Origin of the sequence: Paenibacillus sp. A3 (genome assembly GCF_001399685.1) — a bacterium.
Classification (GTDB): Bacteria; Bacillota; Bacilli; order Paenibacillales; family NBRC-103111; genus Paenibacillus_G.
In genome coordinates this window covers 1-53,729 of sequence record NZ_JTHN01000009.1, presented here as the reverse complement: position 1 = coordinate 53,729, position 53,729 = coordinate 1, and the positions used below count along the sequence as shown (strand labels likewise).

Annotated in this window: 46 protein-coding genes; 41 read left to right on the top strand and 5 right to left on the bottom strand. The window is 50.1% G+C overall.

From position 1 onward, the window contains the following. Positions 1–1,409, top strand: a 1,409-nt coding sequence (locus QJ48_RS01220; RefSeq protein WP_157261463.1) for a thioesterase domain-containing protein, incomplete at its 5' end; no start/stop codon positions are given. Between the two features lie 102 nt (positions 1,410–1,511). On the opposite strand, the gene QJ48_RS01215 is transcribed toward QJ48_RS01220, so the two are convergent. Both QJ48_RS01215 and QJ48_RS01210 read right to left on the bottom strand, forming a co-directional pair. Then, positions 1,512–2,276: an ANT(4')-I family aminoglycoside nucleotidyltransferase gene (locus QJ48_RS01215; protein ID WP_054971849.1), complete on the bottom strand. Its 765-nt coding sequence runs from the start codon at positions 2,274–2,276 to the stop codon at positions 1,512–1,514. A 186-nt stretch (positions 2,277–2,462) separates the two neighbouring features. Next, positions 2,463–2,996, bottom strand: a complete 534-nt coding sequence (locus tag QJ48_RS01210) for a hypothetical protein (protein ID WP_054971848.1) — start codon at positions 2,994–2,996, stop codon at positions 2,463–2,465. 104 nt (positions 2,997–3,100) lie between these two features. Between QJ48_RS01210 and QJ48_RS01205 the strand changes: the two genes are divergently transcribed. Next, positions 3,101–3,694: a TetR/AcrR family transcriptional regulator gene (locus QJ48_RS01205; RefSeq protein ID WP_054971847.1), complete on the top strand. Its 594-nt coding sequence runs from the start codon at positions 3,101–3,103 to the stop codon at positions 3,692–3,694. An 82-nt stretch (positions 3,695–3,776) separates the two neighbouring features. Here the strand turns inward: QJ48_RS01205 and pdxK are convergent, their stop codons facing one another. Further along, positions 3,777–4,586, bottom strand: a complete 810-nt coding sequence (gene pdxK, locus QJ48_RS01200) for a pyridoxine/pyridoxal/pyridoxamine kinase (protein ID WP_054971846.1) — start codon at positions 4,584–4,586, stop codon at positions 3,777–3,779. A 111-nt stretch (positions 4,587–4,697) separates the two neighbouring features. Next, on the bottom strand, positions 4,698–5,834 hold the full coding sequence (locus QJ48_RS01195; RefSeq protein WP_054971845.1) for a glycerate kinase: 1,137 nt from the start codon (positions 5,832–5,834) through the stop codon (positions 4,698–4,700). A gap of 187 nt (positions 5,835–6,021) precedes the next feature. On the opposite strand from QJ48_RS01195, the gene QJ48_RS01190 reads away from it, so the two are divergent. After that, on the top strand, positions 6,022–8,046 hold the full coding sequence (locus tag QJ48_RS01190) for a penicillin-binding transpeptidase domain-containing protein (protein ID WP_054971844.1): 2,025 nt from the start codon (positions 6,022–6,024) through the stop codon (positions 8,044–8,046). A 162-nt stretch (positions 8,047–8,208) separates the two neighbouring features. Next, on the top strand, positions 8,209–9,150 hold the full coding sequence (locus QJ48_RS01185; RefSeq protein WP_054971843.1) for a serine/threonine-protein kinase: 942 nt from the start codon (positions 8,209–8,211) through the stop codon (positions 9,148–9,150). A gap of 688 nt (positions 9,151–9,838) precedes the next feature. Here QJ48_RS01185 and QJ48_RS01180 read toward each other — a convergent pair. After that, on the bottom strand, positions 9,839–11,860 hold the full coding sequence (locus tag QJ48_RS01180) for a VWA domain-containing protein (protein ID WP_054971842.1): 2,022 nt from the start codon (positions 11,858–11,860) through the stop codon (positions 9,839–9,841). Positions 11,861–12,276: 416 nt separating this feature from the next. Between QJ48_RS01180 and QJ48_RS01175 the strand changes: the two genes are divergently transcribed. The 37 genes from QJ48_RS01175 to QJ48_RS00995 form a co-directional block, all read left to right on the top strand. Beyond that, the gene (locus QJ48_RS01175; RefSeq protein WP_054971851.1) at positions 12,277–14,448 is read left to right on the top strand and encodes a hypothetical protein; all 2,172 of its coding nucleotides are present in this window, start codon (positions 12,277–12,279) and stop codon (positions 14,446–14,448) included. A 122-nt stretch (positions 14,449–14,570) separates the two neighbouring features. Continuing rightward, a complete protein-coding gene (locus QJ48_RS01170) occupies positions 14,571–14,996 on the top strand; it encodes a hypothetical protein (protein ID WP_054971841.1) in 426 nt (141 codons plus the stop codon). Between the two features lie 89 nt (positions 14,997–15,085). Further along, positions 15,086–15,529, top strand: coding sequence for a DnaJ domain-containing protein (locus QJ48_RS01165; protein ID WP_054971840.1), 444 nt, complete (start codon positions 15,086–15,088; stop codon positions 15,527–15,529). Positions 15,530–15,556: 27 nt separating this feature from the next. Further along, the gene (locus tag QJ48_RS01160) at positions 15,557–16,108 is read left to right on the top strand and encodes an FHA domain-containing protein (RefSeq protein WP_054971839.1); all 552 of its coding nucleotides are present in this window, start codon (positions 15,557–15,559) and stop codon (positions 16,106–16,108) included. A gap of 51 nt (positions 16,109–16,159) precedes the next feature. After that, on the top strand, positions 16,160–16,690 hold the full coding sequence (locus QJ48_RS01155; RefSeq protein ID WP_054971838.1) for an FHA domain-containing protein: 531 nt from the start codon (positions 16,160–16,162) through the stop codon (positions 16,688–16,690). Next, on the top strand, positions 16,690–17,541 hold the full coding sequence (locus tag QJ48_RS01150) for a PP2C family serine/threonine-protein phosphatase (RefSeq protein ID WP_054971837.1): 852 nt from the start codon (positions 16,690–16,692) through the stop codon (positions 17,539–17,541). The genes QJ48_RS01155 and QJ48_RS01150 overlap by 1 nt, the downstream gene beginning before the upstream one ends. A 6-nt stretch (positions 17,542–17,547) precedes the next feature. Continuing rightward, positions 17,548–19,263 carry a hypothetical protein gene (locus QJ48_RS01145; RefSeq protein ID WP_054971836.1) on the top strand — a complete coding sequence of 572 codons (1,716 nt, stop codon included), beginning with the start codon at positions 17,548–17,550 and terminating at the stop codon, positions 19,261–19,263. Positions 19,264–19,269: 6 nt separating this feature from the next. Further along, positions 19,270–20,541 carry a hypothetical protein gene (locus tag QJ48_RS01140; protein ID WP_054971835.1) on the top strand — a complete coding sequence of 424 codons (1,272 nt, stop codon included), beginning with the start codon at positions 19,270–19,272 and terminating at the stop codon, positions 20,539–20,541. Then, positions 20,532–21,230, top strand: coding sequence for a hypothetical protein (locus tag QJ48_RS01135; RefSeq protein ID WP_054971834.1), 699 nt, complete (start codon positions 20,532–20,534; stop codon positions 21,228–21,230). The genes QJ48_RS01140 and QJ48_RS01135 overlap by 10 nt, the downstream gene beginning before the upstream one ends. A 132-nt stretch (positions 21,231–21,362) precedes the next feature. Beyond that, entirely contained in the window at positions 21,363–24,011 is a 2,649-nt protein-coding gene (locus QJ48_RS01130) for a hypothetical protein (RefSeq protein WP_054971833.1), read from the top strand. 10 nt (positions 24,012–24,021) lie between these two features. Next, complete coding sequence (locus QJ48_RS01125; protein WP_054971832.1) at positions 24,022–24,795, top strand: hypothetical protein; 774 nt, start codon at positions 24,022–24,024, stop codon at positions 24,793–24,795. A gap of 59 nt (positions 24,796–24,854) precedes the next feature. Further along, positions 24,855–25,877, top strand: a complete 1,023-nt coding sequence (locus QJ48_RS01120; protein WP_054971831.1) for a YiiG family protein — start codon at positions 24,855–24,857, stop codon at positions 25,875–25,877. Positions 25,878–25,971: 94 nt separating this feature from the next. Further along, positions 25,972–26,607 (top strand): hypothetical protein, encoded by a 636-nt coding sequence (locus tag QJ48_RS01115; RefSeq protein ID WP_054971830.1) that lies wholly within the window; start codon positions 25,972–25,974, stop codon positions 26,605–26,607. A gap of 26 nt (positions 26,608–26,633) precedes the next feature. Beyond that, complete coding sequence (locus QJ48_RS01110) at positions 26,634–27,158, top strand: hypothetical protein (protein ID WP_054971829.1); 525 nt, start codon at positions 26,634–26,636, stop codon at positions 27,156–27,158. A gap of 20 nt (positions 27,159–27,178) precedes the next feature. Beyond that, complete coding sequence (locus QJ48_RS01105; RefSeq protein WP_054971828.1) at positions 27,179–30,004, top strand: NlpC/P60 family protein; 2,826 nt, start codon at positions 27,179–27,181, stop codon at positions 30,002–30,004. A 62-nt stretch (positions 30,005–30,066) separates the two neighbouring features. After that, positions 30,067–31,605 carry a hypothetical protein gene (locus tag QJ48_RS01100; protein ID WP_054971827.1) on the top strand — a complete coding sequence of 513 codons (1,539 nt, stop codon included), beginning with the start codon at positions 30,067–30,069 and terminating at the stop codon, positions 31,603–31,605. 15 nt (positions 31,606–31,620) lie between these two features. After that, positions 31,621–33,537 (top strand): PAAR-like protein, encoded by a 1,917-nt coding sequence (locus tag QJ48_RS35255; RefSeq protein ID WP_063857991.1) that lies wholly within the window; start codon positions 31,621–31,623, stop codon positions 33,535–33,537. 22 nt (positions 33,538–33,559) lie between these two features. Then, the gene (locus tag QJ48_RS01090; protein ID WP_157261462.1) at positions 33,560–34,657 is read left to right on the top strand and encodes a hypothetical protein; all 1,098 of its coding nucleotides are present in this window, start codon (positions 33,560–33,562) and stop codon (positions 34,655–34,657) included. A 41-nt stretch (positions 34,658–34,698) separates the two neighbouring features. Beyond that, the gene (locus QJ48_RS01085; RefSeq protein ID WP_054971825.1) at positions 34,699–36,042 is read left to right on the top strand and encodes a hypothetical protein; all 1,344 of its coding nucleotides are present in this window, start codon (positions 34,699–34,701) and stop codon (positions 36,040–36,042) included. Positions 36,043–36,068: 26 nt separating this feature from the next. After that, a complete protein-coding gene (locus QJ48_RS01080; protein WP_157261461.1) occupies positions 36,069–36,764 on the top strand; it encodes a hypothetical protein in 696 nt (231 codons plus the stop codon). Between the two features lie 198 nt (positions 36,765–36,962). Next, positions 36,963–37,283: a WG repeat-containing protein gene (locus QJ48_RS01075; RefSeq protein WP_202813818.1), complete on the top strand. Its 321-nt coding sequence runs from the start codon at positions 36,963–36,965 to the stop codon at positions 37,281–37,283. Positions 37,284–37,291: 8 nt separating this feature from the next. Next, complete coding sequence (locus tag QJ48_RS01070; protein WP_054971822.1) at positions 37,292–37,570, top strand: WG repeat-containing protein; 279 nt, start codon at positions 37,292–37,294, stop codon at positions 37,568–37,570. Positions 37,571–37,643: 73 nt separating this feature from the next. Continuing rightward, positions 37,644–37,853 carry a WG repeat-containing protein gene (locus tag QJ48_RS39415; RefSeq protein WP_369126831.1) on the top strand — a complete coding sequence of 70 codons (210 nt, stop codon included), beginning with the start codon at positions 37,644–37,646 and terminating at the stop codon, positions 37,851–37,853. 16 nt (positions 37,854–37,869) lie between these two features. Beyond that, positions 37,870–38,997 carry an XAC2610-related protein gene (locus tag QJ48_RS01060; RefSeq protein WP_054971820.1) on the top strand — a complete coding sequence of 376 codons (1,128 nt, stop codon included), beginning with the start codon at positions 37,870–37,872 and terminating at the stop codon, positions 38,995–38,997. A 358-nt stretch (positions 38,998–39,355) separates the two neighbouring features. Further along, complete coding sequence (locus QJ48_RS01055; protein ID WP_054971819.1) at positions 39,356–39,967, top strand: hypothetical protein; 612 nt, start codon at positions 39,356–39,358, stop codon at positions 39,965–39,967. 18 nt (positions 39,968–39,985) lie between these two features. After that, positions 39,986–40,513, top strand: coding sequence for a hypothetical protein (locus QJ48_RS01050; RefSeq protein WP_054971818.1), 528 nt, complete (start codon positions 39,986–39,988; stop codon positions 40,511–40,513). A 2-nt stretch (positions 40,514–40,515) separates the two neighbouring features. Further along, the gene (locus tag QJ48_RS01045; RefSeq protein ID WP_054971817.1) at positions 40,516–40,890 is read left to right on the top strand and encodes a DUF4280 domain-containing protein; all 375 of its coding nucleotides are present in this window, start codon (positions 40,516–40,518) and stop codon (positions 40,888–40,890) included. Positions 40,891–40,928: 38 nt separating this feature from the next. Beyond that, on the top strand, positions 40,929–43,694 hold the full coding sequence (locus QJ48_RS01040) for a phage baseplate assembly protein V (protein WP_237762770.1): 2,766 nt from the start codon (positions 40,929–40,931) through the stop codon (positions 43,692–43,694). 28 nt (positions 43,695–43,722) lie between these two features. Beyond that, positions 43,723–44,574: a hypothetical protein gene (locus QJ48_RS01035; protein ID WP_054971815.1), complete on the top strand. Its 852-nt coding sequence runs from the start codon at positions 43,723–43,725 to the stop codon at positions 44,572–44,574. Between the two features lie 185 nt (positions 44,575–44,759). After that, positions 44,760–45,182: a hypothetical protein gene (locus tag QJ48_RS01030; RefSeq protein WP_054971814.1), complete on the top strand. Its 423-nt coding sequence runs from the start codon at positions 44,760–44,762 to the stop codon at positions 45,180–45,182. A 215-nt stretch (positions 45,183–45,397) separates the two neighbouring features. Continuing rightward, on the top strand, positions 45,398–45,847 hold the full coding sequence (locus tag QJ48_RS01025) for a hypothetical protein (RefSeq protein ID WP_054971813.1): 450 nt from the start codon (positions 45,398–45,400) through the stop codon (positions 45,845–45,847). Further along, entirely contained in the window at positions 45,840–47,312 is a 1,473-nt protein-coding gene (locus QJ48_RS01020) for a discoidin domain-containing protein (protein ID WP_054971812.1), read from the top strand. Before QJ48_RS01025 ends, QJ48_RS01020 begins: the two co-directional genes overlap by 8 nt. A gap of 53 nt (positions 47,313–47,365) precedes the next feature. Continuing rightward, positions 47,366–48,661 carry an N-acetylmuramidase domain-containing protein gene (locus QJ48_RS01015; RefSeq protein WP_054971811.1) on the top strand — a complete coding sequence of 432 codons (1,296 nt, stop codon included), beginning with the start codon at positions 47,366–47,368 and terminating at the stop codon, positions 48,659–48,661. A 123-nt stretch (positions 48,662–48,784) separates the two neighbouring features. Continuing rightward, a complete protein-coding gene (locus QJ48_RS01010; protein ID WP_054971810.1) occupies positions 48,785–49,330 on the top strand; it encodes a hypothetical protein in 546 nt (181 codons plus the stop codon). 70 nt (positions 49,331–49,400) lie between these two features. Next, positions 49,401–50,795, top strand: coding sequence for a hypothetical protein (locus tag QJ48_RS01005; protein ID WP_054971809.1), 1,395 nt, complete (start codon positions 49,401–49,403; stop codon positions 50,793–50,795). 40 nt (positions 50,796–50,835) lie between these two features. Beyond that, positions 50,836–53,037, top strand: a complete 2,202-nt coding sequence (locus QJ48_RS01000) for an NlpC/P60 family protein (protein ID WP_054971808.1) — start codon at positions 50,836–50,838, stop codon at positions 53,035–53,037. 32 nt (positions 53,038–53,069) lie between these two features. Then, the coding region (locus QJ48_RS00995; protein WP_054971807.1) for a hypothetical protein at positions 53,070–53,729 on the top strand (660 nt) is incomplete at its 3' end.

The window sequence follows — 53,729 nt, the reverse complement described above, 5'->3', positions numbered from 1 at the left end:
CGAATCCGTACGAGATTGGCGGACGGATGTACAAGACGGGCGATTTGGCCCGCTGGCTGCCGGACGGAACGATCGAATATATGGGCCGGATCGACCATCAGGTGAAAATCCGGGGGTACCGGATCGAGCTGGGCGAGGTGGAAGCGCAGCTCTTGAAGGTGGAGCCTGTACAAGAGGCGATCGTTCTGGCACGGGAGGACGAAAGCGGCGCGAAGCAGTTATGCGCATATTTCCTGGCAGCCCGATCCCTGACGGTAAGCGAACTCAGAGCGGCACTGTCGCGGGAAATACCGGCCTATATGATCCCGTCGTACTTTGTGCAGGTGGAGCGGATGCCGCTGACGCCGAATGGAAAGATCGACCGCAAAGCGCTGCCTGCGCCCGAAGGAAGCGTCCCGACGGGGATGGAATACGTAGCTCCGCGCACGTCGCTGGAAGCCCGGTTGACGGAAATTTGGCAGGAGGTGCTCGGACTTCCGAACATTGGGGTTCAGGATAACTTCTTCGATCTTGGCGGACATTCCTTAAAAGTACTGCAAATGCTCCAGAAGGTTTCGGTGGAATTGGACGTTCAAGTTCCTCTGCATACGGTGTTTAAAATGCCGACCGTCGAAGCTATGGCTCATGAAATCGGCAAGCGCGAGGCGGAAAAGGCGTTTGGCAGCGAGGAGAACGACATTGTACGCTTGAACGAGAAAGGACCGGTCAATGTTTTCTGCTTCCCTCCGTTGGCGGGATACGGCATCGGGTATTACGAAATGGCAAGGCAGCTTGAAAATCATTGTGTCGTCTACGGTCTGGAGTTTATCGGGGATCGTTCTTCTCACGAGGACATGCTGGAGCAATATATCGATTCCATTCGGAGTATTCAAGAGCAAGGGCCTTATATCTTCCTGGGTTATTCGATCGGAGGCAATCTGGCGTTCGAGGTGGCCAAGGCTATGGAGAACCGGGGATACCAAGTGTCGGATATTATTATGATCGATGCGTTAAGGCGTACGGAAACGATCAAATCTTCGCCGGAGGGAACGTCCGATCAAATCGAGCAAATACTGGATGGACTTTCCGACACATACAAATCCTACCTGACGGAACCGTCCGCTCGGGAAAAAGTGAAAAACAAAATGTACGCCTATGCCTTGTACCGGAATGAGCTCCTCAATACCGGAGCCGTTCAAGCGAACATTCACGCTTTGGTTGCCGGAGGTTCGGCTGCGGGAATCGCTGCTCCGGATGATGCCTTATTATGGCGGCAGGCCACGCAGAACCATTATGCCGAATATGAAGTCGTCGGAAGTCACGATGTGGTGCTCGACCCCGGATTTATCGAGGAAAACGCCAAGGTTCTCCGTACTATCGTAAAAAAAGTGATTCAGGAGACCCGCCAGTTAAATCCGACGCTTTCGTAGCAAACGGATTTGTAACGTGCCGGCGTTTCCGCTGCATATGCGTAAGCTTGATAAGGGCTGCCGGAGTTGTTCCGGCAGCCCTTGTCCGTGCATGATTTCCTTTTAAAATGGAATTTGTTCCGTGATAAACGGATAGTCATGCTCTTCCGCCCACGCTTGCAGGCCGCTCCAAAATGCCTCACACGTCAGAAAGACGCGGTCCGGGTCGGACAGCTCGCCGGACAGCACGAGCTGTGCCAGCGCATCGAAGCCGGCGGGCCTGTCGGGCAGGGTCATTGCTTCGGGAATGACCTTGGCTCCCGTAGAGTAGGTCGTCCGATGATGCAGCCCGATGAGCATCGCGCCGAAATGCGCGGTTTCCATGGCCAGATAAGGCAGGTACGTCCGCGGGCCTTGGGCGTTGGCGTTGCGCCATTTGCCGGCGAATTCGAACATTTCGCCGACCAGAATGCCGCGGATGTTTTCCCGGAAATCGGCTTCGTCCGGCGATTGGACCGCTTCTTTCAGCTCATCGAAAAAGCCGTCCGGGTCGTACAGCGGCAGAGCCGTAAGGAATGCGCCGTGGGACAGAGGCCATGTATCCTCGACGGTCCGCGCGTACTGCAGCAGCTCCTCCTCGCTGTACACGTTCACCTCCGCTTTCCAGACCCCGGCCGCCCATTCGTGGCTGAAGTCGACCGGTTCGTCTCCCGAGCGGAGAACGCATAGCATCTCGGTGTCCGAGAACGGCCCGTCCGTGCCGCGCGCCATGGAGCCGTAGAGGCCGATCGCTTTTAGGTTGTCGCCGTAAACCTGCTTAAGCCGGTCGGCAATTTCACGGGCAATGGCCCGTCTTTCTTCTTTGGTTACCGCCTGTGGTCCGTTCATTCGTTTGCACGCTCCTTGGTAAAAGTTGAGGCTGGTTTCGCGCACTGCTTCGAACGGAGGCGGCGGTCCCCGGGGTTAACGGGGGACTTTTAGGCGAGGCATGAGCATCGGCCTCCTTTTGGAAAAAAATGTACGTTTGTCTTACTCTTACGTGCGAAAGGGGCATAAGGTTTCGGCCAAATTCGGCTATGCTTTTTTGGGCCAGAAGGTATAGCTGAAGCTCCATACAAAATCGATCCCCAGCACGATCGCCCAGCGCCAGATCATGCTCCACAAGTCGGCTGTTCGGCTGTTGTCGTCGACGAACCAGATCATGCCGAGCAGAATCAGGCAGCCGATGATCCAGGCCAGGAGGTGAAGAAACCACGTCTGCCGTTCGCGGCGGGCATGGGCTGCGCCGTGCTTGGGCTTCGGTTCGGGCGCCGGAGCCCCTGCGAACCGGTGGGCGAACCGTTTGTCGGCCCACCGGATCATCCGGTGGCCAAAGGCGATGGATACGCCGATATAGACGGCGGCGAGGCCGTGTATGAAGCTGGCGGTCGCCCCGTTGCGCAAATCCATGACGGTCGCGATAATCAGGACCAGATCGACCACCGGCGTGGCGACCAGCAAAAGAGCTCCGATTCGTTTCATGCCCAAAATATAGCGGAAGACAAGTCCGGCGACGACAAACACCCAGAAGCCAATTTCACAACCGATAATAAATGCGGCTATCGTCATACAATCAGTCCTTTCTTTTCTTTTTTTTGATACACTTGTATTGCTAAGCAGGGTTTATTTTAGCATTGTTGTATTAAAAAAAACAACCGTGCTATAATCGGAACATGCCTAAAATCGTAAACCATGAAGAACGACGGGAGCATTTGGCGGAAGCGGTGTGGCGGATTATTCGAAGGGAAGGGCTGGAAGGGGTCAGCGTGCGCAGTGTCGCGGAGGAAGCCGGCATGTCTCTTGGCTCGCTGCGTCATTACTTCGATTCGCAATCGGCTTTATTGGCTTTCTCCATGCGGCTCGTCGCCGAACGGATAAAAAAACGTATACAGTCGCTTCCGCAGGACGGCGACCCCCGGGAACATATCGAAACGCTGATCGGTCAAATCGTGCCGCTGGACGAAGAACGCTTGGCGGAAAGTCAAATCTGGATGGCCTTTTCGACTTTTGCTTTGACCGAGCCGGACTTGAGGCCGCTGAGCCGGGAAATTCACGACTCGCTGCGGGACGTGTTCCGTAAAATCTTCGAAACCCTCGACCAGTCGCAGCTGCTGAAGCCTGGCCTTGACTCGGAGCTGGAAGCGAAGCGGTTCCACGCGTTGGTGGACGGTTTGGTCGTACACGGCGTCATCGCCTCCGAGGTCATAAGTGCGGAAGAAATTGCGGGGATCATTGAGCGGCATCTGGACAGCTTGCTTGAACCGTAACGCTGTCGCTGGCAGAAAGGATAAAGAGCCTGTCTCGGAGACAGGCTCTTTGATATGGAGAAACGTTAAATTAATTCAACGCTTACCCGAACTGGCGCAGCGCCGAATGGCGGGTCGGGCCGACAAAGCCGTTCAGCGGAAAGCCGTGCCGGATGGCCGCGCTGATGAACCGTTTTGCGGTGCCGACCGCTTCTTTGACGTCGGCGCCTTTGGCAAGCTCGGCCGTAATGGCCGCGGAGTACGTGCATCCGGCTCCGTGCGTATAGGTGGTGGAAATTTTGTCCGATTCGTACAGCTCGAATGCCTTTCCGTCATAAAGCAAGTCGACCGCCTGCGGATGATTCAGCTTCGCGCCGCCCTTGATCAGGACGTACTTGACGCCTGTCGCATGGATGATCTGTGCCGCTTCTTTCATGTCCTCCAGCGTTTGAATCGGCGGACGGTTCGCAAGCTGCGCCGCTTCGAACAAATTCGGAGTAACGACGTCCGCGATCGGGACGAGCAGCTCCCGCAGGGCTACGGTGGATTCGGGATGGAGCGCCTCGTCGTTGCCTTTGCAGACCATCACAGGGTCCACGACGATACGCTGCAGCCCTTTGCCTTTGAGCGTGCGCGTGACGAGCTCGATCAGTTCGACGGAGCCGAGCATGCCTGTCTTGAGCGCATCGACGCCGATGCCGTCAAGCACGGTTTGCAACTGGGCTTCGACGGTAGGCAAAGCGACCGGATGAACGCCGTGGTGCCATTGGTTGTTCGGGTCCATCGTGACGACCGTCGTGAGAACCGTCATCCCGTAGACGTCGCGTTCCTGGAACGTTTTCAAATCGGCTTGAATTCCGGCGCCGCCGCTTGTATCGGAGCCGGCAATGGTTAACGCTTTTGGTATGCTCATAGTACTTCTCTCCCCGGATGAATGAAGTTGCATTTATGACCTATCCTATCACGTTGGCGCAAAATTTCAATCGAAAATTCGCGGATTCCCCCAAAAAATGCCAAAAGATGACTATCGCCGCTTGGCGCCCTGCAGCAGGCGCATCATTTGGGCTGCCGCTTCGCTCGCCCACTCCGCGGCGCGCCCGACCGCTTCCTGCAAATCGCAAGGCTTGCGCACGATGGGCAAAGCCGCCGTCAGACCGAGGTCGTCCAACTGCTCTGCGGGCAGCTCCAGACTGCCGCACAAGGCGACTACCGGCACCCCTGCGTCGCGGGCCTTGCGGCAGATGCCGGCAATCGCTTTGCCGGACAGCGTCTGTGCATCCAGCCGGCCTTCGCCGGTGATTACCCAGTCGGCGTCCCGAAGCTGTGCTTCGAACTTCGCCTTCTCCAGCACGATGTCGATGCCGGAGCGAAGCTCCGCGCCCAGGAACGCGTGCAGCCCGGCCCCCATTCCGCCGGCCGCGCCGCCGCCCGGCAGCGCAAGCACGTCGATGCCTGTTTGCCGGCGAATGACGTCGGCCCACTGCCTCAGCGCCCGATCCAGCGCCTGCGTCATGTCCGGCGTCGCGCCCTTCTGCGGGCCGAAGACGGCGGAAGCGCCCTCCGGCCCGCAGAGCGGGTTGCGGACGTCCGTCGCCGCCACGAAGCGGCATGCCGCGAGGCGCGGGTCCATGCCGGAGGCGTCGAAGCCGGCGAGTCCGGCGAGCGCTCCGCCCCCGGAGGGCAGCGGGACGCCGTCCGCTCCGTACCACCGGACGCCGAGCGCCTCCAGCATGCCTGCCCCGCCGTCGTTCGTCGCGCTGCCGCCGAGCCCGATGAGGAACTGGCGGCATCCGCGGTCCAATGCGGCCCGAATCAGCTCGCCCGTTCCGTAGGAGGAGGCGGCAAGAGGGTTGCGCCGCGCTTCGGGAACGAGCGGCAGCCCGGACGCCTGCGCCATTTCGACGACGGCGGTGCCGTCCTTCAGGATGCCGTAGACGGCCGTGACCGGCTCTCTGAGCGGTCCGCGAGCTTGTACTTCCACCCGGGCACCGCCGCAGGCATGCACAAGGCTGTCTACCGTGCCTTCCCCGCCGTCTGCGACCGGAAGCTCGACGATGTCGGCGTCCGGGACGACGCTCCGAATGCCGGAGCTCACGGCCCCGCACAGCTGCAGAGCTGACAGCGAGCCTTTGAACGAATCCGGCGCAATCACGATTTTCATGTGCCATTCCCCCGCAGATTCATAGAATAAGACGATTATACCACCGCGCTAAAAGCCGCATCCAACATTTCCGGCCGGTCCGGTCAGCGTTTCGTAAGGGAAATATCAGGAAGCTATTCGTTCTCCTTCTGTCGGCGCTTAGATACAATGGAAATGAGTGGATAGAGAGAGAGAGGGAGTGCTGAGATTGACCTATCGAACAGTTGCGAGGGGCGCCGGATGGGGTGTCCTGTTTGTCGCGCTGCTGCTGGCGCTCGCGGCCTGCAAGCCGGAGATGAAGCCGCCGGAAGAGGTGATGGACACATTCGTCGCCGCCTGGCAAAAGAAAGATTACGCAGCCATGTATTCCAGCTTGACGAGCCATGTTAAAGAATCCGTCACGCAAGAGGCATTCGTCAGCCGGCATCAAAACATTTATGAAGGAATCGGATTAACGGAGCTGCATATCACGGCGGAGCCGACGGAGAAAGACCCGAAAGCGAAGACGGATCAAATTCGGTATAAGCTGCATGTGGAAATGAAGACGTCGGCCGGACCGATCGAGTTCAACCAGACGGCGACGCTCCGCAAGGAAGAGCGCGCATGGGGAGTGGACTGGTCTTCGGCTTTTCTGTTTCCCCAGCTCAAGGACGCGGACAAGGTTCGCGTGCAGACGCTCCCGGCGAAGCGGGGAGAAATACTCGACCGCCAAGGCCATGGACTGGCCATCAACGAAGATCAATGGGAGGTCGGCCTCGTACCCGAAAAAATGGTCGAGCCGTCCGACGAGTCCGTGAGCAAGCTGGCGGCCCTGCTGAACCTGAAGCCGGAGGATATCCGGGCGAAGCTCGGCGCTTCGTGGGTAAAGCCGGAGCTTTTTGTCCCGATCGCGCTAATTCCCAAAGGCGATCCGCGGGAGAACGAGCTGCTTACGGTTCAAGGGACGGCTTACCGGACGAAGCAGGTACGTTCGTACCCGCTCGGCGCGGCCGCGGCTCATTTGACGGGCTACATCGGCAGGCTGAACGAGAAGGAGCTGGAGAAGCGCAAGGATAAAGGCTACCGGTCGGACGACTGGATCGGCAAAACCGGGCTGGAGCTGACGCTGGAGGACCGGCTGCGCGGTCGGGACGGCCAGCGCATTTACATTACGGATGCGGAGGGCCGGGACAAAGCGACGCTCGTCAAGCGCGATGCGGTGGATGGCGAAGACGTGAAGCTGACGATCGATTCCGTTATGCAGCAGGCGATGTTTCGGCAGATGGAGAATGATGCGGGAGCGGGGGTGGCGATGCAGCCGCTGACCGGCGAGCTGCTCGCGTTGGTAAGCACCCCGTCTTACGATCCGAACCTCTGGATCTCGGGCATTTCGGCCGAGCAGTGGAAGAAATGGACGGAGAACCCGGACAAGCCGCTATTCAACCGATACGCCAGCGCTTATGCGCCCGGGTCGGCGTTCAAGCCGATCACGGCGGCTATCGCTTTGGAGCAGGGGATGCTCGATCCGAACGAAGAGAAAGCCATTACCGGGAAGCAGTGGAAAAAGGATTCATCGTGGGGGAACTACTACGTGACGAGGGTGTCCGAGGCGGCGAGCGCGGTGAATTTGACGAAGGCGCTGATGTATTCGGACAACATCTATTTCGCTCAGGTGGCGCTAGGTTTAGGAGCGGAGCGTTTCGAGAAGGCCGCCGCCAAGTTCGGATTCGGCGAGAAGCTGCCGCTGCCGCTGGCGGTCGATGTCTCGTCGCTGTCGAACGCAGGCATCAAGAAGGAGGTCTTGCTGGCGGACTCCGGCTACGGGCAAGGGGAGGTCGTCATGTCGCCGCTGCATGTGGCGGATGCGTATACGGTTTTCGTGAATGACGGCAATATGATCAAGCCGGTGCTCGAATATGACGGCCGGACGACCGGTGAAGTGTGGAAAAGCGGATTGATCCGCCCCGAGGTGAGCCGCATGCTGACGGAGCAGATGAAGGAGGTCATCCAAAATCCCGCAGGGACCGGCCGTGCAGCGAGAATTGACGGGCTGACGCTGGCGGGCAAGACCGGTACGGCCGAGCTGAAGCAAAAGAAAGGGGAGTCCGGGCAGGAGAACGGCTGGTTCGTCGCTTACGATACCGACAAGCCGAAGCTGCTCGTCGCTTTGATGGTGGAGAAGGTGGAGGTGAGGGGTGGTAGTCGTCACCTTGCCGGGACAATCAAGGCATTGTTTCGGAGCTTCACGAAGTAAGCGTTCAGTGCCGCCGCCTGCGGAGCGCTCGCGTCCGTTCGATCGCAGATGCAGAAAATCCAATGGTTCCCAATTTCGATAGTTGTGATAAGATGGGAAAGGGGCTTGCGGGCCCGACTCAACCGAATCAAGGCGAATGTTCGAAACGAAGGAGCAATTTGGATGACCCGAGTCCTCGATGATGTGTGCCTTCAGCGGCATACGCTGCTAAAAGGCGGCGCCTACCGGATCGAAGAACGGCTGGCTTCGAGCGAGCTGTCCATCGTTTACACCGGATGCCCGGCGGAGGGAGAAGAGAGGCTTGCGATTAAGGAATTTTATCCCGGAAGCCTGGCTCTAAGAGATATGGACGGGAAGACGGTCTTATGCCGCCGTCCTTCGAGCCGCCGGAAGTTTGAAGGGCTGAACGATGCCTTCCGGAGGGAAGCTGCGATTCTAAGCCGGCTCCGGCATCGACATATCGTCGAATATATCGACAATTTCGAAGAAAACGGGACGAGCTATTTGGTAACCCGTTATTGCCCGGGCAAGCCGCTCGTGGATTTGATCCGGGAGGAGAAGCCTGCGGCGGCGCATTTGATCCGGAACGTACTGCTGCCGTTTCTGGATACGGTGGACTTCGTACACCGGCAAGGCATCATTCACCGGGATTTGAAGCCGGGGAATGTGATGATTTCGGAAGAAGGCCGGCCGGTGCTGCTGGATTTCGGTTCGGCCGTATCGCTCGCCGAGCCGGACGTCCGTCCGATTTTTACAACGTCCGGCTTCTCCCCGCTGGAGCTGTATTCGGAGAAGGCCCGTCAAGGAAAAAAGGCCGATTTATACAGCGCCGCCGCGATTTTATACTACAGCTTCACGGGGCGCGTTCCGGCGGACGTTTCCGGGCGGCTGATCGAGGACCGCATGGAAAGGGCGAGAACCGCGAACCCGGAGGTCAGCCTGCTGCTGTCGGGGATGATCCGATGGGGGCTTGCCGTTCAGCCGCGCAGAAGATGCCCGTCGCTGAAGCTGCTTAAGGCCGCTTTGCGGCTGGAGTATATGCGCCTCAAAGCCGGGAAGCGGCGGAAGCGCTTGGACACGCCTTCGGCCGTGTCCGAAAAATAAAGGAACTGCGAGGGCGCTATTCGGTTCATTTGCCGGGTCTGCCTCCGCTTAGAGGAACTGTGATGCGTTATCGATGCTTCGCAGGCACGGCGGAATATTTTTCGACACGGTTAGGGTGTCCCGAGTTCCGTTATTTTGCGAGGGAAGCGCCAAAAATCTTGGTTAGCTCATCGTAGTTCCTCTAAATCATGGTTGCCGATTCACAGACTAAATGCGCTCAAAATCGTTCCCGGGACAGGGTGGCAGCTCTGGCTGAACGATACTGGGGAATAATGGTGGATTCCGCCCGGGGTCGAGGAGCATGAGGGTACGGATATCCCGCCCAAATGTTGAGGGGTACGAGGAAAGGCGAGCGGCTTCCGTCCCAATGTCGAGGGGCGGAAGGAAAGGCCGATAGCTTCCGTCCCAATGTCGAGGGGGCGGAAGGAAAAGCCGGTAACTTCCGCCCTAATGTCGAGGGGGCAGAAGGAATGGCAAATAGCTTCCACCCAATGTCAAGGAGCAGGAGGACCGGCAGGCATCTTCCACACGCGCGAATGTCGAAGAGCATGAAGAGTAACTGACAGCCTCCGCCCGAATGCCCCGAAGGGAGAAAAGTGGCCCGGCGCGTTCTCCCCGAATCCATCGAGTATCCTCCTCGAATCCCCCACGCCTCTCCCGCGATTCAACGGCAAAAACCCAACCCCCGTTACAGGGCGTTGGGTTTTACTTCTTTATACCGCAGCTCGATTTCCGTCAAATGGTCCTCGAAGGTGATGTAAATTTTCTCGTTGTAGCTGATCGATTCCTTTTTGTTGCGGGGGATCGGCGTCCGGCCTTTTTCAATCGTGCAGCGCGTGTTGTGCCGGATCACAATCGTGCCGTTCTTCCCGGCTTCGATGATGATGTGCTCCGCCTCCGGCAGCGGCTCGTTGACGTCGAGGCTCGCGAACAGCTCGCGCAGGCTGATCTGCCGCTTCTCGAACGAAGCGAGAGGCCAGTACTTGACCGGAATGTCGCTGCCGCTCGCCGTATTGAGGAAGTACCCTTCCAGCCTTCCGGCAAAGCGCGGCTTCGGACGAAGCAGCCAATAGACGGCCCAAGCGGCCAGCAGCACGGCGAGCACGATGCCCGCGATGATCAAATAACGCTGCACGACGGAGTGCACGTTAATGACGAGATCCGAGGTGACGGAAGCTCCTTCGTCGTCCGTTACCGTCATCGTCAGAACCGCTTTGCCGGCATGCATAAAAGAAACGGTCAACGTATCGCCGTCCACCGTGAAGTCGGCCAGCTTGGCGTTGCTGTTGGAGGCGATTGTATAGCTCAGCTTGTCCTGATTCACATCGCGAAAATAGTTCTTAAGATCTATTTTGGCGTCTCCGTCTTCTTTCGTCAGTTCGATGGCCCCGCTGCCGATCGCTTCGGGCGCCGTGTTCGCAATATCCAGCTCGCTGACCGCCGTTTCCCGGTAAAAATCCGGGCTGCTCAGAAACACGCGGGCTTGATACTTGCCGGAATGAGGGAAGACCGTCTGCGTCTCGAAGCCGTTTCCGTTCAGCTTCATCGGCGTCCGTTCCTCCTTATTCGTCTGCAAATCTTTCACGATCAGCTCGGCCTTCATCGATTGGTACACGTCGGCGTCGGCCAGCTTGGCTCCGTCCGCCTGATGCAGCAGGAAGGCGGAAACGTTCGACGGCACGCCCTTAACCGGCTGGGAAAGCTCCATCCCAGCCTTTAAGCCGTAGTTGCCGAGCAGGCTGATTTTCACGAAATCCCCGGGCCTTGCTTTGAATTTCAGCAGAAAGGCGCCTTTTTGCGGCTGGGGTATTTTGAGCAGCGAATATTTGTCCGATTTCACGAACCGGATGTTTTTTGAATTGTAATACAGATGCGTTTCGGTGATCGGATGCTCCGAAAGCAGTACGATATTGGCTTCGTTCATGCTGCCGTTCGGAATGTTGACTGTCACTTCCTGCAGCTCCCCGGTGGCTGTAACAGCCGCGACGGGGACGAGCACGGAGCGGATTTGCTTGGCGAAAATGTTGTTGAAAATTTCTGGCAGATCCCCCGCGCTTTCCGTGATGAACGACGTGCCTCCCGTCTTGGCGGCAATCGATTCGAGCTGCGGCGCGTTGACCGAGCCGTCATGATTAAGCCCGACGGTGTAGATCGGGTAACCCTTCGCCTGCGCTTCCGCGATCACGCGCTCCACGTCTTTGTTCGAATCCTCGACTGATCTCCCTGTAAAAATAGGTCCAAAATCCGTGCCGCCATCCGACAGCAGAATCATAAACGGACGTCCGCCGCCTTTGCCGCTCCCGACAAGCTCCGACCCTTTGCTCAGCCCGAGGCCGAGATCCGTATAGCCGGAAAAGCGCAGCTCCGCGATTTTCTTTTTGAGCAGATTTTTCTGCTCCTCCTGGGTTAGCGGGGCGAGCGGCTGCGCTTCGACGATTTTATGGTTGTAGGCGACAAATCCGACTTGGGTGCGGGCCGCCTCGCTCATGTCCATAAACATTTTGATGACTTCCGCAGCGATCCGGTCCCGGTCCGTCGCGTTCATCGAATAACTGACGTCCATCACGAACACCGCGTCGAACCCCGGATTCGTATTGCCTTCGGCAAACGCCGATCCGAGAGGAACGAACAGCAGCGCCAGTGCGACAGCGATCGCCAAAATTCGCAGCCCGACCGGGACGCGCCTTCTTGTATGCATTTCCCCAACCATCAAAAACTCACCCTTCATTTGTAAAATGTGTGAAAGTACACCAAAACTGCTATAAACAATCGGCGAGACTTTACCGAAAAATTAGTACAGTGAGAAATAGTAAAAAAATACAGTTTTGTTAAGTTCGACACATTTTTGAAGGGGAGATGATGAAAAAGGGAATAAAAGGGTGGGTTTATATGGTTAATTCAGCATATAACAGAAGGGCCAAAAAATAAATGTGTTTACTCAAAAATGGGAAAATAGTACTTGATTATCTAGGATAAAATGACTATAAATATCCATAGTTGACAAAATAAAACATCACACTCTATGATTAGACCTGTGTTTTCGGCCTTCATCCAAAAATGCTCGGAAAGGAGTAGGCTATAAGAATCATGCGCCGGTTCCGGCAAGTTTTTATAGCCGACAGCCCAATGGACATCATCAATCAAACGAACCGCACCATGCTCTTCGAAGAGATCAACCCGGAAAAGCTCGATCTCGTCACGATCGTCGGGGACGTCAGAGGCATCGACAGCTTGAGCGACGACAAGATCAAGGAGATTAACCAGCATCTGCTCGTTCGCAGTTTCGACGAGTTTTTGGACAAGTTTTCGCCGACCGTGTACTCGTTTTTCAATGCGGCCAACCAGAAGGTTATGTATACCCTCAAGAAGCCGGAAGGGATTGCCGAGGACAGCATTTCGGAGATCAAGATCGACCAAAGCAACGATTTTCTAAAAATGCTGTTCACGCTGATCGACACGAAGCGCAGCCAAGGCATTCCGAACGTGGACTTTAAGTTCGAGAACCTGCTCGACATGATTTCCCCGAAAAAAGTGATGGACGACATCCGCCAAGTGCGCAAGGAAATCCATTATTTGTACGGGCAATACGACAAGCTGGACGACGGCGATCCGAAAAAGCTGGACCTCGGGGACAAGCTCAACATCATGTTCGAGGACGCCAGCAAAAACTATAACAACGTCATGGCCATGCTTCCGCTGGCGATCGAAGACATCAAGACCCGTCTTCTGCTCGGAGGGGCACAGGAAGAGAACGAATCCGAAGCGATTCAGATCGGGATGCTGATGATCGGCGATTCCGGCGAGCTGAAAATTATCGAAGCGCCGAAATCGGACTCGATGCAGCTCATGATCGCGGACGACAGCAGCACGAACGGCCTGATCAACGTATTCGAGGACGATTACGAGTCCGTGTCGGATACACCTTCCGCCTACGTCAAAGACCTGGTCGTGCGGACGTTCTGCCCGCTGCCTGCGGTTCAGAGCGAGATCGATACCGAGAAGGAAGTGCAGAACTACAACACGTATCTGGAGTTTTACAAAAACGCCAAGGACGAGTTCGTGAAGACCGTCAAGCCTTTGGTGGAAAAATTGTTGGGCATCAAAATGTTCTTCGACCAATACTCCACCAAAAACAAAGGCATGCAGCCTTCGATGCTGATCACGAACACCAAGCTGGACATGATCGTGAAAAGCAGCAACATTCCGAGGCTGGAAACGTACCTGAACACGGTCAACTCGAAGAACGATTTCACCGACACGATCTGGTTCGGCATCGTCCCTTCGGTGCAGCTCGATTCCTCCGGCGCTTCGAAGGTGAGCCGGGAGCGGTTCCGAGGCAACGAGAAGGTGGCCAAGCAGGACGGCAACACGATGGAATCGCTCACGATGCTGCTGCAGGTGATCAAGGACTTCAAGGTGCAGGTGTTCTTCAGCTTCGAGACCGGCGAAGAAACGACGTTCAACAGCATGGCTACCGCCGGCATCGACAAGTATATCGATAAATGCGGCTTGCTGGTTCGCAAAGAATTCAGCGAATTCGCGGTACCGTCGGTTCCGAACTTCACGATTATTCCGAAGGACAAGTCCGGTGTCGTCATCGACAGCAAAATGCTGCAAACCGAAGACGGCGGCGTTAAGCTGTCGCAGGAGAAGGAAGACATTCTGAAGCTCTGGATCGAAGGCGTTTACGTCGGCGCAGCCTATGTGGCGGCGGGGATCGTGGCGGCTTACCAGTGCCCGGAATATTTGCGCGAATCGTTCAAGACGGTCAGCCGGGAGTTCCCGGGCGTGCGCTTCGATATCGAGGCCGGGGAGAACGGTCTGCGTGCCGTCACGACGATGGCCAAGGAAATTTCCGGCTTCACGAACAACATCAAGGATTCGATCAACCGGAAAAACTTCGGCTTCGTGTTCTCTTCCGAGAATGCGCAGCTGCAGGGCAAAGACATCAAGCGCATCACCGTCTACAAAGCGAGAAGCCTTGCGTCAACCGATGACGGCTTCGATTCGATCTACAAAACACTGGTCAGCACGTACATCGAGCGCATCCTGCGCTTCCAAACCGGCGATTTCAAACACGACAACATCGTTAAATTTTTCAGCAACAATCCGAGCAGCCAAAAGAGCAAATGGCTCGGCACGCGGGGGTACGTCAACTCGATCATCCAGGACGGGGACGACATGAGCTACATTATCGACGATAAGAGCAACATGTGCCATATCGACCTGGTCTTCAACGGCAACGTGAAGAACCTCGAGGTGATGATCACGAAAGGGACCACCCCGGTTAAAGCGTAACGATGCTGAACAAACTTATGCGGTTGTTAAAGGAGAGCTTTCGCAAGCTCCCCTTTCAACATAAATCCCGGCAGCGCCAGACGCTGTCGGGGACCATACTTACCTTAAGGGAGGATTTATCTATGGGCTTCAGGCTGAAAGTAGAAGGCGCAGAAACAATCGAATTGGGCATGGACAACATTCAATCGGTGATTTACGACACGGATACGCCGAACGACTCCAACGCGAGATCGACCGACGTAGGCGCGTTCCTGAAAATCTCCGGTAAAATCATCACCGCAACGGACGGCGACAGCGCCGACGACACGATGAAGCTTGCTTTGTGGTCGCTCGTACCGGCTGAGAAATCCGACTGCTACCGCAAAGTGACGCTGGAAGTGATCGCTGCCAGCCAAGTGGTGCGCAAAATCTACTTCCCGAACGCGTTCGTCGTGGACTACCAAGAGCGCTTCGGCGACACGGAAGGCGTGGGCACGTTCACGCTCTTCATCAAGCAAAAGAAAGACAAAACGGAATTCGCCACAATCGAAGGCGGATACACCGTATAATCGGCTTGATCGGTTATTGCAAGCAACAGGAGTTAAGGGGCCGCTTCGCCCCTTAACTTTCTCCATTTCCGGCGGTAAGGATGAATCCGATGAACAATTACTATGAGATTCTGGAGGTCGAACGCAGCGCCTCCCCCGAAGAAATCAAGAAAGCCTACAAGCGGCTCGCCAAGCTTCATCATCCCGACGCCAACGGCGGCAGCAAGCAGGCGGAGCTGAAGTTCAAGCAAGTGACCGAAGCGTATCAGACCTTGTCCGACGCGTCGGCGAGGCAAGCCTACGACGAACGTCTGGACCGCAAGCAGGAAGGCAAAGCCGGTTCGTCATCCGGCGCCGGCACCAAAACGAAGGAGCGGCGCGCCGAGAGCGGCCAGCCCCAGTTTGACCTGAAAGATATGGAAAAGCAATTCGAGCGTTTTTTCGGCTATCATCCCAAAGGCGGAGAAGCCGGGATCAAGAACAAGAGCGAGACGAAAAATCCGGTCGATACGACGGCTATGTTCGAGAAATATTTTGGCATCCGAAAAAAATAAGCACATCCTGTTCCAACGGGGGAACCAATGTTGAGCGAAAAAAAATCCGTATGGGTAACCGTAGTCAACGTGCTGATCGCGCTGGTCGCGGCATTTACCCTGGTTTATACGTATATATGGAATACCAACGTCGCCCTGATGCTGTTCGTCGCCGTCTTTTTTATCATCGGCTTGACGGGAATGGCCTGGCGTAAGTACGGGCGGACGGCTGCGTCGGCGCCCGAAGCCAAGAAGGAAGCGGCAATTACGAAGCTGGCGCTGCTCGGCGATGACGGCGAACGGATCAAGGAATGGTACATTCACGGGGAGACGTCGCTCCTGATCGGGAAAAGCTCTTCCGATCTCGAGGTGCAGATCGATTTGTCGGGCACCGAGTATGCCGCCCTGGTCAGCAAGCAGCACGCGGTGCTGAATTACGCTTCCGGCAACTGGTACATCGAAGACCTCGACTCCAGCAACGGCGTCGGCATCAAGAAACGCGGCGAAAGCAGTAAGCGGCTGCTGAACGGCGATGAGCCCGAGCAAGTGCAATCGGGCGATATGATTTACATTGCCAATACGAGGCTGTTGGTCAAGTAAGGCATTTCGGCTTTGAGCTTTGAGAAGAAGCAGACGGGGGAATGGATATCAATGAGTTTGACAAGATGCGCCAACGGACACATGTTCAGTACGAGAAAGCACGGCAGCGTATGCCCCTATTGCAGCATGGTCGTGGAGCCGGCTTCCAAAGCCGAGGGCAAGAAAGCGGCAAGAGTCCAGGAAGACGAAAAGACGATGCCTTATCTGGGGGAGTCCGAAGGCATCGAGCCGGTCACCGGATGGCTTGTTTGCATCGAAGGTCCGCAGCAAGGACAAGATTACCGGATCATGGCGGAGAAAAATTTCATCGGCCGGGCCGAGGATATGCACATCCGGATCATCGGGGACAACACCATCTCCCGCCGGAATCACGCGGTCGTCGTGTACGACCCGAAGAAGCGGAACTTTTTCCTGCTGCCGGGCGATGCGTCGGGGCTCGCTTACCATAACAACGAAGCGGTGTATACACCGGTCGAATTAACCGCGTACGACGTCGTGCAGCTCGGACACAGCAAGTTTCTGTTCATTCCGTTATGCGGAGTGCACTTCGAGTGGGACCAAGATCAATCGGGTAAGGAATGATGAGCATGCCGGAACAACACGAATGGTTGCCTTACGTTATCGTTTGGGCCTGTGCCTGCACCCTTGTGGTTTTGTTCCGCATCAGGAGAGGCCTGCTTCATCAGGACAACGCCGTTCCGAAGATCGAGATTGGCAACGGACAGACGATCGGGGCGCGCGAGGAGCAGGACGACTATTTCTCCACCTTCGTCAGCCCGCACGGGACGATCGCCGTTCTGGCCGACGGCATCAGCGGACTGTCGGGAGGCAGGGCGGCAAGTACGGCTGCCGTGACGACGTTCGTCAAGCAGTTTCTCAAGCTGGAGCATATTCGGGAGCTTCCCGAGTTTTTTACGACTGCGGCTGCAGCGAGCAATGCGGAAATCATGCACACCCTGAAAGGGGCGCAAGGCGGAACGACACTGGTCGCCGTTGTCGTGGAAGACGGTAATCTGCACTGGGGAGCGGTGGGGGACAGCCTCATCAAAATTTTCCGGAACGGGGACTTCATTGACGTCAATCAGAAGCACATTCTGGAATCGGTGCTGGAGGAACGCTTTGTATCCGGAGAGATTACGCGGGACGAAGCGCTGGACAGTCCGATGAAGAACCAGTTGGTCAACTACTTGGGCTATGAAGGCTTCAAAAATATCGAGATCGGCACGGAGCCCGTCCGGCTGCAAAAGAGGGACAAAGTGATCCTGTGCAGCGACGGCGTGTACAATACGCTCACGGAAGTGGAGCTGGAGGACATTTTGTCCAAACCGATTGCCGCCTACGACGCCGCCCAGGAAATCATCGAAGCGATCGAGCGGAAGCAGCTCGCGCACCAAGACAATGCGACGGTCGTGATTTTGGAAAAAGGCTGGTAGAACCCGATGCGTAAGGAAAACAGCGATTTTAAAACGAGCTTTCTATCCGAGGCGGGAACGTTTATCCGCAACAAGGATTATTTTGCGTTTACGGAGCAGGACGATAAAGCTTGCTATGTGATTGCCCGGGGGCTCGATTCCGATACGGAGAAAGAAAGCGCCGAGCTGGCCGTCAAGAGCGTGCTAGGGAGTTTTCTCGACCGCCCGACGCTATCCCGGCGCAAGCTGAAACGGTATTTGTGGGAAGCGCACGAATTGCTGCAGATCGAAAGCCGCCGGGTCCGGCGTAAGGTCAGTCTGACGCTCGTCGCTACGGACTACACCCGGATGGTGTGGGCGGTGGCCGGGAACACCCGGCTGTATCAATTTCGCAATGGAAGATTGCATACGAAAAGCAAGGATCAGAGCTTGTCGCGGTCGATGGCCGAGGCGGGAGAGCTGTCGGAGGATCGGCTGGATAAGCACGAGGAACGGCACAATCTGCTGTGGTATATGGGGAAGCCGGGCGCTTTCGAGCCGTTCGTTTCCAAGAAGATGCTGCTGTCCGAAGGCGATGTTCTGCTGCTCTGTACGCCGGGCTTATGGGAGAACGTAGACGGGGCGGAGATGCTCGATGCGCTGGAAGAGGTCAAGGAGCCGGCGGAGCTTGTCGATACGCTGGAGGATGTGCTGCTCAGCCGGCAGAGTAAGCAAGTGCCGAATTATACGGCTGCGGCCGTTTATGTCAACAAAGTGTTCAAGGAAGACCCGAAGAAGAAATGGAAAATCATAAAAAGGATCGCCCTGGTGCTGATTCCTCTCTTGCTGCTGGGAGGGGGAGCCTATTTATATACATACAAGACCGCCAAGGCCAAAGTGGAGGCGGCGGCCGCCATCCTCGAGCGTGAAAAAAGCGGCGACGAGGCGGTGCAGGAGAAGGATTATCCTGGCGCGGTCAAGGAGTACAGCGAAGCGCGCAATGCGGCGATCAAGGTAAGCGACGTCGTCCATATGCGGCTCATCGGCAAAAAGCAAAAGACGGCGCAGCTCATCGTGGACGGCGACGGCTCCTTCAAAGACGGGAATTATGCGAAGGCGATCGAGAGCTACGAGAAGGCGCAGAAGGAAGCCAAGCAGCAAAGCGTATACGATGAGAAGGATCTGGAGGCCAAAATCGCCAAAGCCCGCACCTACCAGCAAATTACGGAGTTGATGAAGCAGGGGGATCAGAAGCTGCAAGCGCAGGATTACGAAGGCGCCAAGGAAACTTACGCGAAAGCGAAAAAGGAAGCGCAGCAGGCCGATTTTGCAAGCGGGGAAAAGGAGCTGGCAGCGAAGCTGGAAGCGGCGGATGCGAAGATCGCCGGCGTGTTTAAGGAGAAGAAGCAGCTGGACGCCGACAAGCTGGAGAAGAAGGGCGACCAGAGCTATACGGCGCAGGCTTACGAGCAGGCCGTGACCTCCTACGCGATGGCGCAGGAGATTTATCAGGAAATCGGCATGCTGGAGAAGGTGCTCGGCGTCGAGCGGAAAATTACGAAGGCGCAGGAGAAGCTGAATCCGCCTCCGCAGCCGCCCCAGTCGGCCGGAGCCGATGGAGCGACAGGAGGCGGCGGACGCGCTCCGGCAGGTCAAGGCGCGGGCGAAGCGGGCGCGGCAAATCAAGGGGCTGCCGGCCAAGGCGGAGCCAAATCGGCGGCAAACGGCGGTCAGGCCGAGAAGACCGAGGGAGGAGGCAAGTGAGTTCCCATGAAAGACATCTTGCTTGATAGGCTGAGCCGAATGGAGGATCTCGAACAGCGCAAGCTCTTGAAGCAGATTGTGATGGGCGTCTTTTTGAACCTGGTGGAATATCAGGAGGATTTGAATCGCAAGCTGGAGGAGCGCGTGTTTAACGAGGTGGAGGACCAGGAAGACCGGCACGACATCTATGTGACCTTGTGTGCCCGAGAAGAGATCGATCCGATTCACGAGTTTCTGTACCCGATGCTTGCTGCCGAGCCGAAAACATGCGACCTGCGAAGCGTGACGGAGCAAATGCAGCGGGGGGAAGAGGCGCTGCTGATGACGGTGTTCCTGCAGTGCGATTACTCCAAGCTAAAGGAGCTGCTTCGCGGAAAACGCACGTTCCGTGGGGAAATCGTTACTACCGGAGGCACCCGGGCCATTCAGGTGCGCCTGCAGCAAAACCTCACGTATATCCGCGAGCTGGAAAAGCTCTATTTTATTTTCCAAAAAAACAACGTGCCGTGGAAAACGGTAAATCATCCGTACGCGGGCAAGTTTTTCGACGTGCTGTGGACGGGTGGGGAGCAGCCGACAGGAGTGGACGAGGAGCTGCTTGAAGTCCGGATATTCCTCGAGGAATTCGAAGCGTACAAAAAGCTGGACATGGTGCCGGTGTGGAACATTGAGCGGCTGGAGCTCAAAAACGTAGGTTTTCCGGTGCCAGCTGCCGACCGGATTAATTTCGAGCACGTGCTGTCCTTGCGCAAAACGGGGACGCAGCACGGCTATTTGGTCGACGGGGACGAGGAGTTGATCCGGTATATCAAGCGGATGCCGGAGGAGCTGACTATCGTGTCCCCGCAGGACAAATCCGGGAACTGGAACGTGCTGAAAATTACGCAGCCGACACCGACGAAGCTCGGCCGGCTGGCTTACGAGCTCGTTTCGAACAAGCGGAAAAGCAGCTTCACCGGCCGCTTCTCCCGCAAGCATTCGGTCGTCGTTCGGGCGAAGGGCGAGATAGCGCGGATCGCGGGCTCCTTCGAGGCCTCGGACGACCTCGAGCTGGTGCAGGTCGAGATTAGGGACGAGGCGGACGGAAAGGAAGTCACCTACGGGATGAACCCGTTCATCAGCGACAACGTGAGGGTGGAGAACGACAAAAAACGGATGCGGCTCCGCTTTAGAGCCCGCCGGAGCGGGAGCTTTATTTTGCAGGATTTGATGAGCTTCGTCGTTTCCGAGATCCAAATGTATTTTCCAGAATACGTCTGCGAAGGGGAATGGGCTTGAATTACGTATGGGATCTGGTCATTCGGGCTGCGGACGCGGGCACGCCGAAGGACGACCTTTATTTTGCCCCCGCCAAAGTGTACTCGCCTTATATGGAGCTGAGCACCGAAACGCTGAATGCCCGCACCGTCGAAGAGCGTACGGTCGAAATGAATCCGTATTACCGGTTTTACGATATTTTCCGCGATTTGTTCGATATTAACAATCAAGAGGATTCGGAATTCCGGCGCACGCTGTTCGATCTTGCGATGCATTTCTTGACCGATATCGACCTCATGCAGGGCATGAACAAGCGGGAATTTTATATCCGGTTCGTGCTCCGGGATATGGAAGCGGGACTGTTCGGCGACGGCGTCCGGGACCGGCTGAAGCTGCTGAACCGGGAGGAGCGGGAAATCGTGGCCTGCAATCTGCTGCGGCTGTACGAGACGGGGGAAGCGGTGTACCTGCTGAAGGACACGATGCGGAAATTGTTCAAGCATTCGACGATTTACGCGAACTGCGAGGAAAAGGACGAACTGTTGTTCTATGTGGGACAGCGGGAGAATGAGATCACACGGGCGAAGCTGGAACTGATCAAGGACCTGTTTCTGCCCGTGCGTTTTCATACGGAGACGTATTGGGATAATCATTTCGGCATTGTGGACGTCGAGGACACGATGCGCGTGGATCATATCGCGATGTATTAATTTTATAAGTTCGGTGAATACGAGCGGAGTGAGCGGAATCGTTCTGGAGAAGCGTCAGCGTTCGCCTTTGTCCCCGGATTCTCTCCGCTAAATGATTCACCGGACTTGGTCCTCTACGAAAGGAGCGGAGACATGAGAACGTATAAGCTGCACTCGCCGAAGAATGGCGGCACGGAAGAGACGAGCAAGGTCAAGTACACGCGGGACGAGCTGTCGGAGATGACGACGCTGCAATTGCGAAGCATCTGCCATAAGGAAAAGCTGGTCGAAGGGCTCTCGGGACCGCTCGACCGCGAAGCGCTCATCCGCACGATTCTGAAATACCGCAGCGCGGAGCAAAGCTTGCTGATCCAAAGCTATGACGAGCACGGATGGGAGCGCGTGGAGGCGGCGATCGCCCGCTATTTGAATACACCGCTGCCGGATGACGGCAGTATTCAAATTCCGGCCAAGGTGACGCTGTACGACGGACTTAAAGTAGATAAACTCGACCAATACCGGGTCAAAGCTCCGGGCACCGTTACCGAATCGAACGTGCTGCTCGTGAACGATCATATGGAGCTGTGCGGCATTATGAATCTGGTCAAGGACGGACCGAGCCCGGGCATGTACTGCCTGACCGCTTCTAATGAAATGTCGTTTCGCCGCACCTCGAACAAAAATTACAGCTTCCTGCTGTTCCGCAAGCAGGATTCGGAATATGTATACCAGACCTACACCCGCAGCAAGCCGCTGCCGCCCACGAATTTGCACTACTGGCGAATTCCGATTCCGGAGCTGGAAATCCGGGACCTGGAAGATACCGACGCGGTGCTGGCTATCGATTTCGGAACGTCCAACACAACGGCGGGCGCCTATTTGGACAGCAGCTACATTTCCAATCCCTCCCGCCACGATTTGTTGAACGGGACGCTTCGGCTGAACAGCATCAATCTGGTGAAATTCCCGGTGGCCGGCGGCAAACGGGAGGAATGGATCGAGCTGCTGCCGACGATTGTTGCCGTAGCGGACTGCTCGGATACGCAGCAGGTGAAATATTATTTTGGCCATGAAGCCATGAAATTCATGAAGAAGAACGGGTACACCGGCCATGCTACCGTCTTTCACGGCATCAAGCGTTGGGTCAACCGGTATAAGCTTCCCGAGGAGATTGTGGACGGGCAAGGAAATACGGCGGTCGTCCGCAGAAACGACATTCTGCGCGCCTACCTGCTTCACGTGATCGAAACGGCGGAGCATCAATTCAAGTGCCGTTTCCACAAGCTGCACATTTCAAGTCCTGTGAAGCTGAAGACGCAGTTCGCCGAAATGTTCGCGGAGCTGCTGCCGGATTACCGCATCGAATCGGACGACGCGCTGGACGAAGGGATGGCCGTGCTGTTCAATACGATCGCCGATCAGATCGAGAAAAATACGTTTACGGACGGCGAGACCTATAACGCGCTTGTCATCGACTGCGGCGGAGGAACGACGGATTTGTCTTCGTGCCGGTTTCGGATCGAGGACGGTCACATCTCCTACAAGCTGGATATTCATACGGCCTACGAGAACGGCGACACCAACTTTGGCGGCAACAATATTACTTACCGGATTTTGCAGTTCATGAAAATCGTCTTTGCCGACTATTACACCAAGGGCGGCAGCGTGCCGGATATCGACAGCTTGATCGGCATTCCCGGCCCCGACTTGTTCCGGCATGTGGACGAATTCGGCGTCGAATCGGTCTACGAACGGTTCGAAGCGCGCTACCGGGAGGCGGAACGCAATATTCCGACCCGGTTCAAGGATTACGAAAACCGGACGCGCGAAGAATACCTGCGGGTAAAAAGTAATTATTACTTTTTGTGGGAAATCGCGGACAGCATGAAGAAAGAGTTTTTCCGCAAGACGGGCATTCTGCGCAACCGGTTCGATTCGCAGACCGGAGACCGGCAGGAGCAGGACCTGAAAATTACGGCGGTGGACCGCTGGTGCCTGTCCGCCTACGAGAACGGCCGCATGAAGGATATCTATGAATTTCCCCGCGTCGTGTTCAATATTAACGAGATCAACCAGTTGATCAAGGCGGATATTTACGACATTGTGCGCAAGTTTCTGGAAGATTTTTACCAGGACGGGCGGCTGCAGGAATATTCCATCATTAAGCTCACCGGCCAATCGTGCCGCATCGACAGCTTCCGGGAAGCGCTGAAGGAATTCGTCCCCGGCCGCAGCATCGAATTCCGGCAAAAAAACGAGGAGAGCGATAGCGTTCCGGAGCTGAAGCTGGCCTGCCTGCGGGGAGCGATCCGTTATCTCAGCGCGAGGAAGGCGGGCACAATCGAGGCCTATATTACCAACCACGCGCCGGTCGTCCCTTATACCGTCAGCGCCTTCACCCACAGCCGGCAGGAGAAGCTCTTGATCAGCAGCCTGGAAAGGCTGAATCAGGTGCAGGGTTCCATCTCCCGGCCGTTCGAGGTGAAGGAGGTGGAGTTTTTCTTGAAAGGAAGCGACGGGGCCGTGCGCCATAAGTATGCATATGCCAACGAGCCGGGCAGCTTCGAGCCGGTCCCCTACGAGGACATCGCCGGACGGTACGGGGCCAAGATTCCGCAGGACGACACGGACTCCATCCAGAACGGCGAGGTCAAGTTTTTCGTGTTCGCGGAGGACAACGAGTGGGGCTTCCATGTGGTGCCGGTTGCGCGGGAGGACGAGCAGCTGTACTTGGGTAGCAAGCGGTTTTTTGCATTCGAAAACGATCTGTCGGAGCTTGATTTCTTTGACGGCTGGAAATAGGAGGTAGCGCATGTTCTCCAATGTATATCCGAATTTTCATAAAGGCCGGATTCTGAAACGGGAGATGCTGGAGAGCCTTAGGGATTACCCGAGGCAGCTCGCGGACCTGTATTTTCAGTCCTACTCGGACGGTGTCGTAGCGGGGACCGACGTTAGAGTGGAAGCGGAACAGCTTTTGGTCGGCTCCGGGATCGTCAAGCACGGCGGCCGGCTGTATATGCTGGAGGAGGAGCAGCAGGTGCCTTACTCCGCGACCGGCAAGGAGACCGTGCTCAAAATCCGCTTTCACGCAGCGGAGGAGCAGAGCGATTATACGGTGTACGGCGCGGAGCTCGTCCTGGAAGAGGAGGCCGCCGGCGGCAGCGAGCTGGAGCTCGGGCGGTTCAAGCTGAAGGAGGGCGCGAAGCTGCGGTCGGAGTACCAGAGCTTCGCGGACTTTGCCACCGAGTTCAATACGTGGAACATGATCCACGCGGCTTATGCCGGCGTCGGGCAGCGCAGTATTCATCCTGCGTTGATGCGGTATTTTGCGACCCAACTGCTCAGCCGGGGCAGCACGAACCCGTACGATATCGCTTTTGCGATGCAGTGCATGAGCCAGGAAGCCGTGGACCGCGAGCTGATCCTGCATTATATCGGGACCCGGCTCGGCATGGGCTATAAGCCGTACGACAACGGGCAAATTCACAAATATTTGGGACGCATATTGGACGACGTCCAAGGCGGAAACCGCAGAGGGCCTGACCTGAGGCCGGGTGGTCCGCGACGGATGATTGTGGAGTAGCACGACGTAGTGGTAAGAGTACAACCAGAAATTCATACAGTGAGAGGAATTTGCGAATCATGAGTAAACGTTTAACGATCCTATCGCTTGGCGTGGCCGTCTGCGTATCCCTCAGCGGCTGCGGCTCCATCGGCAAAATCGCGGAGAAGGTAAAAGAACAAACCACCCAAGCGAAGCAAGAATCGAATCAAGCGCAGGACACGGCAAAATATAATACGTATATCGCTTTAAGCAACTACTTGACGCAGAGGCTGGACAAGACGTTCGAAATGTATTTCCAAGAGTTTGGCGGGGAGGAAGAAATCCGCATCCGTAAAAACTTTACCGGCTTCAATACGATTCCGGTGCTGCAAGGGCATAAGGACGATGTGGATAAAGCGCTGGCGTTCGCCTCGAAGGAGCCTTCTTATCAGGCTGCGGACGAATCGGTCAAGGCTTTAGCTCCCAAGCTGAAGGAGCTGATGGAAACGACGGGCGAGATGCAGACGTACTATCAGAACAAAGCACATGCCGAGGACGAGTTCGCCAAAGGCAAGGAGCTGCACAAGAAATTGCTTGTGCAGTTTAATGAAGTGTCGGATTTAGCCGACAAGTTTTTTTCCGATTTTGCCGTCATCACGGAGCAAAGGAAGAAAGAAGACCTGGAGGAGCTCAAGAAAAGCGATCAGTTGGTCCGCTACCATGCGATGAGCATCGTCAACCGGGCGCAGGATATCCAGAAGGCGTTTGACAAAGCCGGGGTGACTGACGACAATGTGCTGGATTTCGACGCGAACCAATATGCCGAGCTGTACAAGCTGCTGACGGAAGATATCGATAAGTTTACGGAGCTTTCGAAGGATAAGGAAAGGCTGAAAAAAGAAAAGGTGCAGATCGTTCCCGTATTTACCGACAGCATCCAGCGGGTGAAAACGGCCGCCACCGATCTGATGGAAATTTTGCGGACCAAGGACACGACGATCAACAGCGATACGAAGGGGAAGGTAACGACTGGCGGGAAGAACATGCCGCTGAAGAACTTCGACAAGCGCGTTTCCGCTGTGGTCGATTCGTATAATACGATGATCGGGTTGAGCCGGTGATCGGAGAGTCTTGACATAGGTAACAAGAGCCCTTGCCATAAAGGGCTCTTCAAGGTTTTTCCAGTTAGTAGGTTACTCACAAGGGAGCAGCCGAATGAACAGACAAGAAGCATTGCAGCATTTTTACGATACTTACGTCAAGCCGGCCTATGAGGAGCAATTGGATGCGCTCGAACGCAACTATCATTCTTGTAAGGATGATTTGTCGGAACAATTTATTCAGTCGTTCCGCGGGCTGTGCATGAAGATACGCGAGAAGCAGTCGGCCGGAGAAAAAGGCACAATCGGATATATCACGTACTCCATGCGCCGGACGTTTATTATGGAAAATAAATTCGAGCATACGGTTCATGCTTATGACCGGAACTGGTTTTTTGACCAAGACCCATGCTGTACAGCGTATGATTCGAGTTGGATTTTCGGGCGTTTGGAACGATTGGAAGCCGAATGGAAGGCGAAGAGCCGCCTGTATATGAACAAGATTTTTGCGCCCGATGTGGAGCGAATCAAATTGCAGAAAGCCGCCGAATTGAACCGGTATCTGGTTTATTTGGCGCAAGAGGTCATGCCGTTGGCCGCAGAACTGCCGGAGTTTCAAGACTTGGCGTGCGAGAATGATTTGGAAGTGTATGCAGGCGAATATAAAGGCCGAATGGACTTGGTTTACCAAAAAAAGAAATCGAGCGTACAAGTCACGATGAAGCCTGTACGATCCCGAGAAATTTTATAATTTCAAATACAGGAGCAAACCAGCCGGTGGAATACTATCTTCTGACCCAGGATACAAGAATAGCGGACTATGCCCAGCCCGTAGGCGGCCCCAAGTTCTTTTCGCCAAAAAGCGCAAGCTATCAAGAGCGGTTCTATGCTTTGAAGGATGAGGTTTTACAGTTTTATACACACGGATCGGATGAATACCTCGATTATATAGAACGTCCTTACCCGTTAGTATCGGAGCGTCTCAAAGAGGCGCTGGAGCGCTGTCAGAAGGGCATATTATATAAACTGGCCATTTTAACCGATCTGCAGCAATCCAATCAAACCGTCTATTGGTTCTTGGCGCCCGAAACCGTCTCCTGCCTTAGTTCCGAAACGGAATGGCATAAGAATGGAGCGATCAAGAAACTCGTTCTCGATTCGTCCAAAATCGGCAGCTATAAGGTGTTTCAAATTGCCGGCGCCATCGAGCCTTATCTTGTTGTCGATCTGGATGCCGCCGAATCCGTGTTAAGCCTAGATCCGCAGGGGATACAACTGACTCGACTTGAGTTCATCCGATAAGCAGAAGTGGAGTGACGACGGTGGCAAGAACAGCAACTTACGGCGACCTGAAGGTCGTGGGGCCTTATGAGATTCAAACATGGTCCGAATTGCAAATCACGAAAAAAATCAACGGTCACGGAAGCATCCGCTTGATGGCGCAAATTCCAGTGGACCTGCAGGACAATTATGTACATGTGGCTCAGGCCAAAGAATCGATTGAAGTGTACGAACTGGATGAAGAAGAGGGCGTGCGCTGTCTTTTTAAAGGCGTGGTAACCCGGATCACGATTGAACGCAAGGGCAAAGGATATTGGATGAACGTCGAAGGATTGTCATATACATGCCTCCTGGATAAAACGCCTAAGGTTCGAGCTTTTCAGAACAGCGGCATGCCTTACTCTGATGTTGTGGACAAGGTGATTCGGGGATACCACGGTTCCGATTGCAACGATCAAACGGAAGGCGAGAAGATCGCACAATTTCTGCTGCAATATCAGGAAACCGATTGGGAGTTTCTTGTAAGGGCGGCTTCGCGGCTCGGTATGGGATTGGTTGCGGATGCGACCGTCGATGTGCCCAAGTTTTGGTTCGGCATTCCCAGAAGAGAAACAACTCACAAGTTGAAAGGGATTAAATTTACTGCGTATCGACATCCTATGCAGCGCGAGTTGACAGTCTATGAAGTGGAAGAAGACTGCTATCTCGATATAGGCGACGTGGTCAAATTCCAGAATCAGCCCTTCGTTGTCACGCAATCGACTGCTGCGATGAGAAAAGGGATGTTGGTGTATAACTATACCCTTATGCCCGAAGCGGGACTCGCCTGCAAAACTATACATAATTACCGGTTGGTCGGGGCTTCCTTGGAAGGGCAAGTTATAGATGTCAAGGGAGAGCATGTCAAGCTTCAACTGGATCGAGACGATGAAGTGCAGAAGGAAGAAGCGGTTTGGTTTCCGTATCTTACCGTTTATACGGGAGGCGGGACGATAGGCTGGCATTGTACGCCTGAGCTGGGAGACACGGTCCACTTATATTTTCCGAGCTGCAAAGAGGAGCAAGCGGTCGTTAAGCATTCGTTCCGAAAAAGCCCGCAGAGCGCCCGAGGCGACATGACAGCCGATCCGAATACGAAATATCTCAGCACGCGAACGAAAAAACAAATTCGCTTCGGGAATCAAGCGATGGTGATCTCGACCAACGATGACGCGATGCATATCCGGATTGATCAGGAAACGGGCATTGATGTGTCCAGCCAAGGAGATCTTACGTTCGCTGCGGATGTGGATTTGGTTCTGCACGGCCATAAGGTGCAGCTATCGGCAGAGCATGAAATCAACGGAGACAGCAGGACGAGCCGCTTTCGCATGGACGGAGAGCAGGCGGAAAGCCATCATAAAGCTTCGGCCATCCGATTGCTGCCGGCACAGGAGGCGGAGCTTAAAGCTTTTGAAGACATGGCGGATGAACTGCGGCAAGGAGAATATTACCCTTCGTGGTCCAGGCCGCTTCTTCAGAAGTTCAAGATCGCCTATTATCAGGCTCAAGCGGAAGGCGATGCCGAAGGCATGAAAGCGGCCGAAGCAAATGCGAGAGAGGTATACGACAAGCGGAACGAAATTGGCAACATGCCGGACTGGGCGCGCAAGCAATTGAACGATTATACAAGCCGGTGGTATGAGGCCGATGCAGCCGGAAAAGAAGCAGATAAACAGTATTACCGAGGGCTGGCCGATTCTTTGCGGGATAAAGTGAAATACATCGCTATGATGCGTGAATGCACAACGGAATCCTACGTGGATGCCAACCGGATGGAGGAGCTATCCGATCAATACAGGGAGTTAAAAAACGGCCCCGTGGCAGACAGCGAACAAACAGAAAAGCAGCTTAAGAGTATCGAAGAGGAGGCCAACAAGATCAGAGATCGTTACGGAATGAGCGACCGCGGCGCAAGGGAGAATCTCAATAAGCTGGCGGCCTTGTATCCCAACGATTTTAAGTACAAGCTCGCGGTTAACAATAGTTATGACGCTGAATTGAACGAGAGCTTGTACGATTTTGCCAAGCAGTACGGCTTGGTCGGAACGTATACTTCGTTGGAACTGCTTAAAATGCACGTGCATCAAGTAGCTAATGGTATTGCGCCTTGGCCGAAAACGCCGGAAGGAAAGAAAGAGGTTAAGGAATCGGTCCAATCGTCCGATCAGGGAACGAATTCCAGCCATTCCCCGACTCCAGGAACGAATACAGGCTACCTTGTTAAAGACGGGACGTTCGACTATCACAACGGGGAAGGCATTCTTACGACCGAAACGAAATATAAATGGGTCGGCCCGGACCCCTATGTAGGCGATCAGGCAAGTCCCGAGCAAAAACGTGAAGCTCTCAAAAGCTTCGCAAGACAGTTTCTTCCAATCACAGATGCCAATGGGAACGTAGAATATAAGATACCCTATCATTGGGAGATAAAAGGCTGGCCCAATGACGTTTACGATCTACGCTTAACGGAAGGGGCGGTTCCTCTTAAATTATCTTGCGATCAATTTACAAAATTCGTCTACAAAAACGTGCTTCGGATTGACCTGGACGCTTCTTCCGGGGCGCAGTACAAACAGCAGATCGGAAGCGACATTTATAACAAAGTCGGGAATTCCAAGCCTGACTGGTCGACTGTTAAGATCGGAGATTTATTATTTCTCAGCGGCCATGTCGCGATGTACCAAGGGGATTGCATGCTCATCCATGAAAATGGCGACAGGAGATATTTGCCGCGCGAAGGATACGTCAATGAAAAATCGTGCAATACGGATTACTATAACATCAATATTATCCGAATAAAACGTATCGTGCAGGATTCGGATTAATTGAACTTTGCCTCCCAAGAGAACAGGCGACTGCAATTTTGCTAAAAAAGGAGTCCTTCTACATGAATCTTCCCGTCGTTAAATACAATGGACAAACGATTGCATTAACCGGAGTAAAGCTCAAAATCGTAAACCACATGAATAGACATGCCCGAGCGCAGATTACAGCATCTCTAAAAGGCTACGAGAAGGAAGCATTTTTTCAACTAATGGATCGCGCGTATTCGGGAAGTCTGCTGGAAATCGGCTATGATAGTGTTGTGAACCATAAGACAATCTTCACGCCCCTGTTTACAGGAACGATTAGCAAGATGAGCGTACAATCGGAGCAAAATCACTTGACCATATCCGCCGTGTCTTTAACTTATCAATTGGATATTAAGCCGCGCAGCCGGTCATTCCAGAATGTGCAGATGACTTACGACGAGTTGATTCAGGACGTGCTGGATCATTACAAAAACTATACGGAGCATTCCAGCTATCCCGATGTTCAATGGAGCAGCAATTTGCAAGGCCAGAAGTTGGAGAAGTTCGCCTTACAATATCACGAGACGGACTGGGTCTTTTTGAAACGAATGGCTTCCCGGCTGGAATGGGGACTTATTGCCGGAGTCACCAGGGATCAGCCCTATGTGCATTTTGGTTTGCCGGAGGAGGATACGATTGACGGGAAGCTGGAAGCGCATTACTACGCCGTCACCCGGAAGCTGGGTTCCTTCGGGAAAGACGGCGAACAAAATTTGCTTTATTACACCGTTGGTACGACCGATATAAAGACATTTTATACACCGGGAAAAAAGATAAAGCTAAGGCTTCTTCTCCCGCCCCCCGATCAAAAACCGACTGTCTATCAGTGGAACGGGTATGATAGCAAGTATGGCCGTATGGCCGACACGGAGAGTAACACGGTGAAGGAGTTGGATTTATACGTGTATCGCGCGGTCACGACGTTTGATACCGCTTGGAATCACGACTGCGTTCTCACGTCTAAAGCCGGCTTGCTTCGGAAGCCTGTGACTAACAAGCAGATTCAAGGGGCGTCTCTAAAAGGGCGCGTGATTGAAGTGACGGAAGACAAGGTGAAGGTGGATTTTGAAGAGATTGAAAGCACCAACGAACTTTCACCGGAACAAGCGATATTATTTCCGCATGCCTCGATGTATACCTCGGAAGGGAACACGGGGTGGTACTGCATGCCGGAAATCGAGGATTACGTCAGTATTTATTTCCCTACGGAAGAGGAAGGAGACGGTGTCGTCACGCACTCTGTTCGAATGAGAACTAGCGGCGGGGACATGATAGCCGACCCGGCAGTCAAAATTTTCATGACCAAGCACCGGAAGGCGATTATTTTTGAGAAAAACGAAATTGTCATAACCGGTAACGACAATGAAATGCTGATTCGTTTGATCGATGAGAAGGGCATTGAAATTCGCAGCAGCAAGGATATCCGGGTCAAGGCTACCGGCGATCTGTTCCTGACGGCGGGAAATTCGGTGCAAATCACAGCGCAAGAAGCGATCGGGATGATGGCCAAAACGAGCTTGATCGAGATGGACGGGGAAACCAAGATACGCGGAACCAAGGTGAAAATGAACTAGGCGGGAGGGAGCACCATGACCAGGGCTACGACGGGCGCTCAAGTCAAAGAACGTAAACAGACCATAGCCGAACGTATCGCCGATATTAAACGGGATTTGAGCGCCGGAAAAGCACCCCTTCTTATGACAATGGAGGAGCTGGGAAACGCAGGGGGCGGTGGAGTCGAACGAAGTTTTGTAGTGGAGGGAGCCACGGTAGCCTGCTCGTGCGGAAGCAAGGAAAGCCGGCTAAAGGCTCCTGCGAATCGCCAAGTCTATATCAATGATAAAATTCAGTTGAATGTGACCGATTCGAAGCCATATGTGAACGTGGATGCTTTTGGATACTGTTCGAGTCTGAATAACCCTGACGTAGCTGAGGCAACCAAAGCCAGCAACGGGCAGTTGAGACCGATGCCGTGTTCGCCCATGATCGGGATGCCGTGGATGGCGCTGGGCAAACCCAATGTCATTGTCGGGCAGGATCAAGCCTTATTAAGCTACTGCATGGTAAGCTGCATGTACAATGGGCAGATCCGTATTACCGATGACGGCCAAGGACAGACGGTTGACGCGGGGGCCGGGCAGGACCGGAAGGAAGCGGAAGCGGTCTTGCTGCTGAATATGGCGGCTAACGAAATGCTGTTAAAGCTTAAGAAGGATTGGAAGCCCGGCGGGACAGAAGCGGATACGGCGGACCGTATTCGCAGACAAATCGGCGGAACCGTTACGCGCGAGGACGATTCGAAAGAGGTAAGCCGTTTGGTCGGCAACGATAAAATTTTGGCTGCGAAGAAGCTGTATGCGGAAGGCAAGGTAGACGACGCTAAGGAGCTGGCCCGAATCGGCCGTGAAATGGGCGGAACGATATTGCTGGACGATGATGTGGAAACCGCGCAGCGCATGGTTGCGAACGAGTACATCTATATGGCCAAACGAAAGTGGCAAGAGGCCCATCAGGCAGGGGATAGGGATAAGAAAATTCAGGCTATGCAATTGGGACAAGCTGCCCGCAAGCTTGGCGGAACGATTACGGACGATCACAGTCTTGAAGAAGCCGGGAGAATCTTAGCCGATGAACGGAACCGGGTTTCTTCGACATACAATAACCATCAGGGCAGGGCATGGAACGGGTTTTACGATCGCAAGAAATGGGAGAATGAGGCGCAATATTTGTACAATCTAACTCAGGAGCCGAGAGGCAACCAGTGGGCAAGTGAACGATTGCTTCTTGTCGAGAGCATTTTATACGGTACCCGGTCCGAAGCGAACGCAGCCTATAACAAGATTAATAATGTGAATACGGAGAAGCAGGTTAGTAGTAGTGGAGCAGGAAAATCCAGTACCTCACAGGCAAATACTCAGGGCGGTAAGTTTGAGAATGGTATCATATCTGCCCAGGATGCTATTAGCCGGGACCCGCTATTGAACAAAGATGCTTGCTATATTCCGAACCTGCAGAATTTCCCGTTATATAGTCAATCAGACCAACGGTATGCTGATGAGAAAATCGGAAGTGACACGATGAGAGAGTCCGGATGTACGATAACGGGAGTTGCAGCCATTAGTGCCTGGAAAACCAATGGGCAATGGCCGAATGGAGTAGAACCGCACCCAGGTCGTTATAAAAATAAAGCAACATTTACACCAAAAGGGCTATTAGAGTGGGAGTCTATTGGTTTGGCTCAACCTGGGTATTGTAGTTATAAAAATAACAGTACAGATTTTGAATCCGAGGTTAAAGGGGCAGTTGATCGAGGGAATCCTGTGCTTATTGGTGTTAATGGAGCTTCACACTGGATAGTTGTTATAGGATATAAGAAAGAAGGGGATGTCATTGTTTATGATACTGCGGATGGAAGTGTAGGCACTTTTGACGAAGTAAATAAAAACCGCGAAGAAAGCAGGAAACCTCAATATAAATCGGTGAGCCGATACTATGAATTTCCTTAAAAGAAAGGGGCGGCAGAGTACTTTGAAGAATTCTGTGAAATGGATGCTTGTTGTATTGATTCTTTCAATTATAACCGCTTGTGAGGGGAAAATCGATCCACAACCCCCACAAGGTAATGAAGTCGGCACAAAAACGGTTATTACAAATACGACCGACTTGAAAACCGATGCTAAAGAAAAAGATAGTAAAGCAAACCAATCAGTTTCGCCAGATAATGTTAGCTCCACAAACAATAAAATGCTAGCGTGTCAAAAGGAGTTGGAAGAGCGGGGGCAATTTTCGGAGTATGAGGGGAGAATCGATTATAAATCGGGCCCCAGAATATTTCCTCTGCTTCATTTTATTATGACGAAGAAATCGATTGAAGCTAATGAACCAGAACAGACTGTTTATATGAAAGATAATCCAATATTCGTGACAAGTAATCAGAAATACTCGCATTCTCTGTTATTCACAATTATCCATTCAAAGCGGACTGGTGTTTTGCACGGGGGTTCTGATTTTCCTGATAATAAAGTGACAAAATATTATAAATCTATGGTAGGTGACATAAAACGCGGTAACATCCAGATACCTTTTACAGAAGTAAGTCCAAGAAATAGAGCTATTGAAGTAAATCGTAAAACCTGGGAGAACGAATTGGCCAAATATATGGAGCCATGTAAGGATTCATTAATCTTGCCGCCTACGAAAACGGCTCCGCCATTTTTTAAATATAGTGATTATGTCTATCCGTTCTCGAAAGAAATTGATTTTGTCGCCGGTGCTGAGGGTGTAGGGGATGGCTTGGAAAAGTCCATTAAGCGCTATGTTGATGAAAAGAAAATACGAATCCCTATTCTCTTTTACTGTCCTGGATGCAAAGTGGAGAATGTGGTCATGGTACAAAATAATGTGGAGTTAAAATTTACGGAGGCTGAAAAGAATAGCGACTGGCAAAAGTGGCTAGGCAGCGATTGGCATATGTACATATCGGAGAAAGTCGATTTTGATGAACAGGTATTCGCGGACGCGTTTTTTTACAGAATGCGTACCCATCTGCCTCCGTTCATCAGTGAATATCCTTCGACTGTGCAAGCGACGATTAATGGGGAACAAATAAAGTATGTGAATCGCTAGGCTGTACGAAGCGGATATTCAACGAAATAGGGTGAACAAACATGAAATGGAAAGAACCGACATTCGACGATACTTCGGTGATCAAAGTGTTGGCCGCGGCAAATGGCCGCAGGAAGGCCGACGAATACGATTATGAAGAAGAACAGAATAAACTGAATCTAACGTACCCGGATTGGGCGAAGGAATGGATCAAAAAATATAAGGAAGCTTGGTACATTGCGGAAGCAAGCAGTGATGTAATCGCTATGCAAAAAGCAAAGGAACTGGCGGACGCCCTCAGGGATAAGCTACGGCAAATGACCACAATCCCTGAATGGGCGCAGCAGCAAATGCGAAAGCAGACCCTGCGATGGATGGAAGCGAACGAAGTCGGCAACGTAAGAGTCATGCGCTTTGCCAGTGAAGCGGAACAAGGAATCGAAGATAAGCTGAAAATGATTGAAAGTATGAAGGAAAAGTGGCCGGATGATGCGAAAACTTTGAATGGTTTGACGGCAAAGTGGTATTATGTGGATGATAACGAATTCATCCCGTACGAGGATAGGGAAAAATATGCGAGCCCGGAAGCCGCGAAAGCAGAATATACGAAGCAGGCTCGAGAGATTATAGCGAAGCTTGAGAAGCCGAAACAGGAGGAGAAGAAAGAGACCGTTGTTGAGAGAGAAGGGGGGGGCGGTAATGATTGGATACCTTCCTCTGTGTTGACTTATGGTGGAACATCTGATGAAGTAAAATATTTTGAATTAAGAGAGAAGAACTTTAAAATTAGATGGAACCAAGATAAAATCAATGCACTTTGGCAAGCATCTATAGAAATAAATAAAGCGTACAGTATACAAATTGATCCTCGTTTTTTATTGGCAATAATAATTCAAGAAGGTACTGGAAGCTTTAACACAAGCAGTACAAATAGGGCTGCTGACGGTCAACATGGTGTTGAAGCTAATTATGCTGTGGATTTAATGAAAGCCAATAGTTTGATGTTTGGAAAAATATTAGGATATATTTTTTATGGTAGTGATTTTAGAAAAGCAGTTGCCAATAATAACAATTTGGCGGGTATAACAGGTGAAGGCGATATATTCCAATATGCTAATTGGAAAACACCGATTGTTAGGATGAATTCAAAAAAAGTGGAAATTGGTCCTTATGCTGGTCATGGAGCATGGTGTGAGGAGGTTAAAAAACACTATAATGCTCTTTCTGGTGGTTTAGCAGAAAGCTATGAGAAATATATTTCATCAATTGATAAAAGTATTGCTGTAAAAATTGTTCAAGATGCTAAATTCAATCTGCCAGCATATAAATTTGTCGCAGTAGCAGAAGCTCAGAACAGTAGAGGAGTACTCAATGGAGAATACATTATTAAAGGAGTTTTAGTATAAAAAATCTTATAGTGAGGTATCTATACGTGATAAACAGGACAATAAAAATACTATCCCTGATTATTATTTTGAATTTTCTACTTAGCGCTTGCGAAAACGCAGATACTAAAGTGACTCATAACCAGGTAAACGAAAATCCTACAAAATCAGAAGTCGCTATGGATCATCAAAAAAACCAAGATCAAGCTATAAGAAATTTTATGCTACAGCTTGAAGACAACATAGTAAAAGTGGATTCCAAAGGATTCAAGGGCATGCTTGATCAACATGGGGTATATTCGATAACTTACTTTGAAGATGGAAGAGACCCAAATGTTGTACTGCATCTTTATGGTAATGAAATTCGAGATGATCTAGTATTAGCTAATTCTACGAAGACAGGAATTGGCGTATCACCTATGGTTGCTAGTAATGCAGAATTAGAAAACATGCCAGTACATTCCAACGAATGGCTTAAAAATTTATCATTCAATGTAGACTGGCATATAAATGATGAAAATCTTATTCAAAGTAAATTGGATGACATCATTAAATTATGTGAAAAAATGGTTTTGATGAATAACGAATATATACCGCAAGTCTTTCAGTTGAAAGATAACATTTTCGTTTTTACAAAAAGTAATGTATCTCCGGAGCCGTATTATAGCTTTACTGGCCGTTGGGTTATCTTTGAAAAAATCGATAATGAGTATAAATTACGAGCAATTATGGAGTTCCAATAGCGATACAACGAGATATGACAATTTCGGGTTGCCAAAACAGGTAATATTAAAAATCAGTATGCTTTTAATATTGCAGACCCACAGGTTAAAAGTTTGCGAAAGGTTTCCGGTATATAGATGTATCGAATAGTAAGAAGCAAAAATTAAGTACAATTTGTGTTCTTTGTACAATCAATTAAAAGAGATTGGGTGTACTTTTTGAAAAAGATAGCAGGTTTTAGCTTGAGCATAATAATTATATTTGTAGTTATTTTTTTATTAAATAAGCAGGGAGAAAATAAAGTTTTGAATCAAGATCCTTCACCATCTGCAAGGGGACAGGACACAACCACCACTATAAATACAACAAATGAAACCGAAAAAGAGACTGTTCTATACCCTATAAAGCAAGATGGGAAATATGGTTATATTGATCGTTCAGGTCAGCTAATTATTAAACCTAATTTTGAAGAAGCGCAAGAATATAAAGAGAGCAGAGCTCTAATTAAAAAAATGGGAAATACGGGTTTATTGATGTAAAAGGAAGTATGGTTGTTGAAGCTAAATTTGATAGTGCACATAATTTTTCCGAAGGTAGGGCTCTTGTTGGTACACATAAGAAATATGGTTTTATTGATGAATCCGGTGCTGACGTTATTTCGCCACAGTTTAGAAATGCCTATAACTTCCCTGAGGGATTAGCAGTTGTACAATACGATAAAAAGCTAGACAATAATCAAAAGTTAAAATGGACGTTAGTAAATATAGAAGGGAAGCAAGTTAGCCCACTTCAATTTGACCGTATATCTACATTTTCAGAGGGCTAGCTACTGTATCAATCGGAGGAAAATGGGGTGCAATTAACAGTTGGGCAACTTGGTTATAGACACTAATACGATTATGTCGATAGCTTTTATGAGGGAGTTGCGGTTGTTAATATTGGTAAAAAAATGGGCTTATATCGATGCGTCTGGAAAGGAATTTATAGAATTTAAATTTGATAATGCCTTGGAATTTAGACACGGAATGGCGAGTAGGGATATGACTACTAACCTTTCGGTGAAATTGCTTTTAGCAGCACTAACACTAGTAATTAATATTACTCAGTGAGAAAGGATTATAAAATATGAAAAGATTAGCATCTGGTGTAATTATTTTAGCTGTACTCATATTAGTTGGTTGCAATAATGTAGCAACAAATAGGCAACCGGATCCTACCAATAGTCTCATCAGCAGCCCAACAAGTAGTCTAACAAGCAGTCCATCTAATAGTCCATCTAGCAGTCCATCCAATTATGTTAAAACATATAAAGATGAAACCCAGAAGCAAATACAATACGGTAAACTTTCGATTAATTTTGATGAATACCATATAGTCTCTGATACAAGCAGTGATGATAATGAAACTTTTATTCTTGAAATCGATAAAGGAAAAGTTCAGCCAAAAACTCATATGACCATTACAATTCGGGCAATAAAAAAACAAGATTTCCTCAATACGGAAAACATCGTATCCTATTTAAGTGATATGTCTCCTAATTATGAGAAAATAAGGATTTATAATAATGTAACCGATGATTCTGGAATAATTAGTTTATATAGTGTAACAGGAGGTGGGCTGACGAATTATGTAGTTTGCTATAGGGATGCTTGCTATTTAGTTGAATCTGATTATAGCATTTTAAAAGTTTATCTATTCAAAAATAATCCTACAGCGAATTATATGGTGAATAAACTAAAAATAGAATGCGCGAACTCTTTTACAACCAATGTTAATCAAACTATTTATTATAATAAAAACAAATTCGAAAAGGCTAAATATGATATCGTTCAAGGTAATGGTGGAACAAAATATTCTGCTGAATTAAGTTACGATAATAAAGAATATATAAGCAATTTTACGCTCAAAAACGAGAAAGGCGAAAACCTGCTGACATTATCCACCGATGCATCAGGTTCTAAAGAAGATACTATTAAATTTTTGGATGTCAACATGGATGGTTATGCAGATATTCAATTTTTGGAAGAAGAAGGTACTATGAATAATCGTTATGCACTATATGTCTGGGATGATTCTGCAAAGAATTTTGTTAAAGTAAAATGTGATGAGATGCTTTCGTATTTTGAAGTGCATGATGGTTATTTGCAAAATTGGCAAAAAGAAAGTGCAAATTCCGGGGTTATACAAAAACTTGTCTGGAAGAATAAGAATACATTGATAAAAGAATCAGAAGAACAGTATCAAGCTAACTAACCGAAGATGGACGACAAGGTGTTTGGAGAATGCATAGCAGCAGATTTTATATTGGATGGTTTGAATCTTGTACCCTTGTAAATGCAAGTGAAAGGGGACGCTTCTTAGCGCCACGAAGCGCGATGATATGTGCAGTTGTTAATCCTGCATGGTAAAGAATGCAAGCACTTGAAACCACCTGGCGGTGATTTCAGGTGCTTTTTAAATCCACAAGATCTTACACCAACAGCAGCTTTTTCAAATAATGGGTCAAACCATACAGAACCGGAAACCGGGATCATGATAAAATGGAAAGAACATACATTCTATGCTGCTTTTAGAGCAGCAGAGCCAAACTTGAAGTGGAAAGGTACTTGATATGACCAGACAAGAGGCCTTGAAGCATTTTTTGGAAACTTACGTCAAGGATAAGCAGAAGGAGTACATCGAAAAAGCGGAGGAAGAATACCGTTCCCGCAAAGACGAGCTGGCGAAGGATTTTATCGAGTCTTTTCGCCGTATTTGTCTGAATGTTAAAGAAATGCAATCCGCGGGACAAAAAGCAAGGATCGGGTATATCAATTATTCTATGAGGCGCACATATTTATTAGAAAGAAAGCACGAGCATGTTGTTGAGGCGTTCGACAAGGACTGGTATTTCGATACATATCCGTGCCGAGGAACGTACGATTCGGGATGGGCCTTTAAATATTTGGACGCGCTGGAAGACGAACTGGAGCAGCTCGGAAAAAAGTACATGGGCAAAATTATCAAGCCAGATATTGAACGAATCAAGCTGGAGGCGGCCGCTGCCTTTAATCAATCGATTGTCGTATTGGTCAAACAGGCGATGGCTGATGCAATTCAACTGAAAGAGTTCGATGAAATCGTCCGTGAACCGGATCTGGAAGTACGGGTCGGGGAGCATAAGGGCATTAGTGAGGTTGTATACAAGGACGATTCCGTACAGGAAGGAAGTCTCTTTTCATGAGCAGGGGCGAATTTTAGCATGGAATATTATATCGTATCTCAAGACGAACGAATCGTAGATTACGAAGAGCCGGCCGGAATAGCCAAAAGTGTGGACCAACGTATGCTGCGGAACGAAGAGAGCCGCGCGCAGCTGGAGCATACGATTTTGCAGTTTTATACCCAAGGGAAAGGCGAATATATCGATTTCATCGAAAGGCCGATTCCGCTTCTATCCGACTCCTTGAAGACGATTTTTGATCGGTATCAGCCTCATATTTATTATAAGCTTGTCGTTCTTGCGGATATCAAGCAAATGAAGCAGACGCTCTATTGGATAGCGGTGCCGGATACGCTTGCGTGTCTGTCGGAGGAAAGCGAATGGCATAAGAATGGTTCACTCAAAACGCCTGTTCTTAATCCGAGGAAAGTCGGGCATTACAAAATATTCAAAATCTCCGATAGCATGGCAGATTTCATCGTAGTCGATGTGGATGTGGCGGAAAGCATCCTCAGGTACAATCCGAAAGGAATACGGTTGAAAACAATCGACGTGAGGAGGTTTTAAATATGAGTTCAAGTTATGTGGTGGAAGGCGCTTCCCTTAAATGCAGCTATGGCAGCACGAATGCGTATTTTAAAACGCCAGCGGGACGAAAAATAGCGATCAGCGATAAGCTGCAGGGAAATGTGCAGGATTTCAAGCCTGAGATCAACATCCCTGCTTTTGGCTTGTGCAGCAGTCTGTCCAATCCCGAAGTCGCTTCCGCGACAGCCGCCAATCAAGGACAGCTCAAAAAAACGCCGTGCAAACCGGTCATTACGATGCCTTGGCTGGATGGAAAAACGGATGTGCTGGTAGATCATTCCCCTGCGCTTTTGAACTGTTCTACCAATCTCTGCATGTGGTGCGGAAAAATTACAATTGTGAACGATGGACAATAGGCTTTTGAGGAGAATCGAAAGGGGGCATTCGCTTGGTTATGCAGATGAGCGCCGTGACGTACGACGATTTGAAAATAACGGCGCCTTACGATATTGTTGCGCTGCTGGATTTTAAGCTCGTCAAGAAGGTCGGCGGCCACGGAGAAGTGTATCTCAAAGCTGTCGTATCGGACGACCATCAAAAGAAATATCCGGATCTGGCTCAGTACAGAGAGCATATCGAAGTGTTTCAGATGGACGGAGAGAAAGAAGTCCGCTGTCTGTTCAAAGGAACGGTAACCGAGCTTGAAATCCGGTTCAGCAGCGGTAATTATCATATGATTGTGAAAGGGTTGTCCCACTCCTATCAAATGGACAAAGCTATCCGGAGCCGCTCTTTCCAAAACCAGGATATGACTTACACGGAAATGATTCGCGAAGTGATCGGGGAGTATGCGCAATCAGATTTTATCGACTTGGCCGCGGGCAGCCGGACCTTGGACGAATTTACGCTGCAGTATCGTGAAACGGATTGGCAGTTTTTGGGGAGAATGGCTTCCCGGTTTTACACGGGTTTGGTGGCGGACGTCACCTCGGACAAACCCAGGTTCTGGTTCGGCATTTTGCGCGGGGAACTCAAAGGCACTTTAAAGGGAAGCAATTATTTAACGGGAAGACATGCCGCGGAATCGGGCAAAGCGATGGCGAACGCCTACTGGGGAGATGCGAACGAACGGGAATTCCTGTATTACGAAGTGGAATCGGATCAATATTTCGAAATCGGGGACGTTGTTCTGTTCCGAAATAAGGCTTTGGTAATCGAGCGGGCTACTGCGATCATCAAGCGTCAAGTGTTGAAGTACGATTATGTATTAGTCCCGGAATCCGGCATGAAGCGAAGCCGTGCTTTCAACCCGCATTTATCCGGAACCTCTCTGGAGGGCAAAGTGATCGAGGTGAAGGACGAAACCGTCCGGGTACATCTAAATATCGATCCAAAACAGAACAAAGCTACCGCCTGCTGGTTTCCTTATCCTACGTACTATACCAGCGACAACGGGGTCGGCTGGCACTGCATGCCTGAGCTTGGCGATACGGTTCACCTCTATTTTCCATCCCGTGAAGAAAAAGACGCGGTCGTCAGTCATTCTCTGAGAAAACATCTCCGCGGCGGCGACAAGATCAGCGATCCTCATACGAAGCGGCTGCGTACCAGAGGAAGCAAGGAGGCGCGTTTTGCCGCGAAAGAAACGGCGATGACCTCGAAGGGGGACAATTTTTTCGTCAAGCTGAACGAAGAGACGGGCGTCGAATTGTACAGCAAAGGCAGCATGGTCTTCGCAGCGGGCGAAGATCTGGTCATGCACGGCAAGCAGCTTGAAATTGCGGCAGCGAGAGAAATCAGCGTATCGTCCAAGACAAGCCATATTCGTCTGGACGGGGAAAATCATATCAAAGGCTCGCGTGTCCTGACGACGCCGCTTCCCGACGGAGAGGTTGCGGCTTATGCATCGCTGCAGCAGGAGATGAACGGAGGCAGCAATTACCCGGGCTGGGCGCAGCCGCTGCTGCTGAAGTACAAAGCCGATTACTACCGCGCTAAGGCGGCCGGTGACGAGAAGGGCATGAAGGCAGCGGCCGCGAACGCGAAGAAGATCCGCGACAAGATCGACGAGATCCATGCGATGCCGCCGTGGGCGCAGGAGCAGATGAACGAGAATACCGAGAAGTGGTATGAAGCGCATGCTGCGGGTAATAAAGCGGAGCAGGATTATTACCATGGAGCTGCCAATTCTCTCAGGGACAAGGTGCAGATGATTGCCTTGATCCGAAACAGCTCTGCGGAGTCTTACAAGGATGCGAACCGGCTGGAGGAATTAACGCAGCGATACGCGGACGCCAAAAACAAGCTAACGACGGAGGACCCGGCATCAATCTCCAAATCCGCCGACGAGATCAGGGCCAAATATGGGGTTAGCCATCGCGCGGCGCGGGAGAGCTTGAACCTGCTGGCCAAGAAATTCCCGAACGATTTTAAATATAATCTGGATGTGAAGGATGAATGGGATTCCTCGTTGAACAATGCACTGTATGATTTTTCCGTTAAGTATGGCCTCGCCGGGAAGGTTCATACGAAGGAGCTGCTAGAAGCTTATGCATATCAGGTGGCGCACGGGATTCTGCCCTGGCCGAAGCCGCAGGAGAAGAGCGGGGGCGGAACTGTACCTGCAGCGAAGCCAGGTACGGGGAATACGGCGCAGCCGGCGAATCCGCCGAAAGGGACGGGGAATAACACGGAAACGATTTCCAACAAATATACGGATGAAAAACCGTTAATTTTGGGTAAAAAAGGAAAGGGTTTTTATCATTTATCAAAGACAGAAGCAGCAAAATATCTAATTGATATAAGAAAACAAAATCTTGACGACATTGAATTAATACATTCCATCCTGGATTCATACTATATCCGTCAAGGCACATACGACCGAATGGCTGCTCTTGCCAAGGATTACAAGCTTGCTTTTAAAAAGAAAATGCCTATCACAAGCTTGTTTAGACCCAATGATAACAACTGGCACGGGACGGGCTTCGGGTTTGACATTGATACTCCTAACGCAAACAAGACGACAGGAATGTTTCCAAAAAATTCCAAAGATAAGCTGGAAGTAGAACAAGTAATTCGACTGGTGGTCAAGCATGGATTCGGTGGAATTATATTTAGCGATACCGATATAATTAATAAATTAAATAAAGAATTCCCTGAAAATAACATTTTCAAAATGTTGGACCATTATAATCATATTCATGTCAGCTACCCTCAATAAACCATACTTCATTAAGGAGTAGTTAAAGATGATAAAAGAAATTTGTGCCATGCTGTTAGTCTGCTTGGCAACTTGGCATCAAGCGGCGAAAGCTACGTTTTATGAAGAAATGAAAGAGTCACCCCCGAAGGTGGAGCAGCAGGTACGGACACATGTGCTTTCAAATGACGAGATTGCAAAAAAATTGTTACAAGAATATAAAGAGCTTGTTCATGAATTGGAAACGAACGCGGATAGTAAGGATAATCAGTGGAGATTGATCATGGCGGCAGATAAAGCGAATGGAATATTAAATGTTTACGGCGATTATTTAAAAGATTCGGATGTAGATTGGGTGATCGAAAACCAGAAAAAGCTGGAAGGCAAATTATCTTCGGAATCCCCTGTTTATTTCGGCTATTCATCCAGCGGTATTCATGTTATGGCAATTCGCTCAAGCGAATCGGGAAATCAAAAATATGCCCGTTTAATAAACAGTGTCAGAAACGACAGTAATGAAGCTGCTCTTTTGAGTACATTGTTGGAGGAATACAATACAGCCGGTTTCGATGTTTTTGTAGAAGACCTTACGGGAAGCGGAACGGACCCGACAATGATGATTCAAAGTGTAAAAATGGAAGACGGATCCATAAAAAAAGTAGCTGCCCCTATGACCTCCATCAGCGATGAATTGAAAGCCTTTCTTATGAAAAACAACAGGATGGTTGAAGGTAATATAAAGGATAAAACTTGGAAGATGTTTTTGTTCGATAAACATGATCGTATGGAACAAATTATATTTGCACATGACAATCACTATACATTCCTGGAAAATAATAATCTTGAACTCATTGAGCTAAATGAACGATCCCGCGGGTCAAGTGAGCAATCGGATTATTAGAGTGAAAAATAGAGGTGTTTCGTGTTGCACAAATTAATCTTCCTCATCGTTCTGCTTATTAATGAAACGGTCATTATTGAATATAAATATGTTCCCAAAAAAGGCTGGAGAGTTGCATCAAAACCCGGAACATTAAAGTGATTTGTATATGGGGAAATGTTCCTTGGGGGAGGAAGTCAATAATCTTGTTAAAAAGATACTTAGCTTTTTGTATATGTTTTTTGCTTATGCTAACCGGATGCTCGCAGCCTGAGCGCTTATCAAGTAACGAGAGGCCCCAAGACGAGAGTGTTGCAATTACTCCCGAGGGGATGATAAAGGAGCCGGCTCCAAATACTGCTCCCAAAGAAACGCCAGAACCATTAGACTTGGGTTGGCTACTATTAGCTGAAAACAAGGATACGTTATATGATGGCGGATATCAATTAATGAACCTAAAATATCCGGAAACTTCAAAAGTTACAACCATAGATTTTCAAGCGATCATAAACGACCTAATCCAAAGAAAAATAATCGCAGTAGATTGTGAAAATACTTATTTGGAGCTTTTACAGAGGATGGGCGTAAAGCTTTCTTCATTTCAGATAAATCGTCTACAGAAAAGATAATTGAAGGATACGACTTTATTGATCAAAAAGTTTTTATCAGAGGAACATTTACCAGTGACGACGGGGATTTAGACAATTATATCGCCTTATTCACCCCAGATCACACGCAGTACATTGCTAATTCTCAAGAGGGTCTAACCTTATATGACCTCGGAAATCAGAGGAAGATAAGGTTACTTTTCCCTAATGAAAAGGAGAGCGGGATCGAACGGCGTTTGTATGCTTTTTCCAAAGATAATCAAAAAATTTTGGTCTCGGAAGCTAACGATTACGTCATTTATGATGTGACAAACAGTAAGGAACAATATCGCAGTCCGAGTTTGGCCAAAGCCATAACAAAGCTGGATCAAGGAACAACAGAACTTGCTATGCAGTATGACGAGCAGGGGAATGCGAACTTCTATTTGGTCAAGGGCGATGATGTTCGACTGCTTGATTTTCCGGCGGAAACGAACGATGTCGTTCTGGCACCCGACAAAAAAACAGTCATTTACAAGCTTCGGACCTCAAAAGACTTTAATTTGAGGAATGCAACAACGGGGGAAGATCGGACTCTTCGTAATATACCTTCAAATTATATGATCCGATTCTGGTTCCCTCCGGATGTACTGCCGCAATCTATTACGCAGCATGCAGTAGAGGAGATAAAGCAAAAAGATGGGTAAGCTCCAAAGAACGAGATTTGTTTTTATCGTTGGATTGGTGTTACTGCTGCTTACGGGATGCTCGAATGAACAGAAAACTAGCCAGAAGGAAGGATTAGGGGACAATTCCGCCGGCCGTCTTTCTTCCGAACAGAAAAGGGAAACCGCTCATACCGACAACATTTCATCGGGGCAGAAAAAGGGGGCTGAGGATGCTGATGCTCCGCAAGAAAAGCTATCCGACTGGCTTCTATTTCGAGGGGAAAATGACAATGAAATGATACTTTACCTAAGAAATGCAGCGGACGAAGATAGCTTTGTGAATATTGATCGTTTTAGAAGTTTTTTTGCGATGGACAGCGACGATATGTCCCAGGGTGGTAGATCTGCATTCAGCGGAATTTCTGAAGATGGGAAGAAAGTATTGGTGACCCGTTTTTCGCATCAAAGACCGAGCATTCCTGCGCGGATTTATAACCTAATTACGCGTCAAACCGAGCTAAAATTTGAATTGCCACATAAAGATTATGTGGAGTCTCCCGATTTCACTCAGTACATTTTTGAAGAAAATGAAGAGATTTATTTAGTACGGGCTAAGGAAAATCAAATGACAAAACTTTCATTAGATGGGCGTTCTCATAACGTTATTTATGGCGGGCATTTTTCCCCTGACGGCAGCCAATTGTGCTTTAGCGATGATAAGGCCAATCTTGTCCTGTTTGACATCGCGAAGAACAAGATCATCAAGAAGATAAACGTAGGCTCTAAGGATGTCCGCATCCATCAATGGTTTGCTGAGGACAAGCTGATCTATACGGATGATCATGATACTACCTACTTGTTGACAATCGAAACAGAGGAGCGAAAACCGCTTGGTCGATCCATGTTATCTCCGGTCATTTCCCCGGACGGTCAAATGCTCGTCTATGCTGACCAGGATCGAAACGTTTTTCAACTAAACTTCCAAAACCATCAGAAAACGAAGGTCGATGACACGTTTCAACGGATCGGATTCGAGGTGTATCCAGTACAATGGATTCGCTCGTCAACGCCGTTCATGGACGTGAAGAAGAGCATCCCTGTCAAAAGAGTTACTGCTTCTTCCACGTTGCCGGACGAGAATAAAATATCGTACAACGCAAATCAACTGACGGACGGAAAGACAAAAACGGGATGGTGCGAAGGCGTGAAGGGGGACGGGATAGGAGAAACCGTCACGCTCGAACTCGGAGAGCTTCGAGAAGTATCCGGTATCGATCTCATCAATGGGTTGGCGCAATCGCTGCAAACGTTTAAAGCAAATAATAGAATTAAGAGCTTAAAGGCTGAATTCTCAGACGGAAGCTCCGAGATTCTGAACGCCTCTTTTGTGCAAATGAATTTTAGCAAGAAGGTCACAACATCGTTTATTAAACTCACCATTCTTGAAGTGGAAAAGGGAGACAAGTATTCGGATACGTGCATGTCGGAAGTGAAAGTGTTTTGATTCTCATGAGCTTAACGAGACGAACCAAGAAAAATGACGAGGGGGGATAGCGAATGAAATGGAAAGAACCCACTTTCGGCCCGACGCCATTGTTGAGATCGCTTATGGCTGCCAATGCCCGAAGAAAAGCGCAGTCCTTCGACCTGGAGGCAGAGCAGAAGCAATTGAAGCTGGTCTATCCCGAATGGGCTAAGGAATGGCTTAAGAAGTATAAAGAAGCCTGGTACATTGCGGAAGCGAGCGGCGACAAGGAGGGCATGAGAAAGGCAAAGGAACTGGCTGACGGGCTGAGAGACAAGCTGCGCGAAATGGAGAAGATGCCTTCGTGGGCCCAAGAGCAAATGCAAAAACAGACAGTACGCTGGATGGAGGCTAACGAAGACGGGAACGTGCGTGCGATGAAGGCTGCGGCTGAAGCGGGGAAAGGGATTCGCGAAAAGCTGGAAACGATCGAGAGAATTAGAAAAACGTCGCCGCAAGATGCGGAGCGGTTAAATGATTTAACGGCAAAATGGTATGCCGCGAACGATAAAGGCATGGTGGATGGAAAAGATATGAGTCTTACCCCAGAGCTTGTTGAGGCTGCAAAAAACAATTACAGCAAGGAAGCTCAGACGATTATGGCGAAATATCCTTTGCCCATGCCAAAACCGGTTGTTCCTCCGATTGCGCCGCCAGCGAATGCAGGCGTGAAGCAACCTCCTCAAACCGGAGATCGACAAGCCATCGGATCTATTGCTGAATTCAAAAGAAAGTATGGCGGAATTATTCAAACGAACGCCCAAGAACTCGGGGTCGACGCGAACGTTCTGGCGGCTGTAATCCTCGTAGAATCAAGCGGCTCCGGCTTTGTGGATGGAAAGTTGAAGATACGTTTCGAAAACCATCAATTCGTTGATCGAGCCGGGTATAAGGAGTTGTTCACATGGAGCTCCGAAGCAAGATGGAAAGGGCATAAATTCAGGGAAAGTGTAAAGCATGAATGGAAAACGGTGCATACAGGCTCTCAAATGGGTGAATATGCAGCGTTTGAATTTGCCAAAAAATTAAAAGAATCAGCGGCTTATGAAGCGATCAGCATGGGAATGGGGCAAATTATGGGCTTCAACTATAAGCAGGCAGGTTACCATTCGGCTAGGGAGATGTTTGACGACTTTAACCGAGGTCATGAGCAACAGATCAACGGCATGATCCATTTTATGAGAGGATATAATGGCGGAAAATTGCTGAAAGCTTTAAAAAATAACGATCTAAGAAGTTTTGTTACGCAATACAATGGAAGCGGTCAAGTAGACACTTATACCGAAAAAATGGAAAAAGCAATGGAATCATACCGAAAGGCAGGTTAACCGCTTATGCCAGCCTCAATCTGGAAAACATTGAAGCGATTGAACAAAGTAATCATATTCCTGGTTCTGCTTTCCGCATGCTTTGGTTGTAATGCAAGTTCAAGGAGCGATAACGAGGCCCCAATGCCGCGGCCGGCAGAAACCCGCAGCGAAAATAAGCCTGCCGTTACGGAGCCGGTAAGTAGCCTTGATTCGCCTGAAAGCCCTAAGGAAACGGTTAACAGCCTTGTAGCGAACGGGTTGCAGGTAATTGAAAACCAGTCCTTTGAGGTTGAACTGAATCATTGGGGAAAAGCAAAGTTTATTTCCGGAAAACATCTAAAGGATGGTGTATTCAAGGCTTCTTTCTACTTGGCCAATGAACAAGGAAATATAATATATTCATTCCCTGAATTTAACGGAAATGAATGGCCGTCGTTTGAAGGGATTCGTGCCGTATCTTTCAAAGACTTGAATCAGGACGGTCTCAAGGATGTTATTATCATTGCCGAATATATCACGGGTGCTGGAGAGAAGGGAACCACTCCGTTCCCGGTCGCCAGCATCTATTTTCAAAAAGCAAAAAGCTTTGAAGCGCTGTCCGATCTGGATGAAAAAATCAATTCAGCCGGGAAAAATGAAACAGTCGAAGAGGTATTGAACTTTACTCGCGGCTGGAAATTCGAATAGGAGATTTACAGTTTGCGTCTTGCACTGGCTGTCCCCCCGAGATATTACATAAACTAAAGGAGTGACGAGCATGGAACCCATCATACGGATGAACCAAACGGCAATCGCGCTAACGAATCCTAAAGTTCGAATAACCCAACGGATTAACGACCATGCCAAGGCTTATTTCACCGGAATTGTCAGGGACGATGTAAAAGAACGGTACGTGGAGATGGCGGAATCGTCAACGACGCTGGAAATCTCTTATCGTAAGGAAGACGGGAAGCTCATCGAGCTGTTCAAAGGACGGCTGATGAATATTCGGGTAAGAGCCGCGGCGAACGTGTACTATATCGTCGGCGAAGCCGTATCCCATACGTATGCGATGGACATGAAGATCAATCGCAGAACGTTCCAGAATCAGAAACTGACGTATCACAAGCTGGTTGAAAGCCTCTTGGGGAATTATTCCGGAGCCAACTGGAACAGCAGCCTGGATCAGACGACACTGCAGAAGTTCACGATGCAGTACGACGAGACGGACTGGGAATTTATGAAACGAATGGCGTCCCGTTTTGGCTGGGGACTGATTCCGAGTCCGACGGCGACGAAGCCGCAGTTTTATTTTGGCCTGCCGCACGGTGTGGAAAAGGGCGAACTCACAAACTTTAACTTTTCGGTCACCCGCAAAATCGGTTCTGGAATCGAAAGCGAGAACAGCAACTTACTGTACTATAAAATACATAGCACCGGTAAAAAAGACGTGCTGCTGAACATCGGGGATTCCGTTACTTATAAAAATCGTCCGCTCTACGTTTTCCAGTCGATTGCCGCCATCAGGCACGGGGTGCTCAAGCATGAATATGTGCTGACCACCTCTGACGGACTGAAGCAAAAGCGTCTGCGGAACAGCAAGCTCAAAGGATCATCCGTTCGAGGAAAGGTGATCGGGATCGAGGAAGATCGGATCAAGGTGCATTTTCATGAAATCGATAAGGCGAAGCCTGTTGTCGCAGAAACCTGCTCGTTCCCCCACGCCACGTTTTATACCGCAGAAGGTGATACGGGATGGTATTGTATGCCGGAGCTGGACGACGAAGTGAACATCTATTTCCCCTCGGATAACGAAGAGGAAGCTATCGTTACACATTCAATCCGTATGAAAACAAAAGATGGAGATTTGATCAAGAAGCCGGAGGTCAAAATTTTTATGACCAAGCACCGGAAAGCGATCGCCTTCACAAACAATGAAATTTTAATTACCGGCAAAGATGACGAAGTGCTGATTCGTTTAATCGACGATCATGGCATTGAAATCCGCAGTAAAAAAGACATTCGGGTCAAAGCGGATGGGAATTTATCGCTGCATGCCGGAAATACGGTGCAAATATCGGCGCAGAACACGTTAGGTCTGAAATGTAAAACGAGTCTGGTCGAGCTGGACGGCAATGTGAAGCTTCAGGGAGATAAGGTGAAAACGAACTAGCGGTAGACCATGCGGATCAGAGAAGCGAGGAGGAAGTCAGGTGCCGAAAGCTACGACAGGCGCTCAGGTTCTGGAGCGGGAACCGACCAAGGAAGAAATGATTGCAGAGTGGAAGCGAAGCATGGACGAAGGAGTAGACCCGTTTATCGTCATTCCGAACGGATGGGATACTCCGGAGGACGCGCGGCGGAAGGCCGGGAACGAAATGATCTGGGAAGCGAAAAAAATCCGGGCCCAGGCAGATGCGGAGAAGAATGCTATAGAGAAGCAGCGGCTTAAAGACAAAGCCGACGATCTGGCGGCCTCCGGACGGAAGAGGGGCGGAGTGATCTCCCGCGAGATCGATCAGGAGCTGGCACGAAATATCGTGGCTAACGAGCGGATATTGGATGCCCGGATGGCATGGCTGGATGCGCAAAAGAAAGGGGACGAGGCGGGAAAAAAGCAAGCGGAACAGGATGCCAGGGAAGCCCGTAAAATGGGCGGGACCATCCCGAACTGCGATACGGAAGAGATGAAACGGATGGTCGGCAATCAGATGATTTTGTCGGCAAAAATTTTATGGGCTGAGGCGCATAAAGAGCACGATCCGGCCAATAAAGAGAAAGCCGAGAAGCTGGCGGCCAAAGGCCGCGCCATGGGCGGAACAATTACACTCCAGGACGATCTGGCAGATGCACAGCGAATGGTCGCCAATGAAATGATCTGGGGCGCGAAGCAAATCTGGGCGGACCCGAAGCAAGCGAACGGCGATGCAAACCAAGCCGTCGCCAGTGCCGCATATGCGCGAGAGCATATGAGCGGAACGATTACGATCGATCACAGCATTGAAGAAGCGGAACGAGTTGTTGTGGATAACCGGAGTCATACGCCGAGCAAGTATGGGAACTCGAAAGGCCGTGCGTGGAACGGGGTTTTTAATAAAGCGGAATGGGAAAATCATGCCCAATTTTTTTATGATACGGATCGCAAGGCTGGCGGTGACAAGTGGGCTAACGATAATTTGTTTCTGGCCGAGTTGATTTTGTACGGTTCCCCGAAAGAAGCGGAATGGGCGAAGAATAATATTAACAAGATAACGAAGAGCAGCGGAGGTAAAGGGGGGCAGGGCAACGCTGACTACTGGAGAAACAAAATTGTCGAAGAAGCCAAGTATTGGGTCGGGAAAATACCGTATTGTAGAGACACGAAAATATCCACAATGGTTCTGGATAAGGAGAAGTGGCCGCCTTATATGGATTGTTCTGACTTTACATCTTCTGTTTACAAAACAATATTGGATATCGAAATAGGCCAAACAACCAGGGATCAGAAGGATCGAGGAGTTGAAAAAACATATGCCGAATTGACTCAAGGCGATTTGATTCTTTTTGATTGGGATCATGATGATGTTCCTGATCATGTTGGTATTTACATTAGCGATGGTGACTTTATACATGAGGTTGGGAATAATACCAATTCTGGTAATCTTTCCAATACTAAAGAAAATGTAAAAATAGAGAATCTCAATGACAGTTGGGGTCCCAAATACGGAGCTTTAAAAAATAATATTTACAAAATAATCAGGATAATTCAAGATAATAACAATGTAATAAATATTAGAAAAAATGGGGAAAAGCCACTTCCGGGGTATGAACCTCAACAAGATCAAGCGGTGCAGAAGGTTGAAAGTGAGGGCCGAAATATAACCGATGAGGATTACAATGGTGTTAATGACTCTACTTTAGGGAAAAAAGTAGAAACAACTGCTGAGCTAGCCAATCTTGAAGAAAAAGATATTCTGGCACGAACTATTTTTGGAGAATGCTGCAGCGGAGAAGAGGATTTTGGACAAGAATCTGTGGCGTGGACAATTATTAACAGGAAAATGTCTGGAGCACATGGAAGCACATATAAAGAAGTGGTTTTAGCAAGAGGACAGTATGCAGCTGTGACAGGAGCGGCAAGCGATACAGGATTGGCAAGAGATCCGCTAAAGAGCTCTGGAAATTTGAGCGCTTGGAAAAAAGCGGTATATATTGCCGGGCTAATGTTGGATGGAAAAACAAATGAAATTCCTAATAGAATTGGTTCAGGAATGTATTTTAGAACATCCAGGTGGTTTGAGCCTGCTCTTAACCCGAATTATGTGCGGATAGTGAATGGCAATCAATATCAACTGTATGCGGATAAAAAATGGAACAATATAAAAGATATTCAGACATTTGGCGATAATACCTACTTTAACTATGGTACTAAATAATCAATACCGTGGGAATGGATCTGAGGTGCGGAATGAAAAAAGTAAGTAGCTGTATCGTTGTTATAGCTATCCTCATTTTAATTTTAACTATGTTTGCGGCATGTAATAAGTCGCCTGGCAGCAATAGCTCATCGATAACTCAAAATCATGACAGCGACTTCATTAGTCAGGGTCAAAACAACGAACAGCGTAATTCTGAGGCGCAAGTTAATCAGGAACCTCAAGAAAGCGACCCTTTTCTGGAAAACGTCCGCACGGCTATCAATGATCATCTTTGGTATAACGGGGTTTATTCGCATTTTAGAGCTTTTGAAAACCAGCTTGCCGCTGTATCTGTATATCAAGGCACCGCTGACAGTAAAAATAAGATTGTTTTATTTGAGCAGCCTACTGCGGACAAAAATTTTCTAGCCATGGAATTAAGTTTGACGAAAAAAGGTTATTCCAATGAAATAGTAAATTTTAAGCTGGATTTTGACAAAGAGAAGCTGAAGTCTCTGATTGAAAAGCAAAAATATCAATTTTCCAAATCAGCTCAATTAAAAATTGATAAAGCCTCACAACCCTTATTTCCTGCGATGAACTCTGAAAGAAAAAAGGTTGTCGAGAAAATTGAAAAATCAATCATGAATGAGCTCCAGGACAGCAGTATATTTCCAAATGGCACTTACAAATATTACATACGAAATTAT

What these genes read in the sequence shown, in the direction of transcription:
- QJ48_RS01035 (WP_054971815.1), top strand. Translation starts at nt 43,723, where the DNA reads ATGATAAAAGAAATTTGTGCCATGCTGTTAGTCTGCTTGGCAACTTGG.
- QJ48_RS01185 (WP_054971843.1), top strand. Translation starts at nt 8,209, where the DNA reads ATGACCCGAGTCCTCGATGATGTGTGCCTTCAGCGGCATACGCTGCTA.
- pdxK (WP_054971846.1), bottom strand. Translation starts at nt 4,586, where the DNA reads ATGAGCATACCAAAAGCGTTAACCATTGCCGGCTCCGATACAAGCGGC.
- QJ48_RS01020 (WP_054971812.1), top strand. Translation starts at nt 45,840, where the DNA reads ATGGGTAAGCTCCAAAGAACGAGATTTGTTTTTATCGTTGGATTGGTG.
- QJ48_RS01140 (WP_054971835.1), top strand. Translation starts at nt 19,270, where the DNA reads ATGAAAGACATCTTGCTTGATAGGCTGAGCCGAATGGAGGATCTCGAA.
- QJ48_RS01160 (WP_054971839.1), top strand. Translation starts at nt 15,557, where the DNA reads ATGTTGAGCGAAAAAAAATCCGTATGGGTAACCGTAGTCAACGTGCTG.
- QJ48_RS01120 (WP_054971831.1), top strand. Translation starts at nt 24,855, where the DNA reads ATGAGTAAACGTTTAACGATCCTATCGCTTGGCGTGGCCGTCTGCGTA.
- QJ48_RS01210 (WP_054971848.1), bottom strand. Translation starts at nt 2,996, where the DNA reads ATGACGATAGCCGCATTTATTATCGGTTGTGAAATTGGCTTCTGGGTG.
- QJ48_RS01085 (WP_054971825.1), top strand. Translation starts at nt 34,699, where the DNA reads ATGAAATGGAAAGAACCGACATTCGACGATACTTCGGTGATCAAAGTG.
- QJ48_RS01135 (WP_054971834.1), top strand. Translation starts at nt 20,532, where the DNA reads ATGGGCTTGAATTACGTATGGGATCTGGTCATTCGGGCTGCGGACGCG.
- QJ48_RS01045 (WP_054971817.1), top strand. Translation starts at nt 40,516, where the DNA reads ATGAGTTCAAGTTATGTGGTGGAAGGCGCTTCCCTTAAATGCAGCTAT.
- QJ48_RS01205 (WP_054971847.1), top strand. Translation starts at nt 3,101, where the DNA reads ATGCCTAAAATCGTAAACCATGAAGAACGACGGGAGCATTTGGCGGAA.
- QJ48_RS01165 (WP_054971840.1), top strand. Translation starts at nt 15,086, where the DNA reads ATGAACAATTACTATGAGATTCTGGAGGTCGAACGCAGCGCCTCCCCC.
- QJ48_RS01070 (WP_054971822.1), top strand. Translation starts at nt 37,292, where the DNA reads ATGGTTGTTGAAGCTAAATTTGATAGTGCACATAATTTTTCCGAAGGT.
- QJ48_RS01055 (WP_054971819.1), top strand. Translation starts at nt 39,356, where the DNA reads ATGACCAGACAAGAGGCCTTGAAGCATTTTTTGGAAACTTACGTCAAG.
- QJ48_RS01125 (WP_054971832.1), top strand. Translation starts at nt 24,022, where the DNA reads ATGTTCTCCAATGTATATCCGAATTTTCATAAAGGCCGGATTCTGAAA.
- QJ48_RS01015 (WP_054971811.1), top strand. Translation starts at nt 47,366, where the DNA reads ATGAAATGGAAAGAACCCACTTTCGGCCCGACGCCATTGTTGAGATCG.
- QJ48_RS01215 (WP_054971849.1), bottom strand. Translation starts at nt 2,276, where the DNA reads ATGAACGGACCACAGGCGGTAACCAAAGAAGAAAGACGGGCCATTGCC.
- QJ48_RS01050 (WP_054971818.1), top strand. Translation starts at nt 39,986, where the DNA reads ATGGAATATTATATCGTATCTCAAGACGAACGAATCGTAGATTACGAA.
- QJ48_RS01180 (WP_054971842.1), bottom strand. Translation starts at nt 11,860, where the DNA reads ATGGTTGGGGAAATGCATACAAGAAGGCGCGTCCCGGTCGGGCTGCGA.
- QJ48_RS01170 (WP_054971841.1), top strand. Translation starts at nt 14,571, where the DNA reads ATGGGCTTCAGGCTGAAAGTAGAAGGCGCAGAAACAATCGAATTGGGC.
- QJ48_RS01145 (WP_054971836.1), top strand. Translation starts at nt 17,548, where the DNA reads ATGCGTAAGGAAAACAGCGATTTTAAAACGAGCTTTCTATCCGAGGCG.
- QJ48_RS01060 (WP_054971820.1), top strand. Translation starts at nt 37,870, where the DNA reads ATGAAAAGATTAGCATCTGGTGTAATTATTTTAGCTGTACTCATATTA.
- QJ48_RS01005 (WP_054971809.1), top strand. Translation starts at nt 49,401, where the DNA reads ATGGAACCCATCATACGGATGAACCAAACGGCAATCGCGCTAACGAAT.
- QJ48_RS01195 (WP_054971845.1), bottom strand. Translation starts at nt 5,834, where the DNA reads ATGAAAATCGTGATTGCGCCGGATTCGTTCAAAGGCTCGCTGTCAGCT.
- QJ48_RS01010 (WP_054971810.1), top strand. Translation starts at nt 48,785, where the DNA reads ATGCCGCGGCCGGCAGAAACCCGCAGCGAAAATAAGCCTGCCGTTACG.
- QJ48_RS01115 (WP_054971830.1), top strand. Translation starts at nt 25,972, where the DNA reads ATGAACAGACAAGAAGCATTGCAGCATTTTTACGATACTTACGTCAAG.
- QJ48_RS01100 (WP_054971827.1), top strand. Translation starts at nt 30,067, where the DNA reads ATGAATCTTCCCGTCGTTAAATACAATGGACAAACGATTGCATTAACC.
- QJ48_RS01155 (WP_054971838.1), top strand. Translation starts at nt 16,160, where the DNA reads ATGAGTTTGACAAGATGCGCCAACGGACACATGTTCAGTACGAGAAAG.
- QJ48_RS01130 (WP_054971833.1), top strand. Translation starts at nt 21,363, where the DNA reads ATGAGAACGTATAAGCTGCACTCGCCGAAGAATGGCGGCACGGAAGAG.
- QJ48_RS01175 (WP_054971851.1), top strand. Translation starts at nt 12,277, where the DNA reads ATGGACATCATCAATCAAACGAACCGCACCATGCTCTTCGAAGAGATC.
- QJ48_RS01040 (WP_237762770.1), top strand. Translation starts at nt 40,929, where the DNA reads ATGCAGATGAGCGCCGTGACGTACGACGATTTGAAAATAACGGCGCCT.
- QJ48_RS35255 (WP_063857991.1), top strand. Translation starts at nt 31,621, where the DNA reads ATGACCAGGGCTACGACGGGCGCTCAAGTCAAAGAACGTAAACAGACC.
- QJ48_RS01150 (WP_054971837.1), top strand. Translation starts at nt 16,690, where the DNA reads ATGAGCATGCCGGAACAACACGAATGGTTGCCTTACGTTATCGTTTGG.
- QJ48_RS39415 (WP_369126831.1), top strand. Translation starts at nt 37,644, where the DNA reads ATGTCGATAGCTTTTATGAGGGAGTTGCGGTTGTTAATATTGGTAAAA.